Source organism: Geodermatophilus pulveris, assembly GCF_900188375.1.
Lineage (GTDB): Bacteria > Actinomycetota > Actinomycetes > Mycobacteriales > Geodermatophilaceae > Geodermatophilus > Geodermatophilus pulveris.
Map to the genome: position 1 here is coordinate 55,988 of NZ_FZOO01000007.1, position 57,671 is coordinate 113,658.

Sequence of the window (57,671 nt, forward strand, 5' to 3'; positions counted from 1 at the left end):
CGGCGAGCCGACCGCCCACCTGGAGGACGACGGGACGCCGTTCTTCTGCTGGCCGCCGATGCCGGAGACCATCGCCCGCACCGTCGCCGAGGTGGAGCGCGTGGCGCGGACCGGCGCGACGGTGAACGTCTTCGCCCTCGACCCGGAGCCCGGGCTGGTGCACTTCGTCCACGACCTCACCCAGCGGGCCGGCGGGCGGGTGTTCACCCCGGACAGCGAGCGGCTCGGCGAGTACGTGGTGGCCGACTACCTGCGCACCCGCCGGGGTCGCCGGGCCCGGTGAGCGTGCAGGTCACCGTCGAGGAGGTCGGCGTCGAGGTCGTGCTGCCGCTGCGCAGCGCGGTGCTGCGGGGCGGCGGCCCGGCCGGCATGCCCGGGGACGACGACCCGGCCACCGTGCACCTCGCCGCCCGGGAGCCCGACGGCCGGGTGGTCGGGGTGGCCCGTCTGTCCCCCGCCGCCTGCCCGTGGCGCGACGCCCGCTCCCCGTGGCAGCTGCGCGGGATGGCGACCGAGCCGGCGGTGCGCGGCGCCGGCACCGGCCGGGTGCTGCTCGAGGCGTGCCTGGCGACGGTCGCCGGGCGCGGCGGGGACCTGCTGTGGTGCGACGCCCGGACCACCGCCGCGGGCTTCTACGAGCGGTTCGGCCTCACCGTGGTCGCGGGCCCCTACGACAAGCCCGGCATCGGCCCGCACGTCGGCATGCTCACCGCCGTCCCCCTGGAGGCACAGGAGGCCTCACCCACGCCCTGACGCCTCGGGACGTGGGGAGAGCCTCCTGTGCCTGTCACCGCACCGGGTGGGAGCCGCTCGAGCTGATCCCGGGGATGGCCCCGGCCCGGAAGGCGTCCACGAACAGCCGGAAGTCGGCCTGGGTGCGGTGGGCGTAGGAGTGCGCGAAGTCGACGAGGTCGGCGACGAACTCCTCCTGGCGGTCGCCGACCATCTCCACGACCGCCTCCTCGGTCTGGAAGGGCACCAGCGTGTGGTCGCTGTCGGCGTCCCCGACGCAGTGCACCTTCGCCGTCGCCCGGCCCAGCTGGGCCATCACCGGCGCGATGTCCTCGGGCTCGGTCAGGTCGTCCCAGCGCAGGTCCACCTCGTAGGGCGAGAGCTCCTGGACGACGAACCCGACGCCGTCGACCTCGGTGTGGCCCAGGAACTGCGAGGCGTTGGCCTGCAGCGCCCGCTGGGACACCGCCGTCCGGTGCCCCTCGTGCTCGAAGGACGCCCGGATCGCCGGGTCGCGGACCACCCGGCTGGGGGCGGCCACGTTGCCCTGCTTGAGCGAGAGGACGACGTCGTTCTCCAGCGCCTGGTCGTAGCCCTCGATCAGCACGGTGTAGGCGGGCAGCCCGGCGCTGCCGATGCCGAAGCCGCCGGTGGCCACCACGTCCTTCACGTCGTAGGCGACGTCGCGGCGGCGGCGCGGGGGGTGCACGGTCTCCCGCCAGCGGTCGAGGGCGGCCAGCACCCGCTCGCGCTCCGCGCCGTCCAGCCGGCGGGTGCGCGGGCCGTCGGCGAAGCGCCGCTGGTAGCCCTCGACGACGGTCAGCCGGTCCAGCAGCCCCGACCGGCTGCGGGCGCTGGTGCGCAGCACCGCGTCGTGCACCGCGCCCTCGGTGTTCTCCCGGACGAGGGCGAAGGAGCGGTCGTCGTCCACGCGGGTGAACGCGCGGACCTGGTCGAGGTAGGCGGTGAGGTAGCCGCGCAGCAGGTCGCTGATGACCTCGTCGCCGAACGCCTTGCGCCAGGACAGCAGCGCGAAGCTGGCGCAGAACCGGCGCAGGTCCCAGCTGACGTGCCCGACGTAGGCCTCGTCGAAGTCGTTGACGTCGAACACGATCCGCCCGGCGCCGTCCATGTAGGTGCCGAAGTTCTCGGCGTGCAGGTCGCCCTGGATCCACACCCGGCCGGTCCGCTCGTCGGACCACCGGTCCTCCAGCTGCGCCATGTCCGCGTAGAACAGGCAGGCCGTGCCCCGGTAGAAGGCGAAGGGGTCGGCGGCCATCTTGCGGAACTTCGTCCGGAAGGCGTCCGCGTCGGCGGTCATCAGCTCGGAGAAGGCGTCGACCAACACGTCGACGATCTGCTGGGTGCGGTCACCGTCCGTGACCCCTGGGGGGGATGCAGCCACGGGGCGACCGTAAACGCCGGTTAGCCTGCGAGGACAGGTCCACCACACGACCGACGGACGGGACGGGGCGGCGGTGACTCGAGCGACCACGGCGTGGCGGCTGGCGACGGGGGCCGCCTACGGCGGCGGCGGGCTCGGCCTGGCCGGCGCCGGCGTGCTGGCCGTGCTCCGGCAGCAGGCGCGCTCCGCGCGGCGGCACGTGGAGTCGCGCACCGTCCGGATCCCCCCGCCGGGGGGCGCCGGGGTGTACGGCCGGTCCGGGCAGCGCGGCCGCGCGCGGCCGATCGTGTTCGCCGTCCTCGGGGACTCCACGGCGGCCGGGCTCGGCGTGGAGCGGGCCGCCCAGACCCCGGGTGTGCTGCTGGCCGCCGCGCTGGCCGAGCTGGCCGAGCGCCCGGTGCGGCTGGTGCCGCTGGCCGTCTCCGGCGCCCGGTCCAGCCAGCTGCAGGGGCAGGTCGAGGCGGCCCTGGCCGAGCGGCCCGCCGTCGCGCTGGTCATGATCGGCGCGAACGACGTGGTCAGCCGCACCTCGCCGGCCGTCTCGGTGCGCGACCTGCGCGACGCCGTCGCCCGGCTCACCGACGCCGGCACGCAGGTCGTCGTGGGCACCTGCCCGGACCTGGGCACCGTGCGCCCGATCGGGCGGCCGCTGCGCTGGCTGGCCCGCCGCTGGAGCCGGCAGCTGGCCGCCGCGCAGACCATCGCCGTCGTCGAGGCCGGCGGGCGCACCGTGTCCCTGGGGTCGGTGCTCGGCCCGTCGTTCGCCGAGGACACCGACCTGTTCAGCGCCGACGAGTTCCACCCCAGCGCGGCCGGGTACGCCGCCGCGGCCGCCGTCCTGCTGCCGTCGATCGCCGACGCCCTCGGCGTCTGGCCGGCCGCCGCCGACCGGGGGCTGCGCAACCTGCGCCGCGACACCGTCCGCCCGGTCGCCCGGGCCGCGGCCCGCGCCGCCGGCCGGACCGGCACCGAGGTCCAGGCGACCGAGGTGCGCGGCCGGGACACCGGGCCGCGCGGCCCGTGGGCCCGGCTGCGCCGCCGCCGCCCGCCGGACCTCCCGACGGCCGACCAGGCCGAGCGCGCGGCGGCGGGCACGCCGCTCGGGTGAGGGCGGGGCCGGGACCTACCGGGGAGTAGGTTGCCTGGTGCCCCGACGTCCGCCGATCCGTCGTCGGATCCCCCTCATCGTGGAGGACCCATGCCCGAAGCCGTCATCGTCGCGACCGCGCGTTCTCCCATCGGTCGCGCGTTCAAGGGCTCGCTCAAGGAGCTGCGGCCCGACGACCTGACCGCCACCATCGTCCGCGCCGCCCTGGACCAGGTGCCCGCCCTGGACCCGACCGACATCGACGACCTGATGCTCGGCTGCGGCCTGCCCGGCGGGGAGCAGGGCTTCAACATGGCCCGCGTCGTCGCCGTCCTGCTCGGCATGGACCACCTGCCCGGGACGACGATCACCCGCTACTGCTCCTCCTCGCTGCAGACCACCCGCATGGCGATGCACGCGATCCGGGCCGGCGAGGGCGACGTGTTCGTCTCCGCCGGCGTGGAGATGGTCTCCCGCTTCGTCAAGGGCAACAGCGACTCGCTGCCGGAGACGAAGAACCCGGTCTTCGACGACGCCGAGGCCCGGGTGGCCAAGGTCGCCGAGAGCGGCGCGGACTCCTGGGCCGACCCGCGGGCGCACGGCGACGTGCCCGACGTGTACATCGCCATGGGCCAGACGGCGGAGAACCTGGCGCTGCTCAAGGACGTCTCCCGGCAGGAGATGGACGAGTTCGCCGTCCGCAGCCAGAACCTGGCCGAGAAGGCGATCGCCGAGGGCTTCTGGGAGCGGGAGATCACCCCGGTCACCACCCCCGACGGCACCGTGGTCACCAAGGACGACACCCCGCGGGCCGGCACCACGCTGGAGGGCGTCTCCGGTCTCCAGCCGGTCTTCCGCCCCGACGGGCGGGTGACCGCGGGCAACGCCTGCCCGCTCAACGACGGCGCCGCCGCGGTGGTCGTCATGAGCGACACCAAGGCCCGCGACCTGGGCCTGACCCCGCTGGCCCGCATCGTGTCCACCGCGGTCACCGGGCTGTCGCCGGAGATCATGGGCTACGGCCCGGTGGACGCCTCCCGGCTCGCCCTCACGCGGGCCGGCATGGCCATCGGCGACATGGACCTGGTGGAGATCAACGAGGCGTTCGCCGCGCAGGTCATCCCCAGCTACCGCGACCTGGGCATCGACATCGACCGGCTCAACGTGCACGGCGGGGCGATCGCCGTCGGCCACCCGTTCGGCATGACCGGCGCCCGCATCACCGGCACGCTGCTCAACGGCCTGCGCACCACCGACGGCACGTTCGGCCTGGAGACCATGTGCGTCGGCGGCGGCATGGGCATGGCGATGGTGCTGGAGCGGCTCTCCTGAGCCCGTCCCGAGACGATCATGCGCTCCGGGAGACGCCACGCCGGCGATCCCCGGTGCGCCGCTTCCGCGAGGTCGTGATCGCCGGGACATGAGGTGCCGACAGGCCAGTGGCCCGGCCCCCTCGCGGGGACCGGGCCACTGGTGTGTGGTGCCGTGGCGCTGCGCGCTCACTCGTCCTGGAAGTAGGACAGCAGCCGCAGGATCTCCAGGTACAGCCAGACGACCGTGACCAGCAGGCCGAAGGCGATGTACCAGGCGAACTTCGCCGGGGCGCCGCGGCGGATCGCCTCGTCGGCCATGTCGAAGTCGAGCAGCAGCGAGAACGCCGCCACACCGATCACGACCAGGCTGAAGATGATCGCCAGCGGGCCGCCGTCACGCAGGCCCAGGCCGCCGGGGGTGAAGAAGCTCGCCACCAGGTTGACCAGGACCAGCGCCAGGACCCCGAACATCGCGCCGACGATCCAGCGGGTCAGCTTGGGGGTGACCCGGATGGCGCCGGTCTTGTAGATGACCAGCATGCCGGCGAAGACGCCGAACGTGCCGACCAGGGCCTGGGCGACGATGCCGGGATAGACGGCGTTGAACGCCTCGCTGATCGCACCGAGCGCGACGCCGTACAGGGCGCCGTAGCTCAGCGTGGCCACCGGGTTGGCGATCTGCTTGAACGCGATGACCAGGCCGAGCACCAGGGCGACGAGCACCGCGGGCAGGACCAGGCCCATCGCCAGCGTCTGCGGGAGCACCGCCCAGGTGACGGCGGCCGAGAGGACGGTGACCAGGAAGGACAGGCCCGTCTTCTGGACGACGTCGTCCATCGTCATGTAGCGGGTGGTGGCCGGCGCGTACGGCGACTGCGCGTACGGCGACGGCGCGGCGGCGTACGGGTCCTGGGTCCCGTAGCCGTACTGGGGGGCGCCGTACTGCGGCGCGCCGCCCCAGCCGGGCTGCTGGCCGGAGCCCGCGTTGGGGATACCCCGGCCGAATACCGGGTTGGAGCTGGGCATCGTCATCTCCTCGAGGTGACCGGCTGTCGTGGGGCTAACGGTCCTGCACCCCACTCGTCTGAGTCAACGCCGCAGGTGGCCTGCGCGTTCCTGGACGCCGCCCGCACACCCGGACGGGGGGTGTGACGGCGCGCACGGGCGCCGGACGGGTGCCCCCGGTCGGGTTCGAACCGACACTGGGACCCTTTTAAGGGGCCTGCCTCTGCCAGTTGGGCCACGGGGGCGGGGAGGTCAGCTCGCCCGCATCGAGCCCGACTGGGCCTTGTCCGCCGCCGAGGGCGGGGGCAGCGAGCCGGTCCGGCCGGTGTTCGCCGCCTCGACGAACTCCCGGCGCGGGTCCTGCAGCTGGCCCAGCGAGATGACCTCGCGGCGGAACACCGCGGCGAGGGTCCAGTCCGCGACCACCCGCGCCTTGCGGTTGAAGGTGGGCACCCGGCTGACGTGGTAGGTGCGGTGCATGAACCAGGCCGGCCAGCCCTTGAGCTTGACGCCGTAGACCTGCGCCACGCCCTTGTGCAGCCCGAGGCTGGCCACCGACCCGGCGTAGGCGTGCTTGTAGGGCACCGGCTCCTGGCCCCCGAGCACCGCCACGATGTTGTCGGCCAGGCGCTTGGCCTGCCGGACGGCGTGCTGCGCGTTGGGCGCGGTGGTCGCGCCCTCGGTCTCCTTGGTGAGGTCCGGGACGGCGGCCAGGTCGCCGGCCGACCACGCGTCGGGCAGCCCGCGCACCTGCAGGGTGGCCTCGCAGACCACCCGCCCGCGCTCGTCGACCGGCAGGTCGGTCTCCTTGAGCATCGGGTTGGGCTTGGTGCCCGCCGTCCACACCAGGGTGTCGCTGGCGAACTCGTCGCCGTCGGACAGCTTCACCACGCACCCCTCGGACACCGACTCCAGGCGGGTGTTGAGCCGCACGTCCATCCCCCGCGCGGTCAGCTCCCGGACCGTCCAGGCGGCCATGTCCAGGTCGACCTCGGGCAGGATCCGGCCCATCGCCTCGACCAGCACCCAGCGCATGTCGGCGGTCGACAGCCGCGGGTAGTAGTGCGTGATCGCGTAGCGGGCCATGTCCTCGAGCTCGGCGAAGGCCTCCACGCCGGCGTAGCCGCCGCCGACGAAGGTGAAGGTCAGCGCCCGGCGGCGGACCTCCGGGTCGTCGGTGGAGCTGGCCGCGTCCAGCCGGGCCAGCACGTGGTTGCGCAGGTAGATGGCCTCGCCGACGTTCTTGAACCCGATGCCGTGCTCGGCCAGCCCGGGGATCGGCAGGGTGCGGGCGATCGAGCCCGCGGCCATGACCAGCACGTCGTAGGTCAGCTCGTAGGGCTGGCCCTCGATGGGTGCGATGCGGGCCCGCTTGGTGGCGTGGTCCACGCCGGTGACCGCGCCGGTGACCACCCGGCAGCGCGGCAACGTCCGGCGCAGCGGCACCACGACGTGCCGGGGCTCCACCGACCCGGCCGCGGCCTCGGGGAGGAACGGCTGGTAGGTCATGTGCGGCTGCGGGTCGACGATGACGACCTCCGCCCGGCCGTGCGAGAGGCGCTTCTGCAGCCTCAGCGCGGTGTAGAGGCCGACGTAGCCGCCGCCGACGATGAGGACCACGGGTCGCTCTGCCATGGGGTGAGCCTAGGGCCGGGGGCCCGGTCCCGGCACGGTCGCGGCCAGGGCGGTGGCCCGCGCGAGGACGGCGTCGAGCATCGGCTCGGTCAGCCGGCCGGTGAAGGTGTTCTGCTGGCTGACGTGGTAGCTGCCCAGCAGGGTGAGCGGGCCGCGTGGCCCGGCCAGGGTCACCTCCACGCCGTGCCCGAAGGCCGGTCGCGGCCGGGGCAGCGGGTACCCGGCCTCGGCGAGCACCGGCCACAGCGCCGTCCAGCCGAAGCCGCCCAGCACGACGGCCACCCGCAGCCGGGGCAGCAGCGCCAGCTCGCGGGCCAGCCACGGCGAGCAGGTGTCCCGCTCCTCCGGCGTGGGCGCGTTCGCCGGCGGCGCGCAGCGGACGGCGGCGGCGATCCGCACGTCGTCGAGCTCCAGCCCGTCGCCGACGTGGGTGGACGTCGGCTGGCTGGCCAGCCCGGCCCGCCACAGCGCCGCGATGATCCAGTCGGCGCTGCGGTCGCCGGTGAACACCCTGCCGGTGCGGTTCCCGCCGTGCGCGGCCGGGGCCAGACCGACGACGGCGATGCGGGCGTCGGCCGGACCGAGCCCGGGCACCGGCCGGCCCCAGTAGTCCTGGTCGCGGAAGGAGGCCCGCTTCACCCGGGCCACCTCCTCCCGCCAGGCGACCAGCCGCGGGCAGGCGCGGCAGCCGGAGACCCGCGCGTCCAGGGCCGCCAGGTCGCGGGCGCCGCGGGCGGAGCGCACCACCCCGGCCGGGCTGCGGGTGACGGGGAAGCCGTCGGCGTCGGTCGCCACGCCCCCAGCAGACCATCCGGCGCGCGCGGCCCGGCCACGGGGCGGGATGATCGCCGCGTGGCACGGACGAGGAAGCAGAAGCCGCCGCTGACCTGGAAGCTGCTGAGCAGCGGGACGGCGGTCCCCGCCGGGATCGCCGTCCGCAAGCTCAGCGACGCCGCCTGGTATGCCGCGCGCGGCACCCAACCGCCGAAGAACCCGGCCGCGCCGGGGGTCGGCTGGGGCGAGGCCCTGGCCTGGGCCGCGGTGTCCGGCGTGGCCGTCGCGGCCGGCCGGCTGGTCGCCGCCCGCGGCGCGGCCGAGGCCTACCAGCGGCTCACCGGCAAGCTGCCGCCCGGCCTCAACGAGGGCTCGGCCTGACCGGCCCGCGCCGTCTCCCCCTCCCGGGGGTCGTCACCGCCCCCCGCCGGACCTAGCGTCGTAGCCCGGTCAGCGGCCGGGCGGGGACGGGACCCGGCGCGCGAGGGGCGAGGAGCGTGCGCGGGTGGACTCAGCGGTGCCGGTCTCGGAGCACGTCCCGGGCGGGTCCGCCCCGGCGGTGCCGCACCGGTCGGCCGGCGCGCGTCCCGCCGTCGTCCGCGACCACGCGGGGTTCGACGCGCTGGCCGGGGCCTGGGACGACCTGTGGGCGCGCAGCCCGCAGGCCACCCCCTTCCAGGCGCACGCCTGGGCGAGCTCCTGGGCGCGCACCCACGTCCGGGCCGGGCGGCTGGCCGTCGTCTGCGTCTGGGACGGCGACGTCCTGGTGGCCGCGGCGGCGCTGCACCGGGTCCGCCGCGGGCCGGTGCCGGTGCTCCTGCCGCTGGGCGGGGACACCTCCGACCACACCGACGTCCTGCTGGACCCGGCCGCGCCCGACGCCGGCCCGCGGCTGGTGCGGGCGCTGCTCGCGGTGCCCGGCTGGCGGGTGCTCGACCTGCCCGAGGTGCTGCCCGGCGCGGCCGCCGAGCACTGGGCGCGGCAGTGGCCCGGCCGCGTCCGCCGGGCGACGGCGTCGGTGAACCTGCAGCTGCCCGCGCTGCCGGTGGCCGACGTGCTGGCCCGCGTCCCCGCGCGCACCGCAGGCACGCTGCGCCGCAAGCTGCGCAAGGTCGAGCGGCTCGGGGTGGTGGCGACCGAGGTGGCCCCGGACGGCGTCCCGCACGCCGTCGGCGAGCTGATCCGGCTGCACGAGGCGCAGTGGGCCGGACGCCGCGGGAACCCCGAGCACCTCACCGCCCGCTTCCGCGCGCACCTGGCCGGGGCGCTGGTGCCGATGGTCGAGCGCGGCCAGGCCGTGGTCGTCGAGTACCGGGTCGACGGCGAGCTGGTGGCCAGCGAGGTGGACCTGGTCGGGCACCGGCAGCTGGCCTACTACCTGGCCGGCATCTCGCCGTCCCTGCGCCAGCACGTGGACACCGCCGTCCTGCTGGTCGACGGCGCCCTCGGGCGGGCCACCCGGCTGGGCGTGGCGGAGTACTCCTTCCTGCGCGGCCTCGAGGACTACAAGCTGCGCTGGCGGCCCGACGAGGTGGTCGCCACGCGGGTGCTGCTGGCCCGCCCGGGGCTGCTGGGCTCGGCCGGGCACCTCCCGGCGGCCGCCGCCAGCGGCGCGGTGCTGGGCCTGGCCCGGCGGGCGCTGCGCGGGCGGGCCAGGGAGCTGGCCCGCACGGTCATGCAGGGCGTCCGCACGCTGCGCGCCCGCACCTGACCGCTCACGAGCGGGCCAGCTGCAGCGCGATGCCGTCGAGGATGTCGTGCTCGCTGACGACCACGTCGTCCAGGGCGAAGGCGTCCATGAGCACCCGCAGCACCAGCGCGCCGGCGCCGATGACGTCGACCCGCCCCGGGTGCATCACCGCGTACCCGGCCCGCCGCTGCCGGGTGGCCGTGAGCAGCCCGGCGGTGACCGACCGGACGGCGGACACCGGGACGCGCGACCCGTGGATGGCCACCGGGTCGTAGGCCGGCAGCCCGAGGGCCAGCGCGGCCACCGTGGTGACCGAGCCGGCCAGGCCCACCAGGGTCGCCGCCTCCCCCACCGGGACGGCGGCGGCGACGTCGGCCAGCGCGGCGCGGACGTCGGCCTCGGCGCGCTGGATCTCGTCGGCCGACGGCGGGTCGCCGTGCAGGTGCCGCTCGGTGAGCCGCACGCAGCCCACGTCGACCGAGCGCGCCGCGCGCACCCCGCCGGCGTCGCCGAGGACGAACTCCGTCGACCCGCCGCCGATGTCGACGACCAGGTACGGCGGACGCGGCGCCGGCCGGCCGTGCGCGGTCACCGCGGCGTCCAGCGAGGCCGTGGCGCCCAGGAAGGACAGCCGGGCCTCCTCGTCGCCGTCGACGACGTCGGGCAGCCGGCCGAGGGTGGCCACGACCATCCGCTCGAAGTCGGTGCGGTTGGCCGCGTCGCGGCTGGCGCTGGTGGCGACCATGCGCACCCGGGTGGCACCGAGCTCGCGGGCCCGGGCGGCGTACTGCGCCAGGACGACGCGGGTGCGCTCGATCGCCTCCGGCGCCAGCCGGCCGGTGGCGTCCACGCCCTGCCCGAGCCGGACCACCTCCATCCGGCGCAGCAGGTCGGTGTGCGGCCCCTCCGGCGGGACGTCGGCGACCAGCAGCCGGATGGAGTTCGTGCCGCAGTCGATGGCCGCGACGCGGGTCACGGGCCCTCCTCCGGTGGCGCGCACGGGCCGTTCGCCCACCACTCCCCCATGCTCTCCACGGCGCGGTCGCCGACCGGGTTGGCGCCGGGGCCGGCGGCGAGCGCGTGCGCGGCCAGCGCGTGCAGGCACTTGACCCGGTCGGGCATCCCCCCGGCGGTGCTGCGGGTGGGCAGCACGCCGAGCGCGTCCCGCTCGGCCAGGTAGGCCTCGTGGGCGGCGCGGTACCCGGCGGCCAGCTGCGGGTCGGTGCCGAGGTCGGCCTGCCACTCGCGCATCCGGCCGGCGGACTCCAGCCGGCTGGCCGCGGCGCTCGCCCGCGGGCAGGTGAGGTAGTAGGTGGTGGGGAACGGGGTGCCGTCCTCCAGCCGCGGGGAGGTCTGCACGACGTCGGGCTGGCCGCACGGGCAGCGGTGCGCGACGGCGCGCAGGGCGCGCGGCGGCCGGCCGAGCTGGCGGGCGACGACCTCGCGGTCCTCCCGGCTGATCTCCGGGCTCACTCGCCGGGCTCCGCGTCGCCGTCGGCCACCGCCACCGAGCGCACCAGCGCCTCGTACCAGGGCAGCTCGCCGGCGACCGGCTCCGGCACGGTGCCGGCGTCGCCCTCCACGGCCTCGCCGTCGACGACGACCACCAGCCGGTCCCCGGGCAGCACGTAGGCCAGCCGCTCGCGGGCCTGCCGGGCGGTGTACGCCGGGTCGGCCTGCCGCTCGAGCTGCTGCTCCAGCTGCTCGACCCGCTGGTCGAGGGCGGTCCCCTCGGCGGCCAGCCGGGTCAGCTCGGCGCGGCCGGCCAGGAACTGGCGGACCGGGCCGGCCAGCGTCAGCAGCAGCACCAGGACCAGCCCGGCCAGCAGGACCGCGCGGCCGGTGACCAGCGGCCGGCGGGATGCCGCACCGGCACCGCCCACCCGCGGCGGGCGGCGGACGGCGCGTCGCGGCTCCGGGCGGATGCCGGCCCCCGAGCGCGTGCCGGCCGGCACCGGCCGGGACGGGGCGTGCGACAGCGGCCGGCCGGTCGAGCGCCGCCGGCCGGAGGGTGCCGCGCCCGACCCGCCGCGGCGGCCGGGCGCCGCGCTCATCGGCGGGCGCGGCCGGTCACTCGCCGGCCGCGCTGTCCATCGCCCTGGCCAGCCGCGGGAAGGCGGCCGCACCGGCGTAGCGGGCGGCGTCGTCGAGCTCCTCCTCGATGCGCAGCAGCTGGTTGTACTTGGCCACCCGCTCGCTGCGGGCCGGCGCGCCGGTCTTGATCTGCCCGCAGTCCGTGGCGACGGCGAGGTCCGCGATCGTGGTGTCCTCGGTCTCGCCGGAGCGGTGGCTCATCATGCAGCGGTAGCCGCTGCGGTGCGCCAGGTTCACCGCGTCCAGCGTCTCGGTGAGCGTGCCGATCTGGTTGACCTTGACCAGCAGCGCGTTGGCCGCCCCGCGGGCGATGCCGTCGGCCAGCCGGGACGGGTTGGTGACGAACAGGTCGTCGCCGACGATCTGCACCCGGTCGCCGAGGGCGGCGGTCATGGCGACCCAGCCCTCCCAGTCCTCCTCCGACAGCGGGTCCTCGATGGACGCGATCGGGTAGGCGTCGACCAGGCCGCGGTAGTAGTCGACGAGGTACTCCGCGGAGCGGCTCTGGCCCTCGAAGTCGTAGCCGCCGTCGGAGTGGAACTCCGTCGCGGCCACGTCGAGGGCGAAGGCGATGTCCGAGCCCAGCGTGTACCCGGCCTGCTCGACGGCCTCGGCGATGAGGTCCAGCGCGTCCCGGTTGCTCGGCAGGTCGGGGGCGAAGCCGCCCTCGTCGCCCAGCCCGGTGGACAGCCCGCGGGCCTTCAGCACCGACTTCAGCGCGTGGTAGGTCTCGGTGCCCATGGCCAGCGCCTCGGCGAAGGTCGGCGCGCCGATGGGGGCGATCATGAACTCCTGCACGTCGACGTTGCTGTCGGCGTGGGCGCCCCCGTTGAGGATGTTCATCATCGGCACCGGCAGCAGGTGGCTCGCCGGCCCGCCGACGTAGCGGAACAGCGGCAGCCCCGAGGACTCCGCGGCGGCCTTGGCCACGGCCAGGCTCACCCCGAGGACCGCGTTCGCGCCCAGCCGGGACTTGTCCGGCGTCCCGTCGAGGTCCAGCAGCCGCTGGTCGACCAGGCGCTGCTCGCTGGCGTCGAAGCCGACCAGCTCGGGGCCGATGACGTCCAGCACGCCGTCGACGGCCCGGGTCACCCCCTTGCCGCCGTAGCGCTGCCCGCCGTCGCGCAGCTCCACCGCCTCGAAGGCGCCGGTGGAGGCGCCGCTGGGCACGGCGGCCCGGGTGATCGTCCCGTCGTCGAGGGCGACCTCGACCTCCACGGTGGGGTTTCCGCGCGAGTCGAGGATCTCCCGCGCGCCTACGGCGTCGATGCTGGGCACGCGAGCAGCCTAGCCAGCCGCGCGGGCACCGCTCACCCGCCGCGCGACGCGCCGCCGCGGGGGCGGGCCCTGCTCAGCCCGCCGCGCGCTCCTCCGCCGCGGCGTCCAGCTCGCCGGCGTAGCGGCGGACCGCCTCGCGCAGCGCGTCCTCCACGTCCCAGCCGCGCTGCTCGGCGGCCGCGACGACGGCGAGCAGCCGCTCCCCCAGCTCCTCGGGGGCGGCCGAGGCGAGCTCCGCCGGCTCGGGCGTGGGCAGCCCCGAGCGCGCGGCCCGGCGGACCAGCGCCGCGCCCCACGACGCCGCGGGCTGCGACCGGGACACGCCCTCGGTCGGCGAGCGGCGCTGCTTCTCCACCTGCTTGATCTGCTCCCAGCCGGCCTCCACCTCGGCCACGTCCCGCGGACCGGCGTCCCCGAACACGTGCGGGTGCCGCCGGACCAGCTTGTCGACCAGGTCGCCGGCGACGTCGTCCACGGTGAACCGGCGGCCGGGACCGCCCTCGGCGGCCACGCGGGCGTGGAAGACCACCTGCAGCAGCACGTCGCCGAGCTCCTCGCGCATGGCGGCCGGGTCGTCGTCGACGATCGCGTCGTAGGCCTCGTGCGCCTCCTCGAGCAGGTAGCCGCGCAGCGAGGCGTGCGTCTGCCCGGCGTCCCACGGGCAGCCACCGGGCGAGCGCAGCACGTCCATCACCCGGACGACGTCCAGCAGCCGGGCGCCGGGGGGCAGCGGGGCCCCGACCACCTCGCTGGCGTCGACGTCGGTGCCGGCCGGCACCAGGGCCACCACGCTGTCCGGGCGGGCCGCGGCGGCCGCGGCGTCCGGGACGTCGTCCACCGGCCGGCCGGTGGCGCGCAGCGCGTCGGCGGCCGCGGCGGCCCCGGGCAGCGCGACCACCGGGCGCGCTCCGGACAGCGCCTGCCAGGCGGCGGGGCCGAGCAGGCCGCCGAGGGCGGGGTGGACGACGACGGCGAGCGCGACGGGCACCCGGTCAGTCTCCGGCAGCCGCCGCCGCGGCGCCGCCGTCCTCCTCCAGGAGCTCCACCACCCCGTCGCCGGAGGGGACGATCGCCCCCTCCTCCAGGACGCCGAAGCGGGGGTTGACGGTGACGTCCACGCCGGCGCGCACCTCCTCGACCAGCGGCTCGCCGGCCGCGGCGGCCTCGCCGCGGGCGGTCTGCTCCAGCTGCGGGCGGGCCTCCTCGAAGGTCGGCACGACCGGCTCGCCGACGAAGACGACGAGGACGCCGGGCAGCTCGGGCACGGTGAGCGACGTGGCGGTGTCCGGCGGGGTGGCCGCGACGGTGTCGGCCAGCTGCGGCGGCAGGTCCGCCGGCGCCACGGCGGTCACCTCGGCTAGGGTGGCCTCGCCGGGGTACTGCGCCGCGATCGCCGGGTAGGCGGCCGGGTCGGCCGCCAGCGCGGCGACCGCGGCGTCGGCGGCGGCCTGGTCGGGGACGTTGACGTAGCCCACCCGCGACTGCGACAGGGAGGGCAGCGCCGCGCTGTAGGCGGCGCGCAGCTCCTCCTCGGTGACCCCGTCGACCAGCCCCTCGGACTCGGCCACCCGCTGGCGCAGCAGCTGCTGGCGGATGCTCTCGAACACGTCGGCGCGGGCGACCCCCTGCGCGGCGGCCTGGGCGTAGACCGCCTCCGGGTCCTCGCCGGCCAGCAGCTCGTCCAGCCGGGCCCGGACGTCGGCCTCGTCCACCGTGACGCCGTAGCGCTGCGCGAACCGGTCGTAGACCTCCGCGTTGACCAGCCGGGTCAGCACCAGGCGGGTGAACTCGTCCTCCCGGCCCGCGGCCGCCTGGGCCAGGGCGGGGTCCTCCAGGCGGGTGTCGACGGCGGTCTGCAGCTCGCCGACGGTGACCTCCTCCTCGCCGACGTAGGCGGCCACCCCGGGGTCGGTGCGGCAACCGGCCACCCCGGCCAGCGCGACCAGGCCCACGGCCAGCGATGCGGTCAGGCGACGCGTGTGCACCCGCGGAGCCTGCCACACCCGGTGGCCCCGTCCGGGGAACCGCCCGGAGCTCGCGGGGGGTGGGGAGGACGGGGTCCTCCTGCGCCCGCGCGGCAGCGGGTCGCCCCGGCGGGTGTCCGCGGCCGCCCCTCCCCCCGACGGGGGACGCCTCCGGCAGCCCCGGCTGCCAGCATCGCGGCATGCCGCCGACCGCCCCCGCGCCGGCCCCCGCGGCGGGGCCGGCCGCGCCGCCCGGCGTCCTCACCCGGCTGGTCGACCTGGCCGCCGGCGGGGACGCGCTGGCCCGCGCCGCGGCGGTGCTGGACCCGGCCGAGCTGGCCCGCGCGCGCCGCGGCAGACCGGCGGTCCACCGGCGCCGCGTGCTGCTGCGGGCCGCCCTGCGCGCGGCGCTGGCCGACGAGCTGGGCGTCGCCCCGGGGGCGGTGCCGCTGCACGCCGACCCGTCCGGGCGCCCGCGGGTGGGCGTGCCGGGCCTCGACGCGAGCTGCTCGGCCAGCGGTGCCCTCGGCGTGGTCGCCGTCGGACGCCGCTGCCGGGTGGGCGTCGACGTGCAGGCGGTGGCCCCGTGGACGGACGACGTGCTCGACGAGGGCTGGCTGGCCCGGGCCGAGCAGGAGGCGCTCACCCGCCTGCCGGCCGGGGCGCGGCCGCTCGCGGCCACCCGCGCCTGGACCCAGAAGGAGGCCGTCCTCAAGGCCCGCGGCACCGGCCTGCGCGCCGACCCCTCCGCCACGGTGACCGTGGTCGGGCGGGCCGAGGGCGTGGTGGCCGGTTGGACGGTGCGGGACGTGCCCGTGCCCGACGGATGGGTGGCCAGCCTGGCGGTCGCCCGCGACGAGGAGACCCGCCGATGACCCCCGCGCCCGCCGTCCCGCAGCTCGCCGCGTTCCGGACCTGGTGCGCGGAGGCCGCCGGCGTCCCGCTGGACGCCCCCGGCGCCCTGCACGCCTTCTCCGTGGCCCAGCCGCGGCTGTTCTGGCGCACCCTGCTGGAGTGGACCGGGCTGCCCTGGTCCGGCTCGGCCGACGTGGTCCTCACCGACGGGGACGTGCGGACGGCGCGCTTCTTCCCCGACGTCCGGCTGAACTACGCCGAGGCCCTGCTGCGGCCGCTGGCCGGCGTCCCGGACGACGCCCCGGCGGTCACCGCCGTGCACGCCGGCCGGCCGGCCGACACCCTGACCCGCGGGCAGCTGCGCGCCGAGGTCGGGGCGACCGCGGCCGCCCTGGCCGACGCCGGCCTGCGCGCGGGCGACCGGCTGGTGCTCGTCGCCCCGCACGCCGCCGGCACGATCGTCGTGGCCCTGGCCGCGGCCGCCCTGGGCGCCGCGGTCTCCACCGCCGCCCCCGACATGGGCGCCCCGGCGCTGCTCGGGCGGTTCGCGCAGGTCGAGCCGGTGCTGGCCGTGCTGGACCGGGCCGCCATGGGCGCCGGGACGGCGGACGCGCTGCTGGCCGGCCTGCCGACGGTGTGCCGGCTGGTCGCCCTGGACGACCTGCCGCCGGCCGCCGTGCCCACCGACCGGCTGGCCGACCTGGTGGCCGCGGCGGGCCCCTCCCCGGAGTGGGAGCGGCGGCCGTTCGACCACCCGCTGTTCGTGATGTTCTCCTCCGGCACCACCGGCCCGCCCAAGGCGATGGTGCACGGCGCCGGCGGCACGCTGCTCGAGCACGTCAAGGAGCACCGGCTGCACGGCGACCTGACGCCGGCGGACACGCTGTACTTCCACACCACCACCGCCTGGATGATGTGGAACTGGCAGCTGTCCGCGCTCGCCGTGGGCGCGCACGTGGTCACCTACGACGGCCCGGTCACCGGCCCGGAGACGCTGTGGCGGCTGGTCGCCGAGCACGGGGTGACCGTCTTCGGCACCAGCCCGGCCTACCTGCAGCTGTGCCAGGACGCCGGCTGGTCCCCCGCCGCCCACGTGGACCTGTCCCGGGTGCGCGCGGTGCTGTCCACCGGCGCGGTGCTGCACGAGTGGCAGTTCGACTGGGTCGCCGAGCACGTCGGCCCGGTGCCGCTGCAGTCGATCTCCGGCGGCACCGACATCATCGGCTGCTTCGTGCTCGGCAGCCCGGAGGCCCCGGTGCGCCGCGGCCGGGCGCAGGCCCGCAGCCTGGGCCTGGACGTGGCCGCGGTCGACGCCGACGGCACCGAGGTCGTGGGGGCCGTCGGGGAGCTGGTCTGCCGCAACCCCTTCCCGTCCCGGCCGGTGGGCTTCCTGCGCGACCCGGACGGCGCCCGCTTCTGCGCCGCCTACTTCGCCGAGCACCCCGGCATGTGGACCCACGGGGACCTCGTCGACCTCGACGCCGACGGGTCGGCCCGGCTGCACGGGCGCTCCGACGGCGTGCTCAACATCGACGGCGTCCGCATCGGGCCCAGCGAGATCTACACCGTGCTGCGCGGTGTCCCCGAGGTCGCCGACGCCATGGCCGTCGAGCAGCGCGACCCCGACCGCGCCGGCGGGACCCGCATGGTGCTGCTCGCCGTGCTGCGCGACGGCGCCGAGCTGGACGAGGCGCTGCGGCGGACCATCCGGCGGCGGCTGCGCGAGCAGGCATCCCCGGCGCACGTGCCCGCGCTGCTCGTCGCCGTCCCGGAGCTGCCGCTGACCCACAACGGCAAGCGCTCGGAGCGCGCGGCCCGGGACGCGGTCAACGGCGACCCGGTGGCCAACGCCGACGCGCTGCGCTCCCCCGGCTGCCTGGAGGCCATCCGGGCGGCCGTCGCCGCGGCCGGCAGCGGCCCCGCCGCGGCCGCCGGCACCGGGGCCGGCGACCCGCTGCTGCGCGCGGTCACGGCGCTGTGGGCGGAGGTGCTGGGCACCGGGGGCATCGGCCCGGACGACGACTTCGCCGACCTGGGCGGCACCTCCCGGCAGGTGCTCAGCCTGCTGCGGCGGGTCCGGCTGGACCTGGGCGCCGACGTGCCGCTGCCGGTCTTCGCCGGGCAGCCCACCCCGCGCGGCCTGGCCCGTGCGGTGGCGGCCGCCGGGTCACCGGCCGACGGCGGCGTGGTGACGCTGCGCCCGGGGACCGGCCGGCCGGTGGTCCTCGTCGCCGACGCCTGGGGTCAGCTGAACCTGTACGCCGGGCTGGTGGAGCGGCTGGCCACCGACCGCCCCGTGCTCGGCCTGCAGCCCCGGCTCACCGGCCCGGACGGCACGCACGCGCCGATCGAGGAGGTCGCCGCGCAGGCGCTGGAGCGGCTGCGGGCGGCGCAGCCCGAGGGGCCCTACACGCTGGCCGGCTACTCCTTCGGCGGCCTGGTGGCCACCGCCATGACGACCGCGCTGGAGGCCGCCGGCGAGCCGGTCGCCTGGTTGGGGCTGCTCGACGTGCGCCCGCCGCGGGCGGCGCTGGACCCGGGGGAGCTGGCCGCCCAGCGGTGGGCCGGGCGGCTGCGCACGCTGCGCTCCGGCCGGGCCCTGGCCGCGGTGCGCCACCGGCTGGTCGCGGTCCCGGCCGGAGCGCCGTCCCCGGCCGCCGCGGCGGACCCGGGCGTCCGGGCCGACCCGGAACTGGCCTTCTTCACGCGGTCGGAGGCGGTCGGCGAGGCGTTCCGGCCCGGCGCGGTCGCCGCCCCGGTCACCTACTTCCTGGCCGAGGGCTCGCGGGCCGCCGTCCGCGGCACGCTGACCGCGTGGCGCCGGGTGGCCGCGGACCTGACCGTCGTCGACGTCCCCGGCCACCACGGCGACGTCGACGACGACCGGGTCGGCATGCTCAGCGCCCAGCACGTGGGCACGCTCGCCGAGCGCTTCTCCGCCGCGCTGCGGTGACCGAGGGCCCGACGATCATGGCGCCGTGACCACGTCCCGGATGCCCGGCGTGGTCACGGTGCCGTGATCGCGGTGGTCGACCGGCCTCACGACGCCGCGGCGACGGGCTGCTCCAGGAGGGCCCGCAGCAGCGAGTGCAGGTGGTCCAGCAGCGCTCCGTCGCGCAGCGGCGTGCGCCGGTCCGGGCCGACCGGCAGCTTGAGCGAGACGGTGTCGACGGTGGCCTTGTAGGTCGCGCCGTCGGCCAGCCGGGCCAGCCGCAGCTGCTTGGACTCCGGCAGCGGGACCGGGCTGATCCGGATCGCCCGGCCCTGCAGGGACACCTCGGTGATCCCCCACTGCCGCACCGCGGCGCGGAAGCGGGCCACGGCCAGCAGGTTGAGCACCGGCGCCGGCGGGGCGCCGTAGCGGTCGGTGAGCTCGTCGAGCACCGCCTGCGCCTGCTCGTCGGACTGCACCGAGGCCACCTTGCGGTAGGCCTCCATCCGCAGCCGCTCCCCGGGCACGTAGTCGTGCGGCAGGTGCGCGTCGACCGGCAGGTCCACCCGCACGTCGGCCGGCTCGGCCGGCGGCTCCTCGCCGGACAGCTGCGCCCGGTAGTCGGTGACCGCCTCCCCGACCAGCCGCACGTACAGGTCGAAGCCGACCCCGGCGATGTGCCCGGACTGCTCCCCGCCGAGCAGGTTGCCCGACCCGCGGATCTCCAGGTCCTTCATCGCCACCGCCATGCCGGCTCCGAGGTCGGTGTTGTGCGCGATGGTGGTCAGCCGGTCCACCGAGGTCTCGGTCAGCGGCCGGCTCGGGTCGTAGGTGAAGTACGCGTAGGCCCGCTCCCGGCCGCGGCCGACCCGGCCGCGGATCTGGTGCAGCTGGGACAGGCCGAAGGTGTCCGCCCGGTCGACGATCAGCGTGTTGGCGTTGGGGATGTCCAGGCCGGACTCCACGATCGTGGTGGCGACCAGGACGTCGTACTCCTTCTCCCAGAAGCCGACCATGATCCGCTCGAGCTCGTGCTCCCGCATCTGCCCGTGACCCACGGCCACGCGGGCCTCGGGCACCAGGCCGCGGATCTTCGCCGCGGCCTTGTCGATCGACTGCACCCGGTTGTGGATGACGAAGACCTGCCCGTCGCGCAGGAGCTCCCGGCGGATGGCGGCGGCCATCTGCTTGTCGTCCCACGCCCCGACGTAGGTCAGCACCGGGTGCCGCTCCTCCGGCGGGGTCAGGATCGTCGACATCTCCCGGATGCCGGTCAGGCTCATCTCCAGGGTGCGCGGGATCGGGGTGGCCGACATCGACAGCACGTCGACCGCCGTCCGCATGGTCTTCAGGTACTCCTTGTGCTCGACGCCGAAGCGCTGCTCCTCGTCGACGACGACCAGCCCGAGGTCCTTGAACCGGGTGGTCGGCTGCAGCAGCCGGTGCGTCCCGACCAGGACGTCGACCTCCCCGGCGGCCAGCTGCCGCAGCGTCTCGGCGCTCTCCGCGTCGGACTGGAAGCGGGACAGCACCCTCACCGTCACCGGGAACTGGGCGAACCGCTCGGAGAAGGTCTTGTAGTGCTGGTTGGCCAGCAGCGTCGTGGGCACCAGGACGGCGACCTGCTTGCCGTCCTGCACCGCCTTGAACGCCGCCCGGACGGCGATCTCGGTCTTCCCGTAGCCGACGTCGCCGCAGATGATCCGGTCCATCGGGACCGGATTCTGCATGTCCACCTTGACCTCGTCGATCGCGGCCAGCTGGTCGGGGGTCTCGGTGAACGGGAAGGCGTCCTCCAGCTCCCGCTGCCAGACGGTGTCCGGGCCGAAGGCGTGGCCCGTGGTGGCCATCCGCGCGGAGTACAGCCGGATGAGCTCGGCGGCGATCTGCTTGACCGCCCGGCGCGCCTGGCCCTTGGTCTTCTGCCAGTCCGCGCCGCCGAGCTTGGACAGCGCCGGGGCCTCCCCGCCGACGTAGCGGGTGAGCTGGTCCAGCGCGTCGGTGGGCACGAACAGCCGGTCCGGCGGCTGGTTCCGCTTGGACGGCGCGTACTCGACGATCAGGTAGTCCCGCTGCCCGCCGTGCACGGTGCGGCTGACCATCTCCACGTAGCGGCCGATGCCGTGGTGCTCGTGCACGACCAGGTCGCCGGGCTGCAGCTGGACCAGGTCGACGGCGTTGCGGCGGCGGGCCGGCATCTTGACCGCGTCGCGCATCGTCGTCCCGCGCGAGCCGGTGAGGTCGTGCTCGGTGAGCAGCGCCAGGCCCACGCCGGGCAGCGCGAAGCCGGACTCCAGGGTGCCCTGGGTGACGTGGGCCAGCCGCGGCTCGGGGGCCGTGGCGACGTCGGGGACCAGCCGGGTGCCGATCTCGGCCTCGGTGAACTGGTCGGCGGCGCGCTGGGCGGGCCCGGGGCCGGCGAAGGTGACCACGACCCGCCAGCCGTCGCGGGACCAGGCGCGCAGCTGCTCCACCGCGCGCGGCACGTCGCCGGCGAAGCGCTCGACGGGTGTCGCGTCCAGGGCGACGTGCGTGTCGTCGTCCTCGGTGGAGAGCGTGAAGGCCCCGGTGGTCCACCACGGCAGCCCGCGGCCGCGGGCGGCGGCCTCGACGTCGGCGAGGTCGCGGAAGGAGGAGGCGCCCAGGTCCAGCGGCGCGTCGCCGGCCTCGGCGGCGGTCGCCCAGGAGGCGGCGAGGAACTCCTCGGCGGTGCGCACCAGGTCCGCCGCCCGGCTGCGCACCCGCTCGGGGTCGCAGACCAGCACGTGCGTGCCGGCCGGCACCAGGTCGGTGAGCAGCTGCAGCTCCGCTGTGTCCCCACCCGCCCCACCGCCCCCGCTGATCAGCGCGGGGGTGAGCGACTCCATGCCCTCGACGGCGATGCCCTCGGCCAGCTTGCCGAGCACCTCCACCAGCCCCGGGTGCGTCACGGCCAGCTCGGCGGCGCGGGCACGGACGGCGTCGGTGAGCAGCAGCTCGCGGCACGGCGGGGCCCACAGCCGGTCGGGCCGCTCGTCGAGCGAGCGCTGGTCGGCGGCGGAGAAGTACCGCAGCTCGTCGACCTCGTCGCCCCAGAACTCCACCCGGACCGGGTGCGGCTCGGTGGGCGGGAAGACGTCGAGCAGGCCGCCGCGGACGGCGAACTCCCCGCGCTTCTCCACCAGCTCCACGCGGGTGTAGGCGGCGTCGGCCAGCGCGCGGGCGACGTCGTCGAGCTCGGTGGTGTCCCCGGGCTGGAGCTCCACGGGCACCAGGTCGCCGAGGCCGGGGGCCAGCGGCTGCAGCACGCTGCGCACCGGCGCGACCAGCACGTCGACCGTGCCGTTCCGGCCCGGGTGGGTCAGGTCGCGCAGCACCGCGAGCCGCCGGCCGACGGTGTCCGCGCGCGGGGAGAGCCGCTCATGCGGCAGCGTCTCCCAGGCGGGGAACACCTCGGTGCGCCGCCCGGGCAGGAAGCAGCGCAGCTGGTCGGCCACCTGGTCGGCGTCCCGCTCGCCCGCCGTCACCACGAGGACGGGCACGCCCGCACCGCCCCGGTCGGCCGCCAGCGCGGCGGCGACCAGCGGCTGGACGGACGGCGGCGCGGTGACCGCCAGCTCGGCGTTCCCGGCCGAAGCCACGACACGGGCCACGCCGGGGTCGGTGAGGACGACGTCGAGCACGCCGCGGAGGGTCACGCAGTCTCCTGGAGTCCGTGGCCGCACGCGCCGCGCCGGGTGCGCGGGGGGCCGTCCCCCGAGGTTAGCCCCGCACGGGCACCGGGGTCGCGGCGCTGCGACCTGCACCCGGCCCTCCGGCGGCGCGGGCCCGCCGCCGGTCGGCGAGGCGGCCCGCGACGTACCCGACCGAGGCGCTCAGGACGACCAGCTCCCCGCCGTCCTCCACCGTGCCGACGACGTCGCCGACCCAGCTGTCCAGGAAGAGCACGTGCACCTGGTCGAGGACGGCGCCGCAGAAGACGTAGGCCGCGACGAGCACGGCCATGCCCCGGCTGGCCCGTCGGTCCCACCCGTCGGCGCGGCGGTGCAGCAGCACCGCGGCCAGCAGCGGGGCCGCGGCCAGCAGGGCCCACAGCAGCAGCTCGCCGAGGTCGCTGGCCCGCAGGCCCAGGAACCCGTCGGGCGGGAACCACAGCCGCGCGGCCAGCCGGTCGGCGAGCCAGGCGCCGCGGTTCTCGTGCAGCCGCAGGGAGTCGTCGGCGAGGGCCAGCAGGAACAGCGCGGCGTACGCGGCCCAGACCAGGTGGCGGGTGAGCAGGCACAGGGCCAGCAGCAGCAGCCCGAGCACCGCCTGGTGGGCGTAGCCCACGACCTCGGCCCAGCCGCCGTCGGTCTCCAGCAGCCACGGGTCGGTGAGGTCCGGGCCGGCCGTGACCAGGCGGACGACGGAGGCTGCGATCAGCGCCAGGTCGACCGCCAGCAGGGCGGCGAGCAGCGGGACCGGTCCCACCGCCGCGAGCCGCCCGCGCGGTGCCGGCCCGGTCGTCGTGTCCTCGGTCATGCCCCACCTCCCCCGGACCGCCCGGCGGGCGGCCCTCGTGCCCAGTCCACCGAGGGGCGGGCGGACGCTCAACTCCCCGGCGCCGGCGGTGCCCCCAAGGGGGGAGCCGCGGTCGACGCGAAGAGGTCCAGCAGCGCGCCCAGGTCGTAGTGGCTGGGGTCGCCGTGCTCCCCCTCCGCCGCGCGCACGACGGCGCTGCCGCCGTCGGCCACCACCTGGGCGGCGCAGACGTCGGCGTTGCGGGCGCGGTCGACGACGGTGTCCTCCGCCGACGCCCAGAAGACCGCCGGGACGGCGGCGTCCAGCCGGACCGGGGACAGCGCCCGCAGCGCCCCGTCGACCGCGGGGCCGTACGCCGTGTCGATCGACGCGGCGTGGTCGTCGTACACCGACCCCAGGTCGCACAGCGGCTGGATGCCGGCGTAGGCGCGCAGCCCCGGGATCCGCCGGCCCTCGACGAGCCGCGCGCCGGCCAGGCCACCCATCGACTCGGCCACCAGGTACACGTCCGTGGCGTCCACCAGGTCGGTCACGGCGGCGGCCAGGGCCGCGTGGGCGTCGACGCTCGCCGCGTCGCCCCAGGCGTCGCCCCCCGCGTCGCTGGCGGCCACGGCGTACCCCGCGGCCACGAGCCCGTCGGCCAGCGCACCGAACCCCTCGCCGGCCAGCACGGCGGTGCCGCGGGCGTCGAGGCCGTGGGCGTAGAGGACCAGCCGGCCGTTGGGCTGCTGCGGGCGGACGACGACCGCGGCCTGCCCGCCCACCTCGACCTCGTGGACGCCGGGGCCCAGGTCCGGCAGGGGCTCGGCGACCGTCGCGGGCGACACGGACTCGGCGGGCGGCACGCGGTCGGCGGGCGGCACCGGGGCGGCGGCCGGGCCCGCGGCCGGCACCGCGGGGGCGGAGCAGCCGCCGAGCAGGGCGGCGACGGCCAGTGCGGCCGCGGCGCGACCCGCCCCCCGCCGCGGGCGGCGCCGGGTCACCGCCGGTGCGGCCGGCTCACCGGACGCGCAGGTGGTGGCGGGCGAGCCGGGCGACCAGGTGGGCGCCGGTGTCGCCGGGGGCGACGTAGCAGCGGGGCACGGTGAACCGGTCGCCGGGCCGGTAGTCGCCGGTGACGCAGGCGTGGTCGTAGCCGGCGGACCGCACCGCCTCGGCGGCGGCCTCGTCGAAGTCGCCCCACGGGTAGCAGAAGCCGGGGACCTCGGCCTGCAGGACGTCCTCCAGCACCCGGCGGCTGCCGGCGACCTCGCGGGACAGCGTGGCCGGGTCGGCGCCGGCCAGCCGGACGTGGGTCAGCGTGTGGCTGCCGACCTCGTGCCCCGCGGCGGCCACGGCGCGCACCCCGTCGGCGTCGAGCAGGGCCAGCCGCGGGCCGTCGTCCCAGCCGTTCCAGCCGCCGAGCCGGCCGGCCACGACGTAGAGCGTGCCGGTCATCCCGTGCCGGGCCAGCACGGGGACCGCCTCGTGCAGGAAGTCGGTGTAGCCGTCGTCGAAGGTGAGCCCGACCAGGCCCCGGGCGCGGCCCCGGTCCGCGGCGGCCACCAGCTCGCCCAGCGACACACCGCGCAGGCCCAGCCGGCGCAGCAGCCGCAGGTGCCGGTCGAGGCGGCCGGGGTGCACCCGCACGCGGTGCGGGTCGGGCAGCTCCGAGGTGCTGATCGAGTGGTACATGAGCACCGGCGGCAGCGACACCCGCGGACCGCGCGGCCGCACCCCGGCGCCCGCGCCGGCCGGCCGGGCGGTCACCGGCGGCCGTCCGCCGCCCGCGCCAGCACCGGGTCCCCCGGCCCCTGCTCCAGGGCGGCGAGCGCGCGGCGCAGGGCGGTGCTGGAGGTGTGCACGGTGTAGGGGAAGTAGCGCACCTCGACGCCGACCGCGGCGAAGTCGCGCTCCAGCCGGCGGCCCTTCTCCGTGCCGCGCCAGTCGTCGCCCTTGAAGATCACGTCGAACCCGACGGTGCGCCAGGTCTCCAGCTTGTCGGGCACGACCTCGGCGTGCACCTCGTCGACGACCCGCAGGCCGCGCACGATCTCCATCCGCTCGGCCAGCGGCACCACCGGCGGGCGGCCCTTGGTCAGCACCAGCACCTCGTCGGAGACCACGCCGGCGACGAGGTGGTCGCACTGCTCAGCGGCCCGCCGGAGCAGGTTCAGGTGGCCGACGTGGAACAGGTCGTACGCGCCCGGCGCGTAGCCGATCACCGTGCTCATGGCAGTTCTCCCCCGTGCACGCCGCGGCGTCCGTCCGCGGCTCCCCGAGTCGATCACCGGAGCGCACCGCCTGTCGTCACCCGGACGGGTCGTCCAGCGCCGGCCGGTGCGGGGTGCGGCCGGAGGACGGCCAGCAGCCGCCCGACCGCGTCGTCGATGGCGGTGAACGCGCGGTCGAAGGCGTCCTCGGGGCGGCGGTAGGGGTCCTCGACGTCGTCCGCGGCCGGTCCGGTACGCAGCGCCCGGGCGCGCGGTGCGGCCCCCACGAGCGCCGCCAGCCGGTTCCCGGGGCGCTCCGGCAGCGCGGCCGGGTCGACCAGCCCGGCGACGGCGGCGAACTCCAGCAGCGTGCTGGTGCGCCGGACGGCCGCGGGCACCAGGGCGACCACCGACCGCCGCTGGGTGGCCGTCGCGGTCAGCACCAGGTCCGCCCGGCGGACGCCGGCCGGGTCGAGCTGGCGGGCGGTGAAGCCGTGCGGGTCCACGCCCCGCGCGGCCAGCCGACGTGCCATGGCCGGGTCCACGGGCCGGCCGGTGAGCGCGTCGAGGCCGGCGCTGGTGACCTCGACGCCGCTGCCGGTGCCCAGCCCGGCGCGCAGCAGCAGCTCGGCCACCGGGGACCGGCAGACGTTGCCGGTGCAGACGGCCAGGACGACGAACGGCGGCCCGTCGCCGGGTGCCCCCGGCCCGGTCACGACCCGGCGGCCGCGGCGGCGGCCGGGGCCGTCCCCCGCGCGGTGTCCCACTGCCGGTAGGAGTAGGGCTCCTCGTCGCGGCGCACCTGGTTGAGGACGACGCCGAACACGCGGGCGGAGACCTGCTCGAGGTTGCCGAGGGCCTGCCGCAGCTGGGCGCGGCGGACCCGGGTGACGTTGGCGACGACGACCGTCCCGTCGACGAGGCCGGCCAGCACGCTGGCGTCGGCCACCGGCAGCAGCGGGGAGGTGTCGACGACGACGTAGTCGTAGGCCTGACGGAGCTGGTCGACCAGCCAGCGCATGGCCGGGGAGGCGAGCAGCTCGGTCGGGTTGGGCGGCAGCGCTCCGGAGGGCAGCACGTGCAGGCCGGCGGCCCCCCACTCCTGGACGACGTCGGCGAGCCCGGCGTCACCGGCCAGCACGGTGGTGAGCCCGACGCCCCCCTCGATGCGGAGGACGTCGGCCACCGTGGGCCGGCGCAGGTCGGCGTCCACGAGGAGCACGCGCGCGCCGGTCTGGGCCAGGGCGACGGCGAGGTTGGCCGACACGGTCGACTTGCCCTCGCCGCTGAGCGCCGAGGTGACCGACACGACCTCCGCCCCCGCCCGACCGGCGCCGGCCGGGTCGCGGGCGACGCGGAGGAACTGCAGGTTGGTGCGCAGCTGGCGGATGCTCTCGGCCGCCGGGCTGTGCGGGGCCGTCGCGACCAGCACCCGCCCCTGGCGCTCGGACCAGGAGGCGACCCGGCCGAGCATCGGCAGGGGCGTCAGCTGGGCCAGCACGTCGGCGTCCCGGACCCGGGTGTCGAGCGCCTCGCGCGCCAGCGCCAGGAGGATCCCGAGGCTGAGGCCGAGGACCGTGCCGGCGGCGACGTTGAGGACCGTGTTCGGCGACGCGGCCGATTCCGGCGCCGTCGCGGGCCGCACCACGGTGACGCGCACGGCGGAGTCGCCGCCGACCGGGCTCTCCGGGGCCAGGTCCTCGACCACGTCGATGGTGCGGGTGGCCACCGCGTTGGCCAGGTCCGCGGCGCGGTCGGGGTCGGCGTCGGCGACGGTCAGCTCGATGACGACCGTGGTGTCGGAGGCCTGCACGCTGACCCGCCGCTCGAGGCCCTGGGCGCCGGAGCTGACGTCAAAGCGCTCGGCGACCGGCTCCAGCACCCGGGGCGTGAGGGCGAGGCTGGCGAAGGAGGCCATCTGCTCGCGGGTGAACCGGGCGCCCTGCGCGAGGTCGTCGACGCTCTCCGCGGTGGTCACCGAGACGTAGAGCTCCGCGGTCGCCTCGTACCGGCGGGGCAGAAAGGCGCTCAGCACGACCGCCGCGACGAGGCAGAGGACGAACACCGACAGGACCCACCGGATCCGGCGCCGCAGCACGGTGAGGAACTGGTTCAGGGACACGGTTTTCCTTCCGAAGTGGTCGGCACCACCGGGACAGCCGCCGGATGAATGGTCAACGTAGCGCTGAGAATGGTCGCCGCTCCAGGCCGTTCACCATTTCGGATGGGTCCTCGTCGACCGGCCCGGCACCGGCCGGGACCCGCGCCGCCGCCTGGCTGAAGACGGCCAGTCCGGCCACGAACCAGAACAGCGTGGAGTACTGGGTGATCAGCGCGACGGTGGCCAGCGCGGGGATCTGCGCGACCACCGCGACCGTCGGGGCGGTCGCCCGGCCCGACGCCAGGCACCACAGCGCGCCGAGCAGCAGGACGACGACGACGACCATCGGCACCCAGCCGTAGTCCAGACCGACCAGCAGCAGCGCGCTGTCGATGGAGTCGAAGCCGGCGAAGGTCCGCCGTCCCGTCGGCGACACGTACAGGCTGTCGGCCCAGCCGAAGGGCTGCAGCGTCGGCAGCAGCCCGAGCAGGTCGACGCGGTAGCCGGCGCTGGCGGTCGCCTCGTCGCCGGCCGCGTCGAACGTGCCGGCCACCAGCGGGGACAGGGCGGCGGCGGCCACGGCCAGGCCGCCGACGACCGACCAGCGCAGCCGGGCGGACAGCCCGGAGCGGACGAACACGACCGACAGCGCGACGCCGGCGACCGCGGTGAACAGGCCGATCCGGCTGAACGTGACGGCGGACGCGGCCACGAGGACCACGGCCATCGCCACCCGCACGGAGGCCCGCAGCCCGCACGCCAGCGCGAGTGGCACGGCCAGCGCCAGGCTGGCGCCCAGCGCGATGGAGTGCCCGAACGCCGCCTCGGCCCGCGTGCGGCCGCCCCGTTCCTGGATGGGCGCCCAGTCCTCGTGCAGCCGGCCGGAGCCGGGGATGCCCACGAACGGGTTCCAGCCGGACACGAACTCCACCAGGGCGATCCCGGCGACCACGGTGAGCGCGACGGCGACCGCGCCGTAGACCCAGCGCAGCGGCACGCGGTGACCGACCAGCCGGCCGGCCAGGTACGCGCCGGACCACTGCACGACGAGCAGGAAGACGTCGGAGACCGTGGACCGGCCGGTGACCGCGCCCACCAGGGCGGCTGCCAGGAAGAACGCCAGGGCCCCGTCGGCCGCGGTCACCCGGCCGGCACCCAGCCCGCGCCCGGCCACGACCCCGGGGACCAGGCAGGCCACCAGGCCCGCGCTGGCCAGCACGTGCGGCTCGAACTCGACCACCAGCGTCACGCCGACCCACACCGGCACGCCGCACACCACGGCCAGCCAGCCGGCCAGGGCCGCGCGCGGCGCCCGGTGCAGGAGCGTCAGGGCCAGGGCACCGGCCGACAGCGCGGCCCCGCCGAGCAGGGCCAGCTGCAGGAGGCCGCTCACCGCGGGGCAGGGGACGGCGGACGGCTCACACCCGTTCCCCCCTCCGCTCACCCGGGCCGTCGGGCAGCGCGCCACGACGGGTCCCCGCACGGGCGGAGGACCTCCACAACATTCCACGGAAAAGGCGGGGACATTGGCGCCACCCTGATTCCTCACTCGAAAGGAGGATGTGTCGGCGGTGCCGGGAAATGTGCGGCACTACATTGTCCGGACACGGTGACGAGTGCACCGGATCGCGTTCTGCCGGCCGTCGGCGGGGACGTCGACGGGTCGAGGCGAGGAGTCCGGTCGTGCGTGCAGGTGGACCCCCGCGGTGCGTCGTCGCCGTCCTGACCTACCGGCGCACCGGGTGGCTGCCGGCGCTGCTCGCCGAGCTCGAGGCGCAGGCCGGCACGGTCCTGCCGCGGGCCGACGTCGTGGTCGTGGACAACGACCCCGAGGGCAGCGCCGCCGGGGTCGTCGGCGCCTGGGCCGGCCGCGGCGTCCGCTACGCCCACGAGCCGCGGCCGGGCATCTCCGCCGCCCGCAACCGGGCCCTGGCCGAGGCCGGCGACGCCGACCTGCTGGTCTTCGTCGACGACGACGAGCTGCCGTCGGCCGGCTGGCTGGCGCACCTGGTCGCCGCCTGGTCGGCGTGGGGCTGCGCCGCGGTGGCCGGCCCGGTGCCCGCGCGGTTCCTCGGCGCGGCCGACGCCTGGGTGTCCGGCTCCGGGGTGTTCGACCGGCGGCGGCTGCCCACCGGCACGCAGGTGTCCGGTGCCGGCGCCGGCAACCTGCTGCTGGACCTGCACCAGGTCCGCGCGCTGGGGCTGGCGTTCGACGAGCGGTTCGGCCTGACCGGCGGTGAGGACACCCTGTTCACCCACGCCCTGGTGCGCCGGGGCGCGGACATCCGCTGGTGCGACGAGGCCGAGGCGGTGGAGTTCGTCCCCGCCGACCGGCTCACCCGCGCCTGGGTGCTGCGGCGCAGCTTCCGCGCGGGCAGCTCGTGGAGCCGGGCGGAGGTGCACCTCGCCGACGGCGCAGCCGGCCGCTGGCGGACCCGGCTCGCCGTCCTCGCCAAGGCGGCCGTGCGGGTGCCGCTGGCGGGGCTGGGTGCCGCCGGTGCGCTGCTGCGCCGCGACGTCGCCGCCCGCGCCCGGGCGGTCACCGTCGTGGCGAGCTACGCCGGGCTGGTCGTGGGCGCCTTCGGCTACGTCCTCGGCGAGTACGCCCGCCGGCCCGCCGGGACGCCGCCGGTGACCGGCGGACCCGCCCCGGACGGGGAGCCCCGTGTCCTCGGCCGTTGAGCCGCGGGCGGCCGGGACCCCGGGGACCCCGGACCCGCCGGCGCCGTCGGGCCGCGGGCTCGGCGGGGTCGCCGCCCGCGGCGCGGCGGTCACCCTGGCCGGGCAGGGCGCGCGCATCCTGCTGCAGCTGGCCTCCGTGGTCGTCCTCGCCCGCCTGCTCAGCCCCTACGAGTACGGCCTCATGGCGGTGGGCCTGATCGTCGTCGGGATCGGCGAGGTGGTGCGCGACCTCGGGCTCACCACCGCCGCGATCCGCGCCCCGGAGCTCACCCGGCACCAGCGCGACGGGCTCTTCTGGGTCAGCACGGCCGCCGGCCTGGTCCTGGCCGCCGTCGCCGTCGGCGCGGCGGGCCTGGTGGCCGACGCCTTCTCCCAGGCCGAGCTGGTGCCGGTCGTCCAGGCCCTCGCGCTGACCTTCGTGCTCAACGGCCTGGCCGCCCAGTACCGCGCCGGGCTCACCCGCGACCTGCGGTTCGGCGCCGTCGCCGGCACCGACCTGCTCGCCCAGGCCGTGGCACTGGCCGTCGCCGTGGCCGCGGCCGCGGGCGGAGCCGGCCACTGGGCGCTGGTCGCCCAGCAGCTCACCGTGGGAGCCGTCGGCCTGGTCGCCGTCGTGGCGCTGGCCCGGTGGGTGCCCGGCCGGCCGCGCCGCGGGGCGGGGCTGGGGCCGCTGCTGCGCTTCGGCGGCGGACTCACCGGCACGCACGTCGTCTACTACGTGGGCAACAACCTGGACTCGATGGCGCTCGGCCTGTGGGCCGGCCCCACCGCCCTGGGCGTGTACAGCCGGGGCTTCCAGCTGCTCATGACGCCGCTCAACCAGCTCCGGACGCCGGCCACCACGGTCGCCGTCCCGGTGCTGTCCCGCCTGCAGGACGACCAGGAGCGCTTCGGCGCCTACCTGCGCCGCGGCCAGCAGGCGCTCGGCATCCCGGTCGTCGTGGCGCTCGCCCTCGCGGCGGGCGCGGCCGACCCGCTCGTGGACCTCCTGCTCGGCGACCGCTGGCAGGCGGTGACGCCGGTGCTGGCCCTGCTCGCCGTGGCCGGCAGCGCGCAGACGCTGTCCTTCGTCGGCTTCTGGGTCTACCTGTCCCGGGGCCTGTCCGGCGCCCTGCTGCGCTACACCACCGTCGCGCTCGCGCTCAAGGCGGTCTGCATCGCCGCCGGGGTGCCCTTCGGGGTGGTCGGCGTCGCCGCCGGGTACGCCGGCGCCGCGCTGCTGGAGTGGCCGCTGTCGCTGTGGTGGCTGTCCCGGACCACCGTGGTGCCGGTGCGCGCGCTGCTGCTCGGCGCGCTGCGGATCACCGCCGGCGCCGCGCTCGCCGGGGGCACCTGCGCCGCGGTCACCCTGCTGACGGCGGACTGGCCGGCACCGGGGCGGCTGGCCGCCGGGCTGGTGGCCGGCCTGGCCGCCTACGCGCTGTGCGCCGCGCACCCCGCCGTCCGCGCCGACCTGGCCGGCGTCGTGGCCTGGGGGCGGCAGGTGGTGGGCAGCGGTCGCTGACCGCGGGGCCGGGCCGGGCCCGCGACGGTCAGCCCGGGAACCAGGTCTCGCGGACCAGCGAGCCGGCCTCGAGCGCGTCGCCGAGCGAGCGGGCGCGCAGCCCGAGCCCGGCGTAGCCGTCGAGCACGGAGGTCACCAGCTCCCCGCGGTCGACCCGCGGCGGCGGGCCGTCGCAGGCGCCGTCCTCGGGACCGGCGAAGCCGTCGTGGGCCAGCACGATGGACCCCGGCGCCACGCCGGTCATCGCCTTGGCCACCCGCTCCGCGTGCGGGATGTCCTTCCAGTCCCACGTGGTCGGGCCCCACAGCACCGGCAGCAGGCCGGCGCCGGTGACGGCGCGCCAGTTGCGCAGGGTCTGCCGGCCGTACGGCGGCCGGTACCAGCGGACCGGGGCGCCGGTCGCGTCCTCCAGCTCCGCCCGGCCCCCGCGCAGCAGGCCGCCGACCTCCGCGGGCGGCAGCGTGGGCAGCGCCCGGTGGTCGACCCCGTGCAGCGCCACCTCGTGCCCGGCGGCGAGGACCTCGCCCAGCAGGGACGGGTGCCGGCGCACCCGGGTGAGCAGCACGAAGAACGTCGCGGTCGCCCCGGCGTCGGCCAGGGCGGCCAGCACGCGGTCGGTGCCGCCGGGCTCGGGCCCGTCGTCGAAGGTCAGGACGACGTCCGGCGCGCCGGTGCGCAGCTCGACCGCCGAGCCCAGCAGCACGCCGGCGCCCCGGCGGGCGGTGCGCCGGCCGGCCCGGACGGCGGTCCGCAGCGTGGTGGTCGGGCTCACCGGGCACCGACCCGGGCCAGCCGCCAGCGGCGGCCGGAGCGCGCGTACTCCTCGTAGACCAGCCCGCCGGCCCCGCCCACCATCCCGGCGCCGCGGCAGACCGCGCGCAGCCCCCGGGCCTGGTGCCGGTACGACCGGCGCAGCACGCCCCAGCCCCACCGCGCCGCACCGGCGGCGACCCGCAGCAGGCCGGACGCGGCCCAGCGGCCCCGCAGGGCCAGCCGGGCGGCGGTGCCCGGGGTCAGCCGGAGGTCGGTGAGGACCGTGGCGTTGCCGTGGCTGTACGCGCGGGTGAGCACCCAGGCGCGGGTCATCCGCTCGGCCGGCACCTGGTCGACGGCGGCGGACTCGTCGCACCACACCATCCGGCCGCCGGCGCGGGCCAGCCGCCGGCTGAACAGCGTGTCCTCCGCCCCGCCCAGGCCCAACGCGGACTCGAAGCCGACGCCGAGGGCGCGCACCTGGTCCAGGTCGAGCAGCAGGTTGCCGCACGCGGCGACGTCGATGGCGGTGCCGGTGGGCATGCTGCGGCGGACGAAGAAGCCGCCCGCGCGGATCCACGGGTCCGGCTCGGCGGCGTACTCGGCCAGGACCCGGCCGGAGACCGCGGCCGCGCCGCTGTCCGCCCAGGTGCGCAGCAGGTGGGCCAGCCAGCCGTCGGCCGGGCGCTCGTCGTCGTCGATGAAGGCCAGCAGCCGGGCGTCGGCGGCCTCGGTGAGGGCGCGGTTGCGCACGGCCGCGATGCCGGGCGTGGGCTCGGCGACGTACCGGACGCCAGCCGCGGCCGCGGCGCCGCTGCCGTCGGGGTCGTTGTCCACGACCAGCACGTCGACGGCGTACCGGCCGTCCGCGCCGACCTCGCGGGCCTGGTCGAGCAGCCGGGGCAGGAGCTCGCGCAGGTGGCCGGGCCGGCGGTACGTGGGCACGGCCACCGTGACCCGCACGGTCGTGGCGGGCACCGGCGCGGCGGTAGGGAGCGGGAGGGTGGTCATCGCGGGAGCCCCGTCGGTCGTCGGGCGTCGTCGTGGGTGCGTGGGGCCGGGACGGGCGCCACGGGGAGCGCCACCGCGGCCAGCCGCGCCTGGTAGCCGTCCGGCGCGTGCCGGCGGCGGGCCTCGGCGGCGTCCCGGGCGGCGGCCGCGCGGAAGGCCGCCGGGGCGGCGACCAGCCGCTCGACGGCGTCGGCCCACAGCTCCGGGCGGCCGGGTGCGACGACTTGGACGCCGGCGTAGCCCTCGACGGCCTCGCGCAGCCCGGGCAGGTCGCTGACCACCGCCGGGCGGGCGGCCAGCACGGCCTCCACCGCGGCGTTGCCGAAGGACTCGTCGAGCAGCGAGGGCACCAGGACCACGTCGGCGTCGGCCAGGGCCGGCCACACGTCGGGGGCGAAGCCGCGGAACTCCACCCGCCCGCGCGGGCCGGCGTCCGCCGCGGCGGCGCGCAGCCGGGCCTCGAACCACTCGTAGCCGGGGAACACCGACCCGACCAGGGTCAGCCGCGCGTCCACCCCGCGAGCGAGCAGCTCGCGCAGGACGGCGATGGCCACGTCGGGGCCCTTGCGGGGCGAGAGCCGACCCACGAAAAGCAGCCGCACCGGGCCGTCCGGGCGCGCCCCGGCCGGCGCGGGCCGGACCGGCCCCGGCACCGGGTTGGGCAGCACGGTCACCCGCCCGGCGAGGGCGGGCACCAGGCCGAGCAGCACCCCGGCGGTGAACCGGCTGTTGGCGATGACGGTGTGCGCGGCCCGGAGCACGCCGAGCAGCAGCCGCTGCAGCACCGCCGGGCCGGGCCACTCCGCCTCGTGCACGTGGCAGACCACCCGCCGGCCGGCGACCCGGGCGAGCAGCAGCCAGGAGGGCAGCACCGTGGTGTTGACGACGACCCCGCCGGCGCCGTGCCGGCGCAGCAACCGCAGCGCGGGGACGACGCCGGTGGCGGCGTCGCGCAGCAGCCGGGCGGCGCCGGCCGGCCGCAGCGCGGCCTTGCGCAGCACCGGCATCGGGCACACCACGACGCGGGCGCCGCGGCGCTCCAGCTCGGCGGTGAGCGGCCCGTGCCCCGGCAGCGCGACGACGACCTCGGCGCCGGGCAGCAGGGCCTCGACCGACTGCAGGAACACCCGGTCGGAGCCGTACAGCTCCGCACCCGGGTGGACCATCAGCACCGACGGCCGGCGCGACCGGGGGCGTGGTCCGGTGACCAGCCCGGGCAGGGCCAGGGCCAGGCCGGTCAGCGCGCCCCGCACGGCGGCCCACAGCAGCCGCGGGGAGTGCAGCAGCTGCCGCCGTCCGCCGCGCAGCAGGATCTCCCAGCTCACCGCCGGGGTGGCGAGCAGCCAGCGCAGCAGCCGGGCCCGCCCGAGGTGCCGGCGGGCGAAGGCGAGCCGGTTGCGGCAGTTGTAGCGGTAGTACAGCGCGGACTTGGCGCCGCCCCGGCGGCCGTCGTCGTGGGTGCCGCCCTCGTCGTGAACGGCGACCAGGTCCTCCCGCAGGACCACCCGGCCGCCGGCGGCGACCGCGCGGTAGCCGAGGTCGACGTCCTCCCAGTAGAGGAAGTAGCCCTCGTCGAAGCCGCCGATCCGGGTGAACAGCTCGTCGTGGACGACCAGGCAGGCGCCGCACAGCCAGTCGCCGGGGTCGGTGGTGGCGGGGTCGGCCGCGGCCGGCCGGCGGCGGACCCGGCCGTCGCGCAGGTCGGTGCGGGCCACCCGGAAGACGACCTCGCCGGCGGAGTCGACCAGCTGCGGGCTGATCAGCGCCAGCGGCTCACGCAGGCTGTGCGCGCGCAGCTCGGCGACGGTGGCGGCGCTGATGACGGCGTCGGGGTTGAGGAACAGGAAGGTGCGGGCGCCCAGCCGCCGGGCGGCGTCCGCGCCGGCGTTGCACGCGGCGCCGAAACCCCGGTTGTCCGGCATCCCGACGACGTGCCAGCCGTGGGCCGCCCCGAGCTCCTCCACCGCCCGCCGGTTGGCCGGCGTGGAGAAGTTGTCGACGACGACGACGTGCACCTCCGGCCCGGTGAGGGCCGCGGCGGCGAGATTGCGGCGCAGCAGGTCGGCCGAGCCGAACGAGACGACCACGACCGCGAGCGGGGCCGGCTCGGTCATGCGTTCCTCCTGACGTGCTGGCGGGGCCGCCGACCGGGGGGCCGGCACCGACCGCGGGTGTCGTGCCAGGGTGCGGCCGGGCGGGCCGCCCTGTCGTCACCCGGGAGGGGCAGGACGGCGACGAGCTCACCCCCGGCGGGAGACCGCCGGGGGTGAGCTCGTCATCGCCGCAGGCTCACGGCGCGGGCGGCAGCTGCCCGGCCTGGCCGGCCCACAGGTCGTCCAGGCGGAGGTCCTGCCGCCGGGTGGCGCTGCCGGAGGTGTAGACCTCCAGGAACAGCGACCCCGGCCGCTGCAGGGCCGCGGTGGTGTCGGTGGCGGTCACCGTCCACGCCGTCGGCTCGGCTGTGCCCGCCGGCCAGACCTTGGCCCGCAGGGCGGTGCCGGCCAGCTCCAGCCGCACGGTCAGCGCCGTGCCCGGCGCGTAGGTGCCGGCCAGCCGCTGCGAGGCCAGCACGGTCTCCGCGCCGTCCACCGTCCGGTCCAGCCGGACGTCGACCGCGCCGGTGGACTGGAAGCGCAGGGTGGCCCGCTGGTCGGTGCTGCCGACCTTGCGCCCGCCCAGCGACACCCAGGCGCCGGTGCCGGTGGCCGCCTGCGGCAGCGTGAGCTCCGCCTGCACCGCCACGTCCTGACCGGACACCGCACCCAGCGTGGCGCCCACCGTGCGGCCGATCCCGCCGGAGAGCTGACCGGCGCCGCCGGTCACCGAGGAGATGCCCGAGCTGCCGCTCATCGTCCACGCCCCACCGACGTCGGCGGTGCCCCACCCGGAGGTGACGCTGCGCTCGAAGGCGTCCGCGGCCAGCGGCTGCACCCCCGGCTCCGGCTCCGGCTCCGGCTGCGGTGCCGGGGCGGTCACCGTGACCGTCCGGGTGACCGTGCCGGTGGCACCGTCGTCGTCGGTCACCGTCAGCCGCACCGTGTAGGTGCCCGCGGCGGCGTAGGTGTGCGACGCGGTGGCCCCGGTGCCGGTCGCGCCGTCACCGAAGTCCCACGCGTGGGCCGCCACCCGGCCGTCGGCATCCGCCGAGGCCGCCCCGTCCACCGCCACCGTCAGGTCCGCCGGCGTCGCCGTGAACGACGCCGTCGGCGCCGCGTTCGGGACGGTGCCGCTGCGGCCGGTGCTGTCGTGGGCCCGCACCTGCTCCGGCGACAGCGCCCGGGGGTACACGGCGACCTCGTCGATGCGGCCGGCGAACCAGTCCGCCCCGCTGAACCAGCTGCGGTCACCGCCGACCCGCCAGTGGCCGGTGTACCTGGAGGCAGCGGTGACGTCGGCGCGCTTGCCGATCAGCGTGCCGTCCACGTACAGGGCCAGACCGGTGTGGTCGAGGGTGCCGACGACGTGGTGCCACCGGCCGTCGTTGTAGGTGCCGGTCGTGGTGACCGTCGGGTTCGTCCCGTTGAGCCGGACGCCGAAGGCCAGCCGGCCGGAGGCGTCCATCATCACGTGCCGGTCGTAGCTGGAGCTGTAGCCGGTGGCGGAGTTGCCGAAGCCGACGATCCGGCCCCCGGCGCGCGAGGTCGTCTGGAACCAGGCCTCGACCGAGAAGGTCTGCGGCGCGGCCATGGCGGAGGTGCCGCCCAGGTAGCCGCTGCTGGTGCCGTTGAACGCGTAGGAGGTGTCGGCGTCACCGGCGATGGCGCCGGCCTGGCGCCGGGTGACCCCGGACTGCACGGTCAGGTCCAGCCCGTTCGTCCGGTTGTACGCCCTCGTGCCGGAGGCCTCACCCAGTGGCCAGTGCTGCAGGGCCCCGTCGGCCTGCACCAGTCCGGCGTAGGCGCGCGACGGGCTGCGGTTGGCGCTGCCGACCGTGGCGGTCACCCACGTCGAGGAGACCCGGTTGCCGGCCGCGTCGGTGGCGGTCACCAGGTACCGGTGTGCCCCGGCGGTGGCCGCGGTGTCCGAGCAGGCGTACGTCGGCAGGGTCCACCACTGCGACGGGCGGGTCACCGCGCACACCGGCGCGGCAGCCATGCTGTCCCGGTACACCCGGTAGGTCAGGTGCTCGTTGTCGCGGTCGGAGACCGCCCGCCACGAGACCCGGGCCGCCCCGGGGACCATGCTGACGGTCGGGGTCCAGGTGCCGGTGGTCCGCGGCCCCACGCGGTCGGGCGCGATGTCGGACACGGCGAACCGCACGAGACCCTGCTGGGTCAGGCCGTTGACGCCCGGGAACTCACCGCCGTAGACGACGTAGTCGTCGTTGCCGGTCACCGTCCAGCCCGCCTGGTACTGGCCGGTGTAGCGGCCGGAGTAGAAGGTCGGGTACCAGGGCAGGACGGACGGCGCCGGCTGGCCCCGGAAGTACGGGATGCCCTGGACCGTCACGGGGCCCACGGTCCCGGTGGCCGCGTTCGAGACCGCGGTCCCGTACATGTTGACCCGCGGGTTCTGCTCGGGGAAGCCGCCGATGTTGTCGCAGACGTGGGCGTGGGTGGCGTGGTACGCCGCACCGCCCTTCGCGAAGATCGAGTAGGTGTCCCCGCGGCAGTCGTTGATCCAGCGCACCCTGCCACCGGTGGCCTCCGCGGCGAAGGAGCCCTCGAGGTTGCCCGGGCCGTAGTAGTTGTAGCCGGTGCCGTAGACGGACGTGCCGTCGGTGCTCAGGCTCCAGACCGCCGAGTTGACGCCCTGGTTGGTGATCAGCCGGTTCACCGCGAACGGGCGGGTCGCCCCCGTCACACCGTCCAGGGCGCCGACGCCCGTGGCCTTGACCCCGTTGAGGGAGTCGAACCGCCCGGCGGCGACGACCTGGCCGTTGCTCCCGGCGACGACGAGGGCCAGGACCTCGTTGCTGGTCTGCGCGTTCTTCTCCGGGTCGTCCTTCAGCGTGTTGCCGGCGGTCGACCCGACACCCGGACGAGGTGCCCAGGGCAGCAGGGCGCCGGTGGCGGCCGAGACCGCCGCCAGCCGGTTCCGGGCGGTCGACCCGACGGAGGCGAAGGCGCCACCGAGGTACACCGTCGAGTCGGTGGCCGCGATGGCCCGCACCTGGTTGCCCACTGCGGGACGGAAGTCGCTGACGAGCTGCCCGGTCGCGGTGCTGTACGCGGCCACGCGGTAGCGGCTCTGCCCGTCGGCCCGGGTGAAGTCCCCGCCGACGTAGATCCGCGAGCCGTCCGGCGAGGCGGCGAGCGCCAGCGCCTGGGCGTTCAGGGTGGGCGCGAACGAGGTGTCCAGCTGGCCGGTGCGGATGTCGTAGGCCAGCAGGTGGTTGCGGGCGGTCTCCTGGGTGCCCGGGGCGGCGCCAGCAGGGCGGGCCCGGGTGAACTCGCCGGCGACGTAGACCTTGTTGCCGACCACCAGCTGCGCCCACGCGACGCCGTTGATCTGCGTGGTCGGCAGCGGGTCGGCGGTGACCGTGGCCGGCGTCGCGGGGTCGGTCCGGTCCAGCGGAGCCCAGTCGGCTCGCGCGGTCCCCGGCGCGACCACCCCTCCGAGGACACCCGCCCCCACCATGAGGGCGACCCCTGCCGCCACGATCGGCCGGGACACGGCCCTGACACGTCCAGACATGCGATTCCCCCGCTCGTCCCCGTGGTCCGGGGCTCGTCTGCAACTCCGCGGCGGACACTAAGCGTGACGAGAAGGCGCCTACATCCCCCGTTGCGGTGAGCGGGGCCCGGACGGGCGACGCGCAGTCGTCACTGTGGGTGACACACGGGGGATCGCGAGCACCGCGGCCGGGGGCGTCCGACGCCGGCCCGCGCGGGCCTCCGCGGCCGTGGCGCCGACCCCGGGAACGGACGCAGGGCCCCGGCCGGTGGCCGGGGCCCTGCGTCGGGCGGGGACGGATCGGTCAGGGCGCGGCGCCCTCGAAGACGAGGTAGGGCGCACCGGGCCGGGGGCTCACCGACACGGTCACCAGGTCACGGGCATCCGCCGGGACGCGGAACACGTAGACCCCGTCGGCCACCGCACCGGGAGCGAGGGTGCCGGAGAACGCCCGCGCGGACGGGTCACCCAGCGGCGACGCCGGCACGCGCTCCGGGCCGTGGGTCAGGTCGACGGCCACGCCGAGCAGGTCCAGCGGCGCCGCGGTCCCGTTCCTCAGCTCGACGGTGACCCGCACGGCGGGTCCGGCGACGTCACCCGGTCCGGTGCCCGTGCCGTCCACGGCCTCCAGCGCCGTCAGCGACGCGGCGACGCCGTCGTCGGCCTCGGCCGGCCGGTCCAGCGCCACCGCGGGCAGGCTCGGCGGCAGCTCGTCGGCGACGACGGGCGTCGCGGCCGGGTCCGGCAGAGCGGGGGCCGGCGGTGGCGGTGCGGGCTCCCCGGAGGGGGGTGCCGGGGTACCGGGGGCCGCCGGGGCCTCGGCCGACGGGGTCGCCGTGCCGGCCGCCGCGACGTCCCCGCCGCCGTCGCCACCGCCGCCGCGCAGCAGCAGGCCGACGACGACCACGGCGATCACGACCAGCGCCGCGGCCACCCCGCCGACCACCTCGCGCCGGCGGGACGGCGCCGGCCGACCGTTGCCCAGGGGACTCATCGCGGCAACCCGCCCATCTCTCGGAACCACTTCCCCGACCCGATGGCCAGGTGCGCCGCCGTCGCCAGGAAGAGGACGGCGTAGGCGGACAGGAACACGGCCGGCACGCCCCAGAGCAGGAAGGACAGGGCCAGGACGCCGTAGTCGGTGGGCAGCGACAGCAGCGACCGGCGCAGGGACGACGTCCCGGCCGACGGCTGGGCGCGCGTCGCCACCCCGTGCTGCGCACGCAGCGCCTCGTTGAGCAGCATCGCGAAGAACAGCACGCCGTCGGCGATGCAGTAGCCGATCGGGACCAGCAGCAGCGGGCCCGCCTCGACGGCGCCGGAGCGGTACAGCGCGACCAGCACGGCCAGGTGCAGGGTGAGCAGCTTGGCGGCGTCGACCATGTGGTCCAGCCACTCCCCCGCCGGTGACCCGCCGCCGCGCAGCCGCGCGAGCTGCCCGTCGGCGGCGTCCAGGCCGTAGCCGAGCACCAGGCAGGCGGCCACGGCCACGCCCACCGGCACGGACGGCGGCACCAGGACGAGCAGGGCGATGCCGGTGGCGGTGGCCGCGGCGCTGGCCGCGGTCACGGCGTTGGGCGTGAGCCCGGCGGCGAAGGCGAGCGCGGCGAACAGCCGGCCCAGCGGGCGGTTGACGAAGCGCGAGTAGGCCGGGGCGCCGGTCGACCCCTTCTGCGCGGCGGCCAGCCGGCGCAGCGTCGTCCGCAGGTCCGCGGGGGTGGGCTGGACGGTCGCGGTCACTGCTGACCCGCCGGGAGCCGCTCGGCCGCCGGGGCCGTGGCCGGGGCGGGCACGGCGACGGCGGGACGGGGCGTGGTGAGGGGTGCGTCGGCCGCGGTCGGCCGGCGTCGCCCGGAGGGCCGGCGGGCCGGGAAGCGGCGCCCGGCCAGCGCACGGGCGAGCTCCTCGTAGCCGGCGGCGACGGCGTCCCAGTCGTACCCGCCGGCCAGCTCCCGGGCCCGCTGCCCGGCGCGGGTGACCCACCCGGGGTCGGCCTCGACGGCGGCGACCTCGCGGGCGACGTCGTCCGGGGTGCGGAAGAAGCGGCCGGCGTCGGCCACGACCTCGCGGTTGAAGTCGACGTCGAAGGCGGTGACCGCCGCGCCGGCGCCGATGGCGCGCAGCAGCGAGGGGTTCGTGCCGCCCACGGAGTGCCCGTGCAGGTAGGTGGCGCAGTTCGCGTAGAGCTGGTCGAGCAGCTCCTGGTCCCAGACGCCGCCGAGGAAGCGCACCCGGCCGTCGGCCAGCGCGTGCACCCGGGCGGTGTACGCGTCGGCGTAGGGCGCCGAGCCGACGACGACCAGCGGCCTGGCGGCGGTGCTGGCGGCGTAGCCCTCGACGATGACGTCGACGTGGTTCTCCGGCTCGAACCGGGCCACCACCAGGTGGTAGCCGCGCGGCTCGAGGCCGAGCTCGGCCAGCCGGTGCGCGCCGGGCTGGATCAGCGGGGCGCCGTAGGTCAGCAGCGTGGTGGGCGCGGCGAAGGCGTCCCGGTAGTAGTCGGCGATGCCCTGCGCGTCGGCGATGAGGACGTCGGACCAGCGGACGGCGAGCGCCTCGGCCGCGCGGTAGTAGCGGCGTCCGGTGCCGCCCCACTTGGCGCGCTTCCACTCCAGGCCGTCCACGTGGGTGGCGACCGGGATGCCGGCGGCGCGCATCGCCGGCAGCAGCGGCGCGTTGGCCGCGTTGAACAGGACGGCCGCGTCGGTGCGGTGGGCCAGCAGGTGTCGGACCGAGAGGGCGGTGTGGCTGAGCGTCTCCAGCGAGCGGCGGCGGGCGGCCGGCAGGTGCACCAGCTCCATGCCCAGGTGCTCGGCCGGGGCCGGCTGCTGCGCGCCGGGGACGGTGCGGCAGTAGACGACCACCCGGTGCCCGGCGTCGGCCAGCCGGCGGCCGATCTCCTCCACGGCGGTCTCGAAGCCGCCGTAGCGGGCCGGGACGCCGCGCGTCCCGACCATGGCGATGCTCAAGCGGTCCACCTGGGCCTCCGAATCGCGTCCGGGCTGCAGGGACGGCGTCCCATGCGGAGGGCACGGGTCTCGTCGCCCTCGGTGAGCATCGCCCGGGCCCCGGGCCGGGCGGGAGGGCTGCGCGGCCCACGTCACCCGCACGGGGCAGCTGCCGACTGGTGAGGTGCTGGAACGGCCCCGTCCCGGGACCCGCGCCCGGTGACGTGCTGGAACGGCCCCGTCCCGGGTCCAGCCCCGAGCCAGCGAGGGGTGGGGAGGACGGGCGGCCTCCCTGCAGGGTCCCGCCGCGAGCCTGCGAGCGGCGGGGGGCAGGGAGGTCCTTCAGTAGGCGCCGGAGCTGGTGGCGACGGCGCGGACGGTCTTCACGAGGATGAGCAGGTCCATGGCCAGCGACCAGTTCTCGACGTAGCGCAGGTCCAGGCGGACGGCCTCCTCCCAGGGGAGGTCCGAGCGGCCGGAGATCTGCCACAGGCCGGTGAGCCCGGGCTTGACCAGCAGCCGGCGGCTGACCGAGGTGTCGTAGCGGGCCACCTCGCCGGGCAGCGGCGGGCGGGGGCCGACCAGAGACATGGAGCCGCCGAGCACGTTGAACAGCTGCGGCAGCTCGTCCAGGGACAGCCGGCGCAGCACCCGGCCGACGGGGGTGACCCGCGGGTCGAGCCGCATCTTGAACAGCAGCCCGTCGGAGGCGTTCTGCGCCCGCAGCGCGTCCAGCTGCCGTTCGGCGTCGACCACCATGCTGCGGAACTTCAGCATCGTGAACGCCTGCCCGTTCACGCCCACCCGCTCCTGGCGGTAGAGCACCGGGCCGGGGCTGGTGACCTTGACGGCGACGGCGACCCCCAGCAGCACCGGGGCGAGCAGCAGCACCGCCAGCGCGGCGACGACGCGGTCCAGGCCGCCCTTGACCACCCGCTGCCAGCCCTCGAAGCGCGGCTGCTCCACCGACAGCAGCGGCAGCCCCTCGAACGGGCGGATGTGCAGCCGGGGGCCGGCGACCTCGATGAGGCCGGGTGCGACCAGCAGCTCGATGCCGGTGCCCTCCAGCTGCCAGGACAGCGAGCGCAGGTACTGCGCGGCGGTCTCGCTGGCGGAGGTCACCGCGATGGTGTCCGCGCCGAGCGAGCCGACGAGGGACAGCACGTCGTCCAGCCCGCCGACGGGGACGCCGGCGACCTGGGTCACCCGGTCGCGGTCGCCGGGGGTCACGCAGACGGCGACGACCTCCAGGCCGGCGAACCGCTCCCGCCGCAGCCGGTCGACCAGCTCGAGGGCCGCCGTACCCCGGCCCACGACGACGACGCGCTTGGTGCAGCGGCCCTGGGCGCGCAGGCCGCGCAGCGTGCAGCGCGCCGCGAACCGGCCGAGCAGGCTGCCCAGGGTGAGCGCCGGGACGGCGCCGACCACCAGGCCGCGGCTCAGGTCGAGGTCGGCGGCGTAGGAGGCGAACCCGGCGACGGCGAGCAGCACGAAGCCGGCCCGCCCGACCGCGCGGTACTCGTCGCTGCCGGTGCCGAAGACCCGCTCGGCGTGGGCGCCGGTGGCGTGCAGCAGGACCGGCCAGACGACGACCAGGGCGAGGCTGGCCCAGAACAGCGAGGTGTCCGGGCGGGCGTCGGGGTGCGTGCCGAGGACCAGCCCCGCGGCCACCGCCGCGGCCGTGGACTCGAAGGCGGTGAGGGCGCCCGAGTACCGGCCCGCCCACGGCGCCTGCCCGGCCCGCGGGCGGGGTCGGCGGGGCACGGCCGGCGTCCCCGCCGAGGCGCGGGACGTCGAGCCGAGACGGACGGTGGAGTGGTCGAGCAGCACGGTTCCCCCCGGACACGCGTGACAACGTGTAGTCGGCGTCACCCGCCCGGGGCCGTTGCTCCCGCTGTCAGCAGGGATTTCGTCCGGGCACGGTGGTCGCCGCCCGGAGAACGATCACTGCGGGTGACCGTCGGGTCAATGCGAGACGGACCCGTTCACCCGTTGGGGACGGTGACTCACCCACCTGGGCCGGGGTCACGTCCGGGGGTGGACGACGTTCTGCGCGGCCTCGAGCCCGAGGGCGAGGAGCTCCTCGGTGGCGTCGGCGGCCTCGGCGACGAGGAGGTCGAGCTCCTTGCGCTCGGTGGCGGAGAAGTCGCGGAGCACGAAGTCGGCGGGGTCCTGGCGGCCGGGCGGGCGGCCGATGCCGACGCGCACCCGCAGGTAGTCCCGCGTCCCGGTGGACCGGGAGACCGACCGCACACCGTTGTGCCCGCCCTCGCCGCCGCCGCGCTTGAGCCGCACGGTGCCGAAGGGGACGTCGAGCTCGTCGTGCAGCACCACGAGGTCGGTGGCCGGGATCGAGTGGTAGTCCAGCAGGCCGCGGACCGGGCCGCCGGACTCGTTCATGTAGGTGGTGGGCCGGGCCAGCACGACGCGGCGGCCGGCCAGCCGGCCCTCGCCCACCAGGGTCCGGGCCCGCTTGCCCTTCCCGGGGGAGAGCTTCACGCCGGCGCGCGCGGCCAGCTCGTCGAGCACCATCGCGCCGACGTTGTGCCGGTTGCCGGCGTAGGAGGGGCCGGGGTTGCCCAGCCCGGCGACGAGGAAGGGGCCGTCGGACACGGCCGCAGGGGCGCCGACGTCGTCGGCGCCCCTGCGGGTGGTGTGCTCGGTCAGCGGGGACCCCTCGCTCAGGTGACTCAGCCCTTCTCGGCGGCGTCCATCGACTCGCCGCTGCCCTGGTCCTGCGGCTCGGAGACGACGTCGCCCTGCCCGACGCCCTCCTCGGCGGCCCCGGACTCCTCGCGCTCGATGCCGGCCTCGGCCTCGGCCTCGGCGAGCTCGGCCTCCAGCGCCTCGGCGGTCGGCGCACCGAGGAACCCGATGACCAGCGCATCCGGGTCGGTGACCAGCGTGGCGCCCGCGGGCAGGCGGACGTCGCCGGCGGTGATGTTCTGACCGGCGGTCCGGCCGGTGACGTCGACCTCGATCGTCTCGGGCAGCCTGGTGGCGTCCGCCTCGATCGCGAGGGTGTTCAGCTGGTGGTTCGGGATGGAGTCGATGCCCGGCTCGCCGACGACGACGACCGGCACCTCGACCGTCGTCTTCTCGCCGCGGCTGACGACCAGCAGGTCGGCGTGCTCGTGGGTGCGGGTCAGCGGGTCGCGCTGCACCGCCTTGGTCAGGGCGAGCTGCTCCCGGCCGTCCAGGACGACGGTGAGCAGGACGTTGCTGCCGCCGTTGCGCAGGGCCGCGGCGAACTCGCGGGCCGGCAGGGACAGGTGCACGACGTCCTGGCCGTGCCCGTAGAGGACGGCGGGGATGCGGCCGGCCCGGCGGGTGCGGCGGGCGCTGCCCTTGCCGAACTCGGTGCGGGCCTCGGCGACGAGGCGGAAGTCAGCCACGGTGGTGTGCTCCTCAGCAGGTGGATCGGGTCGGTGGCCGGCGCACGTCGCGGCACGCCCGTCGAGGAGGGGCACACGCACGTCGATCACGGAGTACGGACGGGCCGTCTCCCTCGCCGGGCAACCCGACCAGCGTACCCGGGGCCCGCCCCGCGGCGTCGCGCGACCCCGACCCGCTGCGCGGCAGCCGGGCTACGACGCGCCGTCGAACAGGGAGGTGACGCTGCCGTCCTCGAAGACCTCCTTGATCGCCCGGGCGAGCAGCGGGGCGATGGAGAGCACGGTGAGCTTGTCGAACCGGCGGGACGTCTCGATGGGCAGCGTGTTGGTCACGATGACCTCGCTCACCCGGCTGTTCTTGAGCCGGTCGACCGCCGGGCCGGAGAGGACGGCGTGGGTGGCGCAGACGATGACGTCAGCGGCACCGGCCTCGAACAGCGTCTCGGCGGCCTTCGCGATGGTGCCGCCGGTGTCGATCATGTCGTCGACCAGGATGCAGGTGCGGCCCTCCACCGTGCCGACGACGGCGTTGGCGACGACCTCGTTGGGGCGCAGCGGGTCGCGCGTCTTGTGGATGAAGGCCAACGGGACGCCGCCGAGCTTGTCGGTCCACCGCTCGGCGACCCGCACCCGGCCGGAGTCCGGCGAGACCACGGTGATGTCCCGGTCGCCCCACCGCTCGCAGACGTGCGCCACGAGCAGGTCCAGGGCGAACAGGTGGTCGACCGGGCCGTCGAAGAAGCCCTGGATCTGCGCGGTGTGCAGGTCGACGGTCATCAGCCGGTTGGCGCCGGCGGTCTTGAACAGGTCGGCGACCAGGCGGGCGGAGATGGGCTCGCGGCCGCGGTGCTTCTTGTCCTGCCGGGCGTAGGGGAAGAACGGGGCGACGACGGTGATCCGCTTGGCCGACGCCCGCTTGAGGGCGTCCACCATGATCAGCTGCTCCATGAGCCAGGTGTTCAGCGGCGCCGTGTGGCTCTGCACCACGAAGGCGTCGCAGCCGCGTACCGACTCCTCGAAGCGGACGAACAGCTCACCGTTGGCGAACTCGTAGGCCGCCGTCGGCGTCGGCGTCACCCCGAGGTGACCGGCGATCTCGTCGGTCAGCTCCGGGAAGGCCCGGCCGGAGAACAGCATCAGGGTCTTGCTCGGTGTCTGCCGGATGGCGCTCATCGGCTGGTCAACCCCTGCTCATCGCGTCGTCGGGCCGACGCCACCGCCTACCCGGATGCCTCCGAGCGGGTGTCGGCCGCCGACTCGGCCCCTGCATCCCCGGCCGCTCCAGCGGCCCGTGCGGCGGCCGTCCCGGGACGGCGTCGCCGCACCCAGCCTGCCACATTGCGCTGGCGGGCCCGCGCGACGGCCATCGCGCCCGGGGGGACGTCGGTCGTGATGACCGATCCGGCCGCGGTGTAGGCGCCGTCCCCGACGGTGACCGGGGCCACCAGCATGGTGTCCGAGCCGATCCGCACGTGGTCGCCGACCTCGGTGTGGTGCTTCTCCACGCCGTCGTAGTTCACGAACACCGTCGCCGCCCCGATGTTGGAGCCCCGGCCGATGGTGGCGTCGCCGACGTAGGACAGGTGCGGCACCTTGGAGTCCTCGCCGAGCTGCACGTTCTTGGTCTCCACGAAGGCGCCGACCTTGGCGCCGGCGGCCAGCCGGGTGCCCGGCCGCAGGTGGCTGAACGGGCCGACGGTGGCGCGCGGGCCGACGTCGGCGCCCAGCACGTGCGAGCGCAGCACGCTGGCGCCCTCCCCCACCGCGGTGTCGACCAGGGTGGTGTCCGGGCCGACGACGGCGCCGGTGGCCACCGTCGTCGTCCCGCGGAGGTGCACGCCGGGCTCGAGCAGCGCGTCGGCCGCGACGGTGACGGTGACGTCGACCCAGGTGGTGGCCGGGTCGACGACGGTGACCCCGTCGCGCATCAGCCCGTCGAGCACCCGGTCGTTGAGGGTGCGGCGGCGGGCGGCGAGCTCCCGGCGGTCGTTGCAGCCGAGGACGTCGTCCGGGTCCGCGGCGCGGACCGCGGCGACCGGCGCCCCGCCCTCGGCCAGCGGGGCGAGCGCGTCGGTGAGGTACTGCTCGCCCTGGGCGTTGTCCGAGGCCAGGCCGCTGAGCACCCGGCGCAGGGTCGCGGCGTTCGCCACGTAGACGCCGGCGTTGACCTCGCGGACGGCGCGCTGCTCGTCGGTGGCGTCCCGCTCCTCGACGATGGCCCGCACCCCGCCGCCCGGCCCGCGGATGATCCGGCCGAGCCCGGTGGGGTCGCCGACCTCGGAGGTGAGGACGGTGAACACGCTGCCCGCCGCGCGGTGGCCCTCGACGAGCGCGGCCAGGGTGCCGGCGGTCAGCAGCGGGGCGTCGCCGTTGACCAGCAGCACCGGGCCGTCCAGGTCGGGGACGGCGGCCAGGGCGACCGCCGCCGCGTGCCCGGACCCCAGCTGCTCGGCCTGCAGCACCGGCCGCGCGTCCGGCGCGACCCGGGCCAGGTGCTCCTCGACGGCCTCGCGGCCGGCGCCGACCACCACCAGGGTGTGCCGGGCGGCCAGCGGGGCGGCCGCGGCCAGCACGTGCCCGAGCATGCTGCGTCCGCCGAGGGGGTGCAGCACCTTGGGCAGCGCGGACCTCATGCGGGTGCCCTGCCCGGCGGCGAGGACGACGACGGCGGCGACCCCGCCCTCGGGGACGGCACCGGGCTGACGCGATTCGGACACGGGGCTCCTCGGCCTGGGCGGCGGCTGTGCTGGGGGACTCGGACTCGAACCGAGACTTCCCGGCTCCAAAGGCCGGCGGGCTGCCGATTACCCCATCCCCCACTGCGGGCCGCCGCAGGACGGCGCGGACGCCGGCCGGCGTCCCCCGGCAGCCTAGGCGCCCCCCGGCCGGCGGCGCGGTCCCACGCCCGGGACCGGCCGGGCGGGGGTCCCCGCGGTGACGTAGCTTACGGACGAGGGCGGGTGCGGCGGTCCGGCCGGACCGCACCGCACCGGTCCCGGAGCCCTGGAGGCCCCTTGTCCGCTCCCGCCCCGACGCGGCCCACGGCGCCGGCCCCCCGGCCGGCCGACCCCGACGCCGGGCTCCCGGCGACCGCGTTCGGCAAGGAGAAGGGCCTGCTCGAGCAGGTCACGCTGTACGTCTTCGTGGTCGTGCCGTTCCTCGCGCTCGCCGCCGTCGTCCCCGCCGTCTGGGGCTGGGGCCTGTCCTGGCTGGACGTGGGCCTGGCCGTCGGCCTGTACTCCCTCACGCTGCTGGGCATCACCGTCGGCTACCACCGGCACTTCACGCACGGTTCGTTCCGGGCCGCCCGGCCGCTGCGGATCGCGCTGGCCGTCGTCGGCTGCATGGCCGTGCAGGGTCCGGTCGTGCAGTGGGTGGCCGACCACCGCCGGCACCACGCGTTCTCCGACCGTGAGGGCGACCCGCACTCCCCGTGGCGGTACGGCACGGACGCCCGCGCGCTGCTCAGGGGCATGTGGCACGCGCACCTGGGCTGGCTGTTCGACCGGCGGCAGACCAACGCCGAGCGCTACGCCCCGGATCTGCTCAAGGACGCCACGCTGCGCCGCACCAGCCGGCTGTTCGTCGTCTGGGCCTTCCTCAGCCTGGCGCTGCCGGCGGTCGTCGGCGGCGTGGTGACCGGGACCTGGACCGGCGCGTGGACGGCGTTCTTCTGGGCCGGGCTGGTGCGGGTGGCGCTGCTGCACCACGTGACCTGGTCGATCAACTCCGTCTGCCACGTCGTGGGCGACCGGCCGTTCGCGTCGCGGGACCGGGCCACCAACTTCTGGCCGCTGGCGATCCTCAGCGCCGGCGAGTCGTGGCACAACCTGCACCACGCCGACCCGACCTGCGCCCGGCACGGCGTGCTGCGCGGGCAGGTCGACATCAGCGCCCGCGTGATCTGGGTGTTCGAGAAGCTGGGCTGGGCCTCCGGCGTCAAGTGGCCCGACCCGGTGCGCCTGGCGGCCAAGCGCCGCGTACCGGCTCCGTCCTGAGGCCCCGCGCCGGCCGGTGAGGTGCTGGAACGGCCGCCCTCCAGGGGCCCGCGCCGAGCTCGCGAGGCGTGGGGGGAGGGCGGTCCTTCACCCGACGAGGCGCGCGCCGGGCACCGGCCCGTGCACGGCGCGGACGGTGCGGTAGACGCCCTCCCCCGCCAGCGTCGCGGCCATCCGCACCGCCGCCGCCTCGTCCGGGGCGAGCGCGGCCACCGTGGGGCCGGAGCCGCTGACGATCGCCGCGGCCGCCCCGGCGCCGGTCGCGGCGCGCAGCGCGCGGCGCAGGTCCGGGCGCAGGGAGAGCGCCGGGGGCTGCAGGTCGTTGGCCAGCGAGGAGGCCAGGGCCCGCACCGGGCCGCTGCGCAGGGCGGCGATCACCGGGTCGGGCGAGGGGTGCACCTCGCCGTCGGGCACCCGGCCCTCGGCCCGCAGCCGGTCCAGCTCGGCGTAGACGGTCGGGGTGGACAGCCCCTCGCCGGAGATGCCGAGCACCAGGTCCCAGCGGCGGCGGGCCAGCACCGGGGACAGCTGCTCGCCGCGGCCGGAGCCCAGGGCCACCCCGCCGACCAGGCTGAACGGGACGTCGCTGCCCAGCCGGGCGGCCAGCGCGCCCAGCTCGCCCCGGGTGGCGTGGGTGCCCCACAGCGCGTCCAGGGCGACCAGCGCGGCCGCGGCATCGGCGCTGCCCCCGGCCAGCCCGGCGGCCGCGGGGATCGACTTGTCGATGGTGATGTCCGCGTCCGCCGGCACGCCGGCGCGCTCGGCCAGGAGCTCGGCGGCCTGCCAGACCAGGTTGCGGCGGTCGGTCGGCACCGCGTCGGTGCCGCTGCCGGCCGCCCCCTCGCCGGTCACGGTGACGGTGAGCCCGGCGCCGGGGCGCACGGTGACCGTGTCGAACAGCGAGACGGCGAGGTACACGGTGCGCAACTCGTGGTAGCCGTCCTCGCGCAGCGGCCCGACGGCCAGGTGCAGGTTGACCTTGGCGGGGGCGCGGGCGACGACCGCGCCTCCTCCCGCCATCCGGCCGGGCCCGCCGGAGGAGGCCCAGCTCATGCCGGGGGCTCCGTCGCGGCCAGCCGGGCGAAGTCGGCGACCGAGAGCTGCTCGCCGCGGGTGGCCGGGTCGATGCCGGCGGCGCGCAGCCGGGCCTCCGCGGCCGCGGGGCTGCCGGCCCAGCGGGCCAGTGCGGCCCGCAGCCCCTTGCGGCGGGTGGCGAACGCGGCATCGACGACGGCGAAGGTGGCGGCGCGGTCCCCCGCCGGCGGTGGCCGGCGGTCGAGGGCGACCAGGCCGGAATCCACGTTGGGCTCGGGCCAGAACACCCGGCGGCCGACGCTGCCGGCCCGGCGGACCTCGCCGTACCAGGCGGCCTTGACCGACGGGACGCCGTAGGCCGGCGCGCCCGGGGCGGCGGCCAGCCGCTCGGCGACCTCGGCCTGCACGAGCACCAGCGCGCGCCGCAGCGTGGGCAGCAGCTCCAGCAGGTGCAGCAGGACGGGCACCGCCACGTTGTACGGCAGATTGGCCACCAGCGCCGTCGGGGCCGGCGCGGGCAGCTCCCGGACCCGCAGCGCGTCGGCCTCGACGACGGTCAGCCGGCCGGCCAGGTCCGGGGTGCGCCCGGCCACCGTGCGCGGCAGCAGGGCCGCCAGCCGGGGGTCGATCTCGACGGCGGTGACGTGCCCGGCGACCGGCAGCAGCCCGAGGGTGAGCGAGCCGAGCCCGGGACCCACCTCGAGGACGACGTCGCCGGGGTCCAGCTCGGCGGTGCGCACGATGCGCCGGATGGTGTTGGCGTCGTGCAGGAAGTTCTGCCCGAGGCTCTTGGTCGGGCGCAGCCCGAGCTGCTGGGCCAGGTCGCGGATGGCGGCCGGGCCCAGCAGCCCGTCGGTCTGTCCAGGTGGGGTGCTCAGCACCGGTCCGATCAGTTGAAGAGGTTCTTCCCGCAGTGCGGCCACTGCCCGGCGCCGGAGCGGGCGTAGAGCATCTGGGCGCGCTTGGTCTGCTCCTCGGCCGACGCCGCGGCGGGGTCGCCGCTGCCACCGACAGCGTTCCAGGTCGCCTGGGAGAACTGGTACATGCCCCGGTACTTGCCGGTGCCGCTGACCGCGGTGGGCCGGCCGCCGGACTCGCACTTGGCCAGCGCCGCCCAGTTCAGCCCGTCGGCCGTGGCCGGGACGGAGGTGGCCGGGCGGGGCTTGGTACCCACGGTGACCAGCTGGTCGACCGGCTCGCGGGTGACGGTGGTGGCCAGCTGCTCGCGGCCGGTCTCCACGCCGTCGGTGACGGTGACGCGGAAGGTGGTCACCTGCTCCCCCTCGACACCCTTCCGCGTGACGGTGTCGTCGCCCTCCAGGGCGGCGGGGTCCGGGGTCTCGACGGTGCGGTAGTCCACCGGCGACGGGACGGCGACCTCGCCGACCTGCACGCGGAAGACCTGCAGCCGCATGTGGGCGAGCAGCGCCTGGCCGGGGTGGAGGCTGGCGCGGTCCGCCGGGCCGAGCGTGACGCCCTGCTCGGCGAGGAGCTCGCCGGCGGTGGCCGCGGTGGTGGTGACCACGCGCTCCTGGCCGTCCACGACGAGGGTGACGTCCTTGGGTGTGGTGATGGACAGCTCCATGCCGTCGAGCGGGAGGCGCTCGCTGCGGCTGGCGGAGACCACGAGGCCCTCGGCGCGGTACCCGAGCTGGGCCAGCGCCTCGTCGACCGACAGCGCGGTCACGTACACCTCGCTGCTGACGCCGTCCACGGTGAGGGTGAGCGGGCGGGCGCGGTTGAGCACGACGGTGTCGCCGTCGCCGACCGCGGCGGCGGCGTCCGGGAGGACGACGTCGTGCGACCGCGGCTGCAGGCCCTCCTCCTCGAGCACCTCGCCGACGGTGTCGGCGTAGGTGCTGAGCTCACGGGCCTGCCCGTCGACGGTGAGCGTCACGGACTTCTGCGCGGCGAGGGCCAGCGAGCCGCCCACGAGTCCGAGCAGGACGAGGGCGAGGAGGACGGGCTTCAGGGGTCGGGGCACGGCTCTTCCAGGGTCAGGAGATCCCGGATGGAGGCGCGCGCGGGCACTCGCCGGCAGGGCGGGTACCGAGCGCGACCCGGCTCGGACGGCAGGCGACGGGGAGGCGGAGCTCCCGGTCGCGGTGCCCTCCGGGTCGGTCCCCACCCCGGCTGGTCACGACACGATAACGAGGACGGTGCATGTGGCAACGGTGCGCGACGAGTGAACCAGCGGGGTGATGTGTCGACTCGTGGACGCGCCGACACCGTGAGTGACCGACGCGCCGTCTGAGGCGGGTGTGACGGGTGCGCAGTGCGAGCCGGGCGGGGTGATCAAGGCCACCGCCCCGACCGCGCGATCATGGCGTCCTGACCGCCCCCGAGCCCGAGGAGGTGGTCACGGCGCCATGCACACGGGGACGACGGATCACCTCGTCAGGGCGCGGTCGTCGACCCGGACCGGCTTGAGCCAGGTGACCAGGAAGACGGCGAGGGCGAGGCCCGCGGCGATCCCGGCGAACCCGCCGGCGACCAGGGCCACGGGCAGCAGGTCGACGCCCGAGGTGACGCGGTCACCGAGGTCGATGCCGGCCGCGAGCAGCAGCGCCCCCAGCGGCAGCAGCGCCAGCACGCTCACCGCCGCGGCGACCAGGTGCACCGTCCAGGTGCGCAGCGCCTCGTCGAGCGGCACGTCGGCTCCCTCGGCGGGCAGCGGGCGCAGCAGCGCGCGCAGCAGCGCCACCTCGGCGAGCAGCCAGGCGAGCAGCGGGAGGGCGACGGCGACCCAGCCGACGCTGTCGGGCAGCTCGCCGCTGCGCCACATGAGGACGGCGGTGAGCAGCTCGGCGGCGACGACGGCGCGGGTGGCCCACAGCAGCCCCGGGGAGATCAGCTCCGACTGCCGGGGGCGGCGGGCCGGGGAGCCGGTCCGCCAGCGCGGCCGCGGGCGGGTGGCCTCGGCGAGGACGACGCCCAGCAGCAGCCCGATGACCAGGGCCGGCAGCCAGAGGAACACCGACGCCTCCGCGAACACCGCGATGCTGACGCCGATCGCCACCACGCCGAGCAGGAAGCCCAGCTGCCGGACGCGCCGCCCGTGCTGGGCCTGGCGGCGCAGCACGGCGAGCCCCTCGGGCGTGGGGGTGGTGAACCCGACCGCCGCTGCGGCCACGGCGCGGCGGCCCGCGGCCAGGGCCCACGCGCGGGCGAGCAGGACACCGGGGACCAGCACGGCGATGAACAGGACGACGGCGATGAGGCGGCCCACGCGGCCCAGTGTCCCCCGGAATGCCGGGGCGTGACGCCGGCCGGGTCCGGCTCCTCGGGTCCGCCCACTACCAGGGGCCGAAGAGGCGCTCGGCGGTCGAGGTCAGGTGGGCGCAGAGCTCGGCCAGCGGCACGCCGGTGACCTCGGCCAGCGCGCGGACCGTGTGCGGCACCAGCCGGGAGCCGTTGGGCCGGCCGCGGTGCGGGACCGGGGTGAGGAACGGCGCGTCGGTCTCCACCAGCAGCTGGTCCACCGGGGTCAGCGCGGCGGTCTCGCGCAGGTGGCCGGCGTTGGCGAAGGTCAGCGTGCCGGCGAAGGAGAGCACCCAGCCCCGCTCGACGCAGGCCCGCGCGAACCCCGGGTCGCCGGAGAAGCAGTGCATGACCACCTGCTCGGGGGCGCCCTCGTCGTCCAGCACCCGGAGCACCTCGGCGTGCGCGTCGCGGTCGTGGACGACCAGCGCCACCCCGCGCGCCGCGGCGATGCGGGCGTGCGCGCGGAAGGAGGCCTCCTGCGCCGCCCAGCCGTCGGGCCCGGTGCGGTAGCGGTCCAGGCCGGTCTCGCCCACCGCCCGCACCCGCGGCAGCCCGGCGAGCCGGTCGATCTCGGCCAGGGCGTCGTCCGTCGCGGCGCCGGCGCCGGCCTCGTTGGGGTGTACGGCGACGGCGGCCAGCACGCGCGGGTGCCGGGCCGCCAGCTCCGCCGACCACCGCGACGAGGGCACGTCGACGCCGACCTGCACCAGCCGCGGGACGCCGACGGCGACGGCGGCCGCGATCTCGTCGTCGACGGCCGCGTCGTCGGGCCGGCGGTCCCCGTCGAGGGTGATGTCCAGGTGGGTGTGGCTGTCGACCGCGGGCGACGGGAGGGGCTCCGGGGACGGCGGCGGCTCGCCCCGCCGGTTGGCGCGCGACGCGGCCGAGCGGCTCACTCCCCGCCCTCGAGCCGCCGCAGTTCGTCGGCGACGATCGACTCGTCGAGCTTCGTGAACACGGGGGTGGGCGGCGACAGCGGCGTCCCGGGCGGCAGCGGCCGGGAGGCCCACACCGCCTGGCCCTCGGCGTAGTCGCCGGTGATGACCGGGTAGGGCGAGCCGTCGTCGAGGTCGGTGACCTCCTCGACCCGCGGCGCCGGCGACCACACGCCGGTGCCGCCGAGCAGCTCGTGCACCTTCTGCGCGGAGTGCGGGAGGAAGGGGGTGAGCAGCGCGTTGCAGTCGCTGACCGCCTGCAGCGCGGTGTGCAGCACGGTGTCCCGGCGGGCCGGGTCCTCCTTGAGCTTCCACGGCGCCTGGTCGGACAGGTACTTGTTCGCCTCGCCCACCACCCGCATCGCCTCGGCGGCCGCGGCCTTCTGCCGGTTGCGGGCCAGCAGCTCCCCCACCGCGCCGAACGCGCCGGACGTGGCGCCGAGCAGCGCCCGGTCGGCGTCGGTGAGCTCCGCGGGCGCCGGGACGGCGCCGACGTTCTTGGCCGCCATCGACACCGTGCGGTTGACCAGGTTGCCCCAGCCGGCGACCAGCTCGTCGTTGTTGCGGCGCAGGAACTCCGCCCAGGTGAAGTCGGTGTCCTGGCTCTCCGGGCCGGCCGCGGCGATGAAGTAGCGCAGCGCGTCGGCGTCGTAGCGGGCCAGGAAGTCGCGCACGTAGATGACCACCTGGCGGGAGGAGGAGAACTTGCGCCCCTCCATGGTGAGGAACTCGCTGGAGACGACCTCGGTGGGCAGGTTGAGCCGGCCCAGCGAGCCCGGCGTCCCGCCCTTGTCGCCCTCGCCGTCGTAGCCGAGCAGCTGCGCCGGCCAGATCTCGGCGTGGAAGACGATGTTGTCCTTGCCCATGAAGTAGTAGGCGCCCGCCTCGGGGGTCTGCCACCACGCACGCCAGGCCTCCGGGTCGCCGCTGCGCCGGGCCCACTCGATGGACGCCGACAGGTAGCCGACGACGGCGTCGAACCAGACGTAGATCCGCTTGTCCGGCCGGTCCCGCCAGCCGTCCAGCGGGACGGGCACCCCCCAGTCGATGTCGCGGGTGTAGCTGCGCGGCCTGAGGTCGGTGAGCAGGTTCCGGGCGAAGTTGAGGACGTTGGGCCGCCAGCCCTCGCGGGTGGCCAGCCAGTCGCCGAGGGCCCGGGTGAACGCCGGCAGGTCGAGGAAGTAGTGCTCCTCCTCGACGAACCTCGGCGTCTCTCCGTTGATCCGGCTCCTCGGGTTGATCAGGTCGACCGGGTCGAGCTGGTTGCCGCAGTTGTCGCACTGGTCGCCGCGGGCGCCGTCGTAGCCGCAGATGGGGCAGGTGCCCTCGATGTAGCGGTCGGGCAGGGTGCGCCCGGTCGAGGGGCTGATCGCGCCGAGCGTCGTCTTCGGGAAGACGTAGCCGTTCTTCAGCAGGCCGAGGAAGATCTCCTGGCTGATCGCCGCGTGGTTGACCGTCGTCGTGCGGGTGAACAGGTCGTAGGACAGCCCGAGGGACTGCAGGTCGCCGACGATGACGCGGTTGTTGCGGTCGGCGATCTCCCGCGGGCTCACGCCCTCGGCGTCGGCGGCGACGGTGATCGGCGTCCCGTGCTCGTCGGTGCCGCTGACCATCAGCACCCGGTCCCCCACCATGCGGTGGTAGCGGCTGAAGACGTCGGAGGGGACGCCGAAGCCGGAGACGTGGCCGATGTGCCGCGGGCCGTTGGCGTAGGGCCAGGCCACGGCGGTCAGGATGTGCCGATCACTCACGCGCCCACACTACGGAGCGCCGTCCAGCGGGTTCAGGGCCGTCCGGTGCCCGCCGTGGCCGGGGTCTCGGGGGTCGCGCCGGGCGCCGGGACGGCGAGCGCGACGGTGACCAGCGCCAGCCCGATGACGGCGAGGGTGGCCGCGCGGGTCCGCGGTCCGGCGGCGGCCCGCTGCGGGCGGGGCTCCCGGGTGCGCGGTCCGTGGGCGGCCCAGACGAGGGCGGACGGCGCGCCGGCCAGCAGCAGCTTGCCGACGGGCAGGCCGAGGGCCAGCAGCGCGAGGGCCGGCAGGGGCAGGCCGACCGGGAGCGCGTCGAACAGCGGGGTGAGCAGCGCCAGCACCAGCAGCCCCCCGACGAGGGCGGCCTCGGCGGTGGCCACGGCGGTGTGGAGCCGCCGTCCGGACCGGTCGAGCAGCGCGACGCCGCCGCCGGCGCACAGCACCACCCAGCCGGCGAGGAGCAGCAGCAGGGCCGCCACGACCGGGCCGGCCGGGCGCAGCGGCGACAGCAGCAGCCCGTCCAGGCCGGTCAGCCCGCCGGCCAGCAGTGCGACGGCCTCCAGGACGCCGAGGGCCGCGGCGGCCAGCACGGTGACCGGCGGGCGGCGCGGGGTGTCGGCGGTGGTCGCCACGGTGCTGCTCTCCCTGACCGGGGACGGCGGTCCCCGATCAGGTCGGCCGGTCCCGCGCCGCGGAGCAGCCTCGCGCCGCCCCGCTCACCCTCCGGGGTGAGACCGGTCAGCCGTCCGCGTCGCGGCGCGCCGCCTCCCGGTCCCCGGCGGTCGCCGGGTCGAGCGACCCCCCGGTGGCGAGCCGGCTGGTGTGCCGCCCGTAGAGGAGGTAGACGACGACGCCGAGGAGCATCCAGATCCCGAACCGGAGCCACGTGTTGCCGGGCAGGTTGGCCATCAGCCAGAAGCAGGCCAGGGCCGAGGCGATCGGCAGGACCGGCATCAGCGGCACCCGGAAGGACCGGGGCAGGTCCGGCCGGGTGCGGCGCAGCACGACCACCCCGATCGAGACCAGCACGAAGGCGAACAGCGTGCCGATGTTGACCAGCTCGGCCAGCTCCGCCAGCGGCACCACCGCGGCGAGGACCGCGACGAAGACCCCGGTGGCGATCGTGATCCTGTACGGCGTGCCGTAGCGGGGGTGCACCGCGGCGAACCGCGGGGGCAGCAGGTGGTCGCGGCTCATGGCGAACAGCACCCGCGACTGCCCG

49 protein-coding genes and 2 tRNA genes (2 of these 51 running past the window's edge) are annotated in these 57,671 nt (G+C 76.7%); 11 read left to right on the top strand and 40 right to left on the bottom strand.

The annotated features are described in order from the left end of the window. Together CHB98_RS14635 and CHB98_RS14640 are read left to right on the top strand one after the other, a co-directional pair. Nucleotides 1–283, top strand: the final stretch of a protein-coding gene (locus tag CHB98_RS14635) for a vWA domain-containing protein (protein ID WP_089306337.1). It extends 1,730 nt beyond the left edge of the window; 283 of the gene's 2,013 nt are visible here — the last part of the coding sequence; its start codon lies beyond the left edge, outside the window; it ends in the stop codon at nt 281–283. Further along, nucleotides 280–753 carry a GNAT family N-acetyltransferase gene (locus CHB98_RS14640; protein ID WP_245821171.1) on the top strand — a complete coding sequence of 158 codons (474 nt, stop codon included), beginning with the start codon at nt 280–282 and terminating at the stop codon, nt 751–753. Before CHB98_RS14635 ends, CHB98_RS14640 begins: the two co-directional genes overlap by 4 nt. Before the next feature lie 34 nt (nt 754–787). On the opposite strand, the gene CHB98_RS14645 is transcribed toward CHB98_RS14640, so the two are convergent. After that, complete coding sequence (locus tag CHB98_RS14645; protein WP_179224521.1) at nt 788–2,137, bottom strand: DUF2252 domain-containing protein; 1,350 nt, start codon at nt 2,135–2,137, stop codon at nt 788–790. Nucleotides 2,138–2,210: 73 nt separating this feature from the next. Between CHB98_RS14645 and CHB98_RS22765 the strand changes: the two genes are divergently transcribed. After that, nucleotides 2,211–3,245, top strand: a complete 1,035-nt coding sequence (locus tag CHB98_RS22765; protein WP_089306338.1) for an SGNH/GDSL hydrolase family protein — start codon at nt 2,211–2,213, stop codon at nt 3,243–3,245. A 90-nt stretch (nt 3,246–3,335) separates the two neighbouring features. After that, on the top strand, nt 3,336–4,556 hold the full coding sequence (locus CHB98_RS14655; RefSeq protein ID WP_089306339.1) for an acetyl-CoA C-acetyltransferase: 1,221 nt from the start codon (nt 3,336–3,338) through the stop codon (nt 4,554–4,556). Between the two features lie 167 nt (nt 4,557–4,723). On the opposite strand, the gene CHB98_RS14660 is transcribed toward CHB98_RS14655, so the two are convergent. The 4 genes from CHB98_RS14660 to CHB98_RS14675 all read right to left on the bottom strand — a co-directional run bounded on the left by CHB98_RS14660 (nt 4,724) and on the right by CHB98_RS14675 (nt 7,972). Then, the gene (locus CHB98_RS14660; RefSeq protein WP_089306340.1) at nt 4,724–5,563 is read right to left on the bottom strand and encodes a Bax inhibitor-1/YccA family protein; all 840 of its coding nucleotides are present in this window, start codon (nt 5,561–5,563) and stop codon (nt 4,724–4,726) included. A 150-nt stretch (nt 5,564–5,713) separates the two neighbouring features. After that, nucleotides 5,714–5,787: transfer RNA gene (locus CHB98_RS14665), tRNA-Leu, on the bottom strand. 7 nt (nt 5,788–5,794) lie between these two features. Next, entirely contained in the window at nt 5,795–7,177 is a 1,383-nt protein-coding gene (locus tag CHB98_RS14670) for an NAD(P)/FAD-dependent oxidoreductase (protein ID WP_089306341.1), read from the bottom strand. Between the two features lie 9 nt (nt 7,178–7,186). Then, on the bottom strand, nt 7,187–7,972 hold the full coding sequence (locus CHB98_RS14675) for a uracil-DNA glycosylase (protein ID WP_089306342.1): 786 nt from the start codon (nt 7,970–7,972) through the stop codon (nt 7,187–7,189). A 57-nt stretch (nt 7,973–8,029) separates the two neighbouring features. On the opposite strand from CHB98_RS14675, the gene CHB98_RS14680 reads away from it, so the two are divergent. Together CHB98_RS14680 and CHB98_RS14685 are read left to right on the top strand one after the other, a co-directional pair. Then, nucleotides 8,030–8,332 carry a DUF4235 domain-containing protein gene (locus CHB98_RS14680; RefSeq protein ID WP_089306343.1) on the top strand — a complete coding sequence of 101 codons (303 nt, stop codon included), beginning with the start codon at nt 8,030–8,032 and terminating at the stop codon, nt 8,330–8,332. 124 nt (nt 8,333–8,456) lie between these two features. Further along, nucleotides 8,457–9,662, top strand: a complete 1,206-nt coding sequence (locus CHB98_RS14685) for a GNAT family N-acetyltransferase (protein ID WP_089306344.1) — start codon at nt 8,457–8,459, stop codon at nt 9,660–9,662. A 4-nt stretch (nt 9,663–9,666) separates the two neighbouring features. Here the strand turns inward: CHB98_RS14685 and CHB98_RS14690 are convergent, their stop codons facing one another. From CHB98_RS14690 to CHB98_RS14715, 6 genes are all read right to left on the bottom strand, one after another. Beyond that, nucleotides 9,667–10,617, bottom strand: coding sequence for a Ppx/GppA phosphatase family protein (locus tag CHB98_RS14690; protein ID WP_089306345.1), 951 nt, complete (start codon nt 10,615–10,617; stop codon nt 9,667–9,669). Then, entirely contained in the window at nt 10,614–11,114 is a 501-nt protein-coding gene (locus CHB98_RS14695) for a DUF501 domain-containing protein (protein WP_089306346.1), read from the bottom strand. Before CHB98_RS14695 ends, CHB98_RS14690 begins: the two co-directional genes overlap by 4 nt. Continuing rightward, nucleotides 11,111–11,695: a septum formation initiator family protein gene (locus tag CHB98_RS14700; protein WP_089306347.1), complete on the bottom strand. Its 585-nt coding sequence runs from the start codon at nt 11,693–11,695 to the stop codon at nt 11,111–11,113. Before CHB98_RS14700 ends, CHB98_RS14695 begins: the two co-directional genes overlap by 4 nt. A 16-nt stretch (nt 11,696–11,711) precedes the next feature. After that, a complete protein-coding gene (gene eno / locus CHB98_RS14705) occupies nt 11,712–13,013 on the bottom strand; it encodes a phosphopyruvate hydratase (RefSeq protein WP_089306348.1) in 1,302 nt (433 codons plus the stop codon). Between the two features lie 73 nt (nt 13,014–13,086). Further along, on the bottom strand, nt 13,087–14,001 hold the full coding sequence (locus CHB98_RS14710) for a nucleoside triphosphate pyrophosphohydrolase (RefSeq protein ID WP_089306349.1): 915 nt from the start codon (nt 13,999–14,001) through the stop codon (nt 13,087–13,089). Nucleotides 14,002–14,005: 4 nt separating this feature from the next. Further along, nucleotides 14,006–14,998, bottom strand: coding sequence for a SurA N-terminal domain-containing protein (locus tag CHB98_RS14715; RefSeq protein ID WP_143425095.1), 993 nt, complete (start codon nt 14,996–14,998; stop codon nt 14,006–14,008). 179 nt (nt 14,999–15,177) lie between these two features. Here CHB98_RS14715 and CHB98_RS14720 point away from each other — a divergent pair, with 179 nt between their 5' ends. Beyond that, nucleotides 15,178–15,852 carry a 4'-phosphopantetheinyl transferase family protein gene (locus CHB98_RS14720; RefSeq protein WP_089306351.1) on the top strand — a complete coding sequence of 225 codons (675 nt, stop codon included), beginning with the start codon at nt 15,178–15,180 and terminating at the stop codon, nt 15,850–15,852. Beyond that, nucleotides 15,849–18,785, top strand: coding sequence for an acetoacetate--CoA ligase (locus CHB98_RS14725; RefSeq protein WP_089306352.1), 2,937 nt, complete (start codon nt 15,849–15,851; stop codon nt 18,783–18,785). The genes CHB98_RS14720 and CHB98_RS14725 overlap by 4 nt, the downstream gene beginning before the upstream one ends. Nucleotides 18,786–18,871: 86 nt before the next feature. Here the strand turns inward: CHB98_RS14725 and mfd are convergent, their stop codons facing one another. The 8 genes from mfd to CHB98_RS14765 form a co-directional block, all read right to left on the bottom strand. After that, nucleotides 18,872–22,441: a transcription-repair coupling factor gene (gene mfd / locus CHB98_RS14730; protein ID WP_089306353.1), complete on the bottom strand. Its 3,570-nt coding sequence runs from the start codon at nt 22,439–22,441 to the stop codon at nt 18,872–18,874. Between the two features lie 64 nt (nt 22,442–22,505). Then, a complete protein-coding gene (locus CHB98_RS14735; protein ID WP_089306354.1) occupies nt 22,506–23,264 on the bottom strand; it encodes a hypothetical protein in 759 nt (252 codons plus the stop codon). A gap of 68 nt (nt 23,265–23,332) precedes the next feature. Next, nucleotides 23,333–24,247 (bottom strand): alpha/beta hydrolase, encoded by a 915-nt coding sequence (locus tag CHB98_RS14740; RefSeq protein WP_089306355.1) that lies wholly within the window; start codon nt 24,245–24,247, stop codon nt 23,333–23,335. Nucleotides 24,248–24,263: 16 nt separating this feature from the next. Further along, complete coding sequence (locus CHB98_RS14745; RefSeq protein ID WP_218822375.1) at nt 24,264–25,013, bottom strand: polysaccharide deacetylase family protein; 750 nt, start codon at nt 25,011–25,013, stop codon at nt 24,264–24,266. Beyond that, nucleotides 25,010–25,477: an FAD synthase family protein gene (locus CHB98_RS14750; protein WP_089306356.1), complete on the bottom strand. Its 468-nt coding sequence runs from the start codon at nt 25,475–25,477 to the stop codon at nt 25,010–25,012. The genes CHB98_RS14745 and CHB98_RS14750 overlap by 4 nt, the downstream gene beginning before the upstream one ends. A gap of 53 nt (nt 25,478–25,530) precedes the next feature. Further along, nucleotides 25,531–26,172, bottom strand: a complete 642-nt coding sequence (locus tag CHB98_RS14755; RefSeq protein ID WP_143425104.1) for an arsenate reductase/protein-tyrosine-phosphatase family protein — start codon at nt 26,170–26,172, stop codon at nt 25,531–25,533. Continuing rightward, the gene (locus CHB98_RS14760) at nt 26,169–27,578 is read right to left on the bottom strand and encodes a tyrosine-protein kinase domain-containing protein (protein WP_089306358.1); all 1,410 of its coding nucleotides are present in this window, start codon (nt 27,576–27,578) and stop codon (nt 26,169–26,171) included. Before CHB98_RS14760 ends, CHB98_RS14755 begins: the two co-directional genes overlap by 4 nt. Before the next feature lie 52 nt (nt 27,579–27,630). Beyond that, nucleotides 27,631–28,950 (bottom strand): hypothetical protein, encoded by a 1,320-nt coding sequence (locus tag CHB98_RS14765; RefSeq protein ID WP_089306359.1) that lies wholly within the window; start codon nt 28,948–28,950, stop codon nt 27,631–27,633. A 290-nt stretch (nt 28,951–29,240) separates the two neighbouring features. Here CHB98_RS14765 and CHB98_RS14770 point away from each other — a divergent pair, with 290 nt between their 5' ends. Continuing rightward, nucleotides 29,241–30,239, top strand: a complete 999-nt coding sequence (locus CHB98_RS14770; protein WP_245821172.1) for a glycosyltransferase family 2 protein — start codon at nt 29,241–29,243, stop codon at nt 30,237–30,239. Further along, the gene (locus CHB98_RS14775; RefSeq protein ID WP_089306360.1) at nt 30,223–31,743 is read left to right on the top strand and encodes a lipopolysaccharide biosynthesis protein; all 1,521 of its coding nucleotides are present in this window, start codon (nt 30,223–30,225) and stop codon (nt 31,741–31,743) included. Before CHB98_RS14770 ends, CHB98_RS14775 begins: the two co-directional genes overlap by 17 nt. Before the next feature lie 28 nt (nt 31,744–31,771). On the opposite strand, the gene CHB98_RS14780 is transcribed toward CHB98_RS14775, so the two are convergent. The 13 genes from CHB98_RS14780 to CHB98_RS14845 all read right to left on the bottom strand — a co-directional run bounded on the left by CHB98_RS14780 (nt 31,772) and on the right by CHB98_RS14845 (nt 48,285). After that, nucleotides 31,772–32,515 carry a polysaccharide deacetylase family protein gene (locus CHB98_RS14780; protein WP_218822377.1) on the bottom strand — a complete coding sequence of 248 codons (744 nt, stop codon included), beginning with the start codon at nt 32,513–32,515 and terminating at the stop codon, nt 31,772–31,774. Continuing rightward, a complete protein-coding gene (locus CHB98_RS14785; protein WP_218822378.1) occupies nt 32,512–33,474 on the bottom strand; it encodes a glycosyltransferase family 2 protein in 963 nt (320 codons plus the stop codon). Before CHB98_RS14785 ends, CHB98_RS14780 begins: the two co-directional genes overlap by 4 nt. Nucleotides 33,475–33,503: 29 nt before the next feature. Beyond that, nucleotides 33,504–35,621, bottom strand: a complete 2,118-nt coding sequence (locus CHB98_RS14790) for a glycosyltransferase (protein WP_089306362.1) — start codon at nt 35,619–35,621, stop codon at nt 33,504–33,506. A 175-nt stretch (nt 35,622–35,796) separates the two neighbouring features. Continuing rightward, a complete protein-coding gene (locus tag CHB98_RS14795; protein ID WP_245821173.1) occupies nt 35,797–39,060 on the bottom strand; it encodes a LamG-like jellyroll fold domain-containing protein in 3,264 nt (1,087 codons plus the stop codon). A 367-nt stretch (nt 39,061–39,427) separates the two neighbouring features. Continuing rightward, nucleotides 39,428–40,117 carry a hypothetical protein gene (locus CHB98_RS21715; RefSeq protein WP_179224523.1) on the bottom strand — a complete coding sequence of 230 codons (690 nt, stop codon included), beginning with the start codon at nt 40,115–40,117 and terminating at the stop codon, nt 39,428–39,430. Beyond that, nucleotides 40,114–40,863, bottom strand: coding sequence for a CDP-alcohol phosphatidyltransferase family protein (locus tag CHB98_RS14810; protein WP_089306366.1), 750 nt, complete (start codon nt 40,861–40,863; stop codon nt 40,114–40,116). Before CHB98_RS14810 ends, CHB98_RS21715 begins: the two co-directional genes overlap by 4 nt. Beyond that, a complete protein-coding gene (locus CHB98_RS14815; protein WP_245821174.1) occupies nt 40,860–42,101 on the bottom strand; it encodes a DUF1972 domain-containing protein in 1,242 nt (413 codons plus the stop codon). Before CHB98_RS14815 ends, CHB98_RS14810 begins: the two co-directional genes overlap by 4 nt. A gap of 312 nt (nt 42,102–42,413) precedes the next feature. Beyond that, on the bottom strand, nt 42,414–43,835 hold the full coding sequence (locus CHB98_RS14820) for a sugar transferase (RefSeq protein WP_245821175.1): 1,422 nt from the start codon (nt 43,833–43,835) through the stop codon (nt 42,414–42,416). Nucleotides 43,836–44,096: 261 nt separating this feature from the next. Next, nucleotides 44,097–44,684: an aminoacyl-tRNA hydrolase gene (pth, locus tag CHB98_RS14825; RefSeq protein WP_089306368.1), complete on the bottom strand. Its 588-nt coding sequence runs from the start codon at nt 44,682–44,684 to the stop codon at nt 44,097–44,099. A 77-nt stretch (nt 44,685–44,761) separates the two neighbouring features. Beyond that, nucleotides 44,762–45,466, bottom strand: a complete 705-nt coding sequence (locus CHB98_RS14830) for a 50S ribosomal protein L25/general stress protein Ctc (protein ID WP_089306369.1) — start codon at nt 45,464–45,466, stop codon at nt 44,762–44,764. A 192-nt stretch (nt 45,467–45,658) separates the two neighbouring features. After that, on the bottom strand, nt 45,659–46,639 hold the full coding sequence (locus CHB98_RS14835) for a ribose-phosphate diphosphokinase (protein ID WP_089306370.1): 981 nt from the start codon (nt 46,637–46,639) through the stop codon (nt 45,659–45,661). A gap of 47 nt (nt 46,640–46,686) precedes the next feature. Next, the gene (gene glmU / locus CHB98_RS14840; RefSeq protein WP_089306371.1) at nt 46,687–48,183 is read right to left on the bottom strand and encodes a bifunctional UDP-N-acetylglucosamine diphosphorylase/glucosamine-1-phosphate N-acetyltransferase GlmU; all 1,497 of its coding nucleotides are present in this window, start codon (nt 48,181–48,183) and stop codon (nt 46,687–46,689) included. A gap of 29 nt (nt 48,184–48,212) precedes the next feature. After that, nucleotides 48,213–48,285: transfer RNA gene (locus CHB98_RS14845), tRNA-Gln, on the bottom strand. Between the two features lie 195 nt (nt 48,286–48,480). On the opposite strand from CHB98_RS14845, the gene CHB98_RS14850 reads away from it, so the two are divergent. Continuing rightward, nucleotides 48,481–49,464: an acyl-CoA desaturase gene (locus CHB98_RS14850; protein ID WP_089306372.1), complete on the top strand. Its 984-nt coding sequence runs from the start codon at nt 48,481–48,483 to the stop codon at nt 49,462–49,464. An 87-nt stretch (nt 49,465–49,551) separates the two neighbouring features. Here the strand turns inward: CHB98_RS14850 and CHB98_RS14855 are convergent, their stop codons facing one another. The 8 genes from CHB98_RS14855 to CHB98_RS14890 form a co-directional block, all read right to left on the bottom strand. Continuing rightward, a complete protein-coding gene (locus tag CHB98_RS14855) occupies nt 49,552–50,517 on the bottom strand; it encodes a 4-(cytidine 5'-diphospho)-2-C-methyl-D-erythritol kinase (RefSeq protein ID WP_089306373.1) in 966 nt (321 codons plus the stop codon). After that, nucleotides 50,514–51,380, bottom strand: coding sequence for a 16S rRNA (adenine(1518)-N(6)/adenine(1519)-N(6))-dimethyltransferase RsmA (gene rsmA, locus CHB98_RS14860; RefSeq protein WP_245821176.1), 867 nt, complete (start codon nt 51,378–51,380; stop codon nt 50,514–50,516). Before rsmA ends, CHB98_RS14855 begins: the two co-directional genes overlap by 4 nt. 8 nt (nt 51,381–51,388) lie before the next feature. Continuing rightward, nucleotides 51,389–52,483 (bottom strand): resuscitation-promoting factor, encoded by a 1,095-nt coding sequence (locus tag CHB98_RS22770; protein ID WP_089306374.1) that lies wholly within the window; start codon nt 52,481–52,483, stop codon nt 51,389–51,391. A 405-nt stretch (nt 52,484–52,888) separates the two neighbouring features. After that, complete coding sequence (locus CHB98_RS14870; protein ID WP_089306375.1) at nt 52,889–53,728, bottom strand: hypothetical protein; 840 nt, start codon at nt 53,726–53,728, stop codon at nt 52,889–52,891. Between the two features lie 67 nt (nt 53,729–53,795). Beyond that, entirely contained in the window at nt 53,796–54,659 is an 864-nt protein-coding gene (locus CHB98_RS14875) for a TatD family hydrolase (RefSeq protein ID WP_089306376.1), read from the bottom strand. Then, nucleotides 54,656–56,449, bottom strand: a complete 1,794-nt coding sequence (gene metG / locus CHB98_RS14880) for a methionine--tRNA ligase (protein ID WP_089306377.1) — start codon at nt 56,447–56,449, stop codon at nt 54,656–54,658. The genes CHB98_RS14875 and metG overlap by 4 nt, the downstream gene beginning before the upstream one ends. A 32-nt stretch (nt 56,450–56,481) precedes the next feature. Beyond that, on the bottom strand, nt 56,482–57,081 hold the full coding sequence (locus CHB98_RS14885) for a hypothetical protein (RefSeq protein ID WP_089306378.1): 600 nt from the start codon (nt 57,079–57,081) through the stop codon (nt 56,482–56,484). A 106-nt stretch (nt 57,082–57,187) separates the two neighbouring features. Next, a protein-coding gene (locus CHB98_RS14890; protein WP_089306379.1) for an amino acid permease crosses the window boundary here: on the bottom strand, nt 57,188–57,671 show its 3' portion. The gene runs 1,040 nt beyond the window's last position; only the last 484 of its 1,524 coding nucleotides appear in the window; the start codon falls outside the window, past its right edge; the stop codon is at nt 57,188–57,190.

Bases quoted from the DNA above. Each gene is read 5' to 3' on its own strand.
- CHB98_RS14655 (WP_089306339.1), top strand. From the start codon at position 3,336: ATGCCCGAAGCCGTCATCGTCGCGACCGCGCGTTCTCCCATCGGTCGC.
- CHB98_RS14660 (WP_089306340.1), bottom strand. From the start codon at position 5,563: ATGCCCAGCTCCAACCCGGTATTCGGCCGGGGTATCCCCAACGCGGGC.
- CHB98_RS14670 (WP_089306341.1), bottom strand. From the start codon at position 7,177: ATGGCAGAGCGACCCGTGGTCCTCATCGTCGGCGGCGGCTACGTCGGC.
- CHB98_RS14700 (WP_089306347.1), bottom strand. From the start codon at position 11,695: ATGAGCGCGGCGCCCGGCCGCCGCGGCGGGTCGGGCGCGGCACCCTCC.
- CHB98_RS14720 (WP_089306351.1), top strand. From the start codon at position 15,178: ATGCCGCCGACCGCCCCCGCGCCGGCCCCCGCGGCGGGGCCGGCCGCG.
- CHB98_RS14725 (WP_089306352.1), top strand. From the start codon at position 15,849: ATGACCCCCGCGCCCGCCGTCCCGCAGCTCGCCGCGTTCCGGACCTGG.
- CHB98_RS14735 (WP_089306354.1), bottom strand. From the start codon at position 23,264: ATGACCGAGGACACGACGACCGGGCCGGCACCGCGCGGGCGGCTCGCG.
- CHB98_RS14750 (WP_089306356.1), bottom strand. From the start codon at position 25,477: ATGAGCACGGTGATCGGCTACGCGCCGGGCGCGTACGACCTGTTCCAC.
- CHB98_RS14790 (WP_089306362.1), bottom strand. From the start codon at position 35,621: ATGACCGAGCCGGCCCCGCTCGCGGTCGTGGTCGTCTCGTTCGGCTCG.
- CHB98_RS21715 (WP_179224523.1), bottom strand. From the start codon at position 40,117: ATGAGTCCCCTGGGCAACGGTCGGCCGGCGCCGTCCCGCCGGCGCGAG.
- CHB98_RS14835 (WP_089306370.1), bottom strand. From the start codon at position 46,639: ATGAGCGCCATCCGGCAGACACCGAGCAAGACCCTGATGCTGTTCTCC.
- CHB98_RS14855 (WP_089306373.1), bottom strand. From the start codon at position 50,517: ATGAGCTGGGCCTCCTCCGGCGGGCCCGGCCGGATGGCGGGAGGAGGC.